The sequence below is a fragment of the Acinetobacter guerrae genome, from assembly GCF_009372255.1.
GTDB classification, from domain to species: domain Bacteria; phylum Pseudomonadota; class Gammaproteobacteria; order Pseudomonadales; family Moraxellaceae; genus Acinetobacter; species Acinetobacter guerrae.
In genome coordinates, this window is record NZ_LXGN01000034.1 from 1 (window position 1) to 57,671 (window position 57,671).

At 38.2% G+C, this 57,671-nt stretch carries 57 protein-coding genes and 1 CRISPR repeat array (1 of these 58 running past the window's edge); of the genes, 28 read left to right on the plus strand and 29 right to left on the minus strand.

Annotated features, from left to right (window positions below; genetic code table 11):
- Window positions 1–210: 210 nt before the first annotated feature.
- The 3 genes from A7A69_RS09535 to A7A69_RS09545 form a co-directional block, all read right to left on the minus strand.
- Window positions 211–1,458 carry a CaiB/BaiF CoA transferase family protein gene (locus A7A69_RS09535; RefSeq protein WP_152877217.1) on the minus strand — a complete coding sequence of 416 codons (1,248 nt, stop codon included), beginning with the start codon at window positions 1,456–1,458 and terminating at the stop codon, window positions 211–213.
- Between the two features lie 51 nt (window positions 1,459–1,509).
- On the minus strand, window positions 1,510–2,826 hold the full coding sequence (locus tag A7A69_RS09540; RefSeq protein ID WP_120371288.1) for an MFS transporter: 1,317 nt from the start codon (window positions 2,824–2,826) through the stop codon (window positions 1,510–1,512).
- A 241-nt stretch (window positions 2,827–3,067) separates the two neighbouring features.
- The gene (locus tag A7A69_RS09545; protein ID WP_152877689.1) at window positions 3,068–4,294 is read right to left on the minus strand and encodes an acyl-CoA dehydrogenase; all 1,227 of its coding nucleotides are present in this window, start codon (window positions 4,292–4,294) and stop codon (window positions 3,068–3,070) included.
- A gap of 241 nt (window positions 4,295–4,535) precedes the next feature.
- On the opposite strand from A7A69_RS09545, the gene A7A69_RS09550 reads away from it, so the two are divergent.
- Entirely contained in the window at window positions 4,536–5,501 is a 966-nt protein-coding gene (locus tag A7A69_RS09550) for a LysR substrate-binding domain-containing protein (RefSeq protein WP_152877219.1), read from the plus strand.
- Here the strand turns inward: A7A69_RS09550 and A7A69_RS09555 are convergent.
- Window positions 5,498–5,821: a hypothetical protein gene (locus A7A69_RS09555; RefSeq protein ID WP_152877221.1), complete on the minus strand. Its 324-nt coding sequence runs from the start codon at window positions 5,819–5,821 to the stop codon at window positions 5,498–5,500. The two genes, A7A69_RS09550 and A7A69_RS09555, sit on opposite strands and share 4 nt — an antisense overlap.
- A 182-nt stretch (window positions 5,822–6,003) precedes the next feature.
- Between A7A69_RS09555 and A7A69_RS09560 the strand changes: the two genes are divergently transcribed.
- Together A7A69_RS09560 and A7A69_RS09565 are read left to right on the plus strand one after the other, a co-directional pair.
- Window positions 6,004–6,441: an HD domain-containing protein gene (locus A7A69_RS09560; protein ID WP_120371284.1), complete on the plus strand. Its 438-nt coding sequence runs from the start codon at window positions 6,004–6,006 to the stop codon at window positions 6,439–6,441.
- A gap of 102 nt (window positions 6,442–6,543) precedes the next feature.
- Window positions 6,544–7,443, plus strand: coding sequence for a LysR family transcriptional regulator (locus A7A69_RS09565; protein ID WP_120371283.1), 900 nt, complete (start codon window positions 6,544–6,546; stop codon window positions 7,441–7,443).
- Window positions 7,444–7,489: 46 nt separating this feature from the next.
- Here A7A69_RS09565 and map read toward each other — a convergent pair whose 3' ends face one another.
- Window positions 7,490–8,311: a type I methionyl aminopeptidase gene (gene map, locus A7A69_RS09570; RefSeq protein WP_152877223.1), complete on the minus strand. Its 822-nt coding sequence runs from the start codon at window positions 8,309–8,311 to the stop codon at window positions 7,490–7,492.
- Between the two features lie 340 nt (window positions 8,312–8,651).
- On the opposite strand from map, the gene brnQ reads away from it, so the two are divergent.
- Window positions 8,652–9,953, plus strand: coding sequence for a branched-chain amino acid transport system II carrier protein (gene brnQ / locus A7A69_RS09575; protein ID WP_120371282.1), 1,302 nt, complete (start codon window positions 8,652–8,654; stop codon window positions 9,951–9,953).
- 537 nt (window positions 9,954–10,490) lie between these two features.
- Window positions 10,491–10,751, plus strand: coding sequence for a hypothetical protein (locus tag A7A69_RS09580; RefSeq protein ID WP_004988991.1), 261 nt, complete (start codon window positions 10,491–10,493; stop codon window positions 10,749–10,751).
- A gap of 26 nt (window positions 10,752–10,777) precedes the next feature.
- Here A7A69_RS09580 and A7A69_RS09585 read toward each other — a convergent pair whose 3' ends face one another.
- Entirely contained in the window at window positions 10,778–11,239 is a 462-nt protein-coding gene (locus tag A7A69_RS09585) for a hypothetical protein (protein ID WP_152877225.1), read from the minus strand.
- 134 nt (window positions 11,240–11,373) lie between these two features.
- Here A7A69_RS09585 and A7A69_RS09590 point away from each other — a divergent pair, with 134 nt between their 5' ends.
- From A7A69_RS09590 to accC, 6 genes are all read left to right on the plus strand, one after another.
- The gene (locus A7A69_RS09590; protein ID WP_152877227.1) at window positions 11,374–12,240 is read left to right on the plus strand and encodes an alpha/beta hydrolase family protein; all 867 of its coding nucleotides are present in this window, start codon (window positions 11,374–11,376) and stop codon (window positions 12,238–12,240) included.
- A 259-nt stretch (window positions 12,241–12,499) separates the two neighbouring features.
- On the plus strand, window positions 12,500–13,099 hold the full coding sequence (locus A7A69_RS09595) for a LexA family protein (RefSeq protein ID WP_120371279.1): 600 nt from the start codon (window positions 12,500–12,502) through the stop codon (window positions 13,097–13,099).
- Window positions 13,100–13,102: 3 nt separating this feature from the next.
- The gene (locus A7A69_RS09600; RefSeq protein ID WP_152877228.1) at window positions 13,103–14,428 is read left to right on the plus strand and encodes a Y-family DNA polymerase; all 1,326 of its coding nucleotides are present in this window, start codon (window positions 13,103–13,105) and stop codon (window positions 14,426–14,428) included.
- 237 nt (window positions 14,429–14,665) lie between these two features.
- Window positions 14,666–15,115 carry a type II 3-dehydroquinate dehydratase gene (gene aroQ, locus A7A69_RS09605; protein WP_151980340.1) on the plus strand — a complete coding sequence of 150 codons (450 nt, stop codon included), beginning with the start codon at window positions 14,666–14,668 and terminating at the stop codon, window positions 15,113–15,115.
- Between the two features lie 27 nt (window positions 15,116–15,142).
- Window positions 15,143–15,562, plus strand: a complete 420-nt coding sequence (gene accB, locus A7A69_RS09610; protein WP_120371276.1) for an acetyl-CoA carboxylase biotin carboxyl carrier protein — start codon at window positions 15,143–15,145, stop codon at window positions 15,560–15,562.
- A 15-nt stretch (window positions 15,563–15,577) separates the two neighbouring features.
- Window positions 15,578–16,945, plus strand: coding sequence for an acetyl-CoA carboxylase biotin carboxylase subunit (accC, locus tag A7A69_RS09615; protein ID WP_152877230.1), 1,368 nt, complete (start codon window positions 15,578–15,580; stop codon window positions 16,943–16,945).
- Between the two features lie 188 nt (window positions 16,946–17,133).
- Here accC and A7A69_RS09620 read toward each other — a convergent pair whose 3' ends face one another.
- From A7A69_RS09620 to A7A69_RS09665, 10 genes are all read right to left on the minus strand, one after another.
- Window positions 17,134–17,688: a DUF2799 domain-containing protein gene (locus A7A69_RS09620; protein WP_152877231.1), complete on the minus strand. Its 555-nt coding sequence runs from the start codon at window positions 17,686–17,688 to the stop codon at window positions 17,134–17,136.
- Between the two features lie 116 nt (window positions 17,689–17,804).
- On the minus strand, window positions 17,805–18,509 hold the full coding sequence (locus A7A69_RS09625; RefSeq protein ID WP_120371273.1) for a response regulator: 705 nt from the start codon (window positions 18,507–18,509) through the stop codon (window positions 17,805–17,807).
- A gap of 8 nt (window positions 18,510–18,517) precedes the next feature.
- Entirely contained in the window at window positions 18,518–21,184 is a 2,667-nt protein-coding gene (locus tag A7A69_RS09630; RefSeq protein ID WP_152877233.1) for a sensor histidine kinase, read from the minus strand.
- 60 nt (window positions 21,185–21,244) lie between these two features.
- Window positions 21,245–21,841 carry a potassium-transporting ATPase subunit KdpC gene (gene kdpC, locus A7A69_RS09635; RefSeq protein WP_152877235.1) on the minus strand — a complete coding sequence of 199 codons (597 nt, stop codon included), beginning with the start codon at window positions 21,839–21,841 and terminating at the stop codon, window positions 21,245–21,247.
- 10 nt (window positions 21,842–21,851) lie between these two features.
- Window positions 21,852–23,870, minus strand: coding sequence for a potassium-transporting ATPase subunit KdpB (gene kdpB, locus A7A69_RS09640; RefSeq protein ID WP_152877237.1), 2,019 nt, complete (start codon window positions 23,868–23,870; stop codon window positions 21,852–21,854).
- Window positions 23,871–23,882: 12 nt separating this feature from the next.
- The gene (kdpA, locus tag A7A69_RS09645) at window positions 23,883–25,580 is read right to left on the minus strand and encodes a potassium-transporting ATPase subunit KdpA (protein ID WP_152877239.1); all 1,698 of its coding nucleotides are present in this window, start codon (window positions 25,578–25,580) and stop codon (window positions 23,883–23,885) included.
- A gap of 280 nt (window positions 25,581–25,860) precedes the next feature.
- The gene (locus A7A69_RS09650; RefSeq protein WP_152877241.1) at window positions 25,861–26,316 is read right to left on the minus strand and encodes a 2-amino-4-hydroxy-6-hydroxymethyldihydropteridine diphosphokinase; all 456 of its coding nucleotides are present in this window, start codon (window positions 26,314–26,316) and stop codon (window positions 25,861–25,863) included.
- Window positions 26,273–26,653, minus strand: a complete 381-nt coding sequence (gene folB, locus A7A69_RS09655) for a dihydroneopterin aldolase (RefSeq protein ID WP_152877243.1) — start codon at window positions 26,651–26,653, stop codon at window positions 26,273–26,275. The genes A7A69_RS09650 and folB overlap by 44 nt, the downstream gene beginning before the upstream one ends.
- A 17-nt stretch (window positions 26,654–26,670) precedes the next feature.
- Window positions 26,671–27,969, minus strand: coding sequence for an ABC1 kinase family protein (locus tag A7A69_RS09660; protein ID WP_151980331.1), 1,299 nt, complete (start codon window positions 27,967–27,969; stop codon window positions 26,671–26,673).
- Window positions 27,970–28,016: 47 nt separating this feature from the next.
- A complete protein-coding gene (locus A7A69_RS09665; protein WP_152877691.1) occupies window positions 28,017–28,757 on the minus strand; it encodes a HesA/MoeB/ThiF family protein in 741 nt (246 codons plus the stop codon).
- Window positions 28,758–29,073: 316 nt separating this feature from the next.
- Between A7A69_RS09665 and A7A69_RS09670 the strand changes: the two genes are divergently transcribed.
- The 5 genes from A7A69_RS09670 (at window position 29,074) to A7A69_RS09690 (ending at window position 34,333) form a co-directional block, all read left to right on the plus strand.
- Window positions 29,074–29,379 carry a hypothetical protein gene (locus tag A7A69_RS09670; protein ID WP_120371265.1) on the plus strand — a complete coding sequence of 102 codons (306 nt, stop codon included), beginning with the start codon at window positions 29,074–29,076 and terminating at the stop codon, window positions 29,377–29,379.
- Between the two features lie 252 nt (window positions 29,380–29,631).
- Window positions 29,632–31,005, plus strand: a complete 1,374-nt coding sequence (locus A7A69_RS09675; protein WP_120371264.1) for an ABC1 kinase family protein — start codon at window positions 29,632–29,634, stop codon at window positions 31,003–31,005.
- A 243-nt stretch (window positions 31,006–31,248) separates the two neighbouring features.
- A complete protein-coding gene (locus A7A69_RS09680; protein ID WP_171500812.1) occupies window positions 31,249–32,532 on the plus strand; it encodes an acyl-CoA dehydrogenase family protein in 1,284 nt (427 codons plus the stop codon).
- Window positions 32,533–32,547: 15 nt separating this feature from the next.
- The gene (locus A7A69_RS09685) at window positions 32,548–33,753 is read left to right on the plus strand and encodes an acyl-CoA dehydrogenase family protein (RefSeq protein WP_120371262.1); all 1,206 of its coding nucleotides are present in this window, start codon (window positions 32,548–32,550) and stop codon (window positions 33,751–33,753) included.
- Between the two features lie 94 nt (window positions 33,754–33,847).
- Window positions 33,848–34,333: a GNAT family N-acetyltransferase gene (locus A7A69_RS09690; protein ID WP_152877247.1), complete on the plus strand. Its 486-nt coding sequence runs from the start codon at window positions 33,848–33,850 to the stop codon at window positions 34,331–34,333.
- A 90-nt stretch (window positions 34,334–34,423) separates the two neighbouring features.
- Here A7A69_RS09690 and A7A69_RS09695 read toward each other — a convergent pair whose 3' ends face one another.
- Window positions 34,424–35,647, minus strand: a complete 1,224-nt coding sequence (locus A7A69_RS09695; RefSeq protein ID WP_152877248.1) for an alkane 1-monooxygenase — start codon at window positions 35,645–35,647, stop codon at window positions 34,424–34,426.
- Window positions 35,648–35,835: 188 nt separating this feature from the next.
- On the opposite strand from A7A69_RS09695, the gene A7A69_RS09700 reads away from it, so the two are divergent.
- Entirely contained in the window at window positions 35,836–36,771 is a 936-nt protein-coding gene (locus A7A69_RS09700) for an AraC family transcriptional regulator (RefSeq protein WP_120369059.1), read from the plus strand.
- 109 nt (window positions 36,772–36,880) lie between these two features.
- Here A7A69_RS09700 and A7A69_RS09705 read toward each other — a convergent pair whose 3' ends face one another.
- Window positions 36,881–37,189: a hypothetical protein gene (locus tag A7A69_RS09705; protein WP_120369058.1), complete on the minus strand. Its 309-nt coding sequence runs from the start codon at window positions 37,187–37,189 to the stop codon at window positions 36,881–36,883.
- Between the two features lie 274 nt (window positions 37,190–37,463).
- On the opposite strand from A7A69_RS09705, the gene A7A69_RS09710 reads away from it, so the two are divergent.
- Entirely contained in the window at window positions 37,464–37,937 is a 474-nt protein-coding gene (locus A7A69_RS09710; protein WP_152877250.1) for a BLUF domain-containing protein, read from the plus strand.
- On the opposite strand, the gene A7A69_RS16820 is transcribed toward A7A69_RS09710, so the two are convergent.
- Window positions 37,921–38,256 carry a hypothetical protein gene (locus A7A69_RS16820; protein WP_120369056.1) on the minus strand — a complete coding sequence of 112 codons (336 nt, stop codon included), beginning with the start codon at window positions 38,254–38,256 and terminating at the stop codon, window positions 37,921–37,923. The two genes, A7A69_RS09710 and A7A69_RS16820, sit on opposite strands and share 17 nt — an antisense overlap.
- A 585-nt stretch (window positions 38,257–38,841) precedes the next feature.
- Between A7A69_RS16820 and A7A69_RS09720 the strand changes: the two genes are divergently transcribed.
- Both A7A69_RS09720 and A7A69_RS09725 read left to right on the plus strand, forming a co-directional pair.
- Window positions 38,842–39,060, plus strand: a complete 219-nt coding sequence (locus A7A69_RS09720) for a hypothetical protein (protein ID WP_152877252.1) — start codon at window positions 38,842–38,844, stop codon at window positions 39,058–39,060.
- Window positions 39,061–39,633: 573 nt separating this feature from the next.
- On the plus strand, window positions 39,634–40,434 hold the full coding sequence (locus A7A69_RS09725; RefSeq protein WP_120369053.1) for an undecaprenyl-diphosphate phosphatase: 801 nt from the start codon (window positions 39,634–39,636) through the stop codon (window positions 40,432–40,434).
- 43 nt (window positions 40,435–40,477) lie between these two features.
- Here A7A69_RS09725 and A7A69_RS09730 read toward each other — a convergent pair whose 3' ends face one another.
- From A7A69_RS09730 to A7A69_RS09740, 3 genes are all read right to left on the minus strand, one after another.
- Window positions 40,478–40,726: a putative hemolysin gene (locus A7A69_RS09730; protein ID WP_120369052.1), complete on the minus strand. Its 249-nt coding sequence runs from the start codon at window positions 40,724–40,726 to the stop codon at window positions 40,478–40,480.
- Between the two features lie 70 nt (window positions 40,727–40,796).
- The gene (locus A7A69_RS09735; RefSeq protein ID WP_120369051.1) at window positions 40,797–41,039 is read right to left on the minus strand and encodes a hypothetical protein; all 243 of its coding nucleotides are present in this window, start codon (window positions 41,037–41,039) and stop codon (window positions 40,797–40,799) included.
- Window positions 41,040–41,249: 210 nt separating this feature from the next.
- Window positions 41,250–41,792 carry an Mpo1 family 2-hydroxy fatty acid dioxygenase gene (locus A7A69_RS09740; RefSeq protein WP_152877254.1) on the minus strand — a complete coding sequence of 181 codons (543 nt, stop codon included), beginning with the start codon at window positions 41,790–41,792 and terminating at the stop codon, window positions 41,250–41,252.
- Window positions 41,793–41,879: 87 nt separating this feature from the next.
- Between A7A69_RS09740 and A7A69_RS09745 the strand changes: the two genes are divergently transcribed.
- Entirely contained in the window at window positions 41,880–42,587 is a 708-nt protein-coding gene (locus tag A7A69_RS09745) for a Crp/Fnr family transcriptional regulator (RefSeq protein ID WP_152877256.1), read from the plus strand.
- A 7-nt stretch (window positions 42,588–42,594) separates the two neighbouring features.
- On the opposite strand, the gene A7A69_RS09750 is transcribed toward A7A69_RS09745, so the two are convergent.
- A complete protein-coding gene (locus A7A69_RS09750) occupies window positions 42,595–42,831 on the minus strand; it encodes a hypothetical protein (protein WP_120369048.1) in 237 nt (78 codons plus the stop codon).
- A gap of 501 nt (window positions 42,832–43,332) precedes the next feature.
- Here A7A69_RS09750 and A7A69_RS09755 point away from each other — a divergent pair.
- Window positions 43,333–44,388 (plus strand): linear amide C-N hydrolase, encoded by a 1,056-nt coding sequence (locus A7A69_RS09755; RefSeq protein ID WP_152877258.1) that lies wholly within the window; start codon window positions 43,333–43,335, stop codon window positions 44,386–44,388.
- Window positions 44,389–44,429: 41 nt separating this feature from the next.
- Window positions 44,430–44,918 carry a hypothetical protein gene (locus tag A7A69_RS09760; protein ID WP_120369046.1) on the plus strand — a complete coding sequence of 163 codons (489 nt, stop codon included), beginning with the start codon at window positions 44,430–44,432 and terminating at the stop codon, window positions 44,916–44,918.
- A gap of 69 nt (window positions 44,919–44,987) precedes the next feature.
- Here the strand turns inward: A7A69_RS09760 and aroC are convergent, their stop codons facing one another.
- Both aroC and prmB read right to left on the minus strand, forming a co-directional pair.
- A complete protein-coding gene (aroC, locus tag A7A69_RS09765; RefSeq protein WP_152877260.1) occupies window positions 44,988–46,079 on the minus strand; it encodes a chorismate synthase in 1,092 nt (363 codons plus the stop codon).
- 12 nt (window positions 46,080–46,091) lie between these two features.
- The gene (gene prmB, locus A7A69_RS09770; protein WP_187349214.1) at window positions 46,092–47,102 is read right to left on the minus strand and encodes a 50S ribosomal protein L3 N(5)-glutamine methyltransferase; all 1,011 of its coding nucleotides are present in this window, start codon (window positions 47,100–47,102) and stop codon (window positions 46,092–46,094) included.
- Between the two features lie 268 nt (window positions 47,103–47,370).
- Window positions 47,371–47,817: a CRISPR direct-repeat array (repeat unit 27 nt; unit sequence GTTTGCTATCGCATAGATAGTTTAGAA).
- Between the two features lie 103 nt (window positions 47,818–47,920).
- Between prmB and A7A69_RS09775 the strand changes: the two genes are divergently transcribed.
- Complete coding sequence (locus A7A69_RS09775; protein WP_152877262.1) at window positions 47,921–48,496, plus strand: flavin reductase family protein; 576 nt, start codon at window positions 47,921–47,923, stop codon at window positions 48,494–48,496.
- Between the two features lie 390 nt (window positions 48,497–48,886).
- On the opposite strand, the gene A7A69_RS09780 is transcribed toward A7A69_RS09775, so the two are convergent.
- The 3 genes from A7A69_RS09780 to prfA all read right to left on the minus strand — a co-directional run bounded on the left by A7A69_RS09780 (window position 48,887) and on the right by prfA (window position 51,976).
- Window positions 48,887–49,657 carry a 3-hydroxyacyl-CoA dehydrogenase gene (locus tag A7A69_RS09780; protein ID WP_152877264.1) on the minus strand — a complete coding sequence of 257 codons (771 nt, stop codon included), beginning with the start codon at window positions 49,655–49,657 and terminating at the stop codon, window positions 48,887–48,889.
- A 412-nt stretch (window positions 49,658–50,069) separates the two neighbouring features.
- Window positions 50,070–50,888 carry a peptide chain release factor N(5)-glutamine methyltransferase gene (gene prmC / locus A7A69_RS09785; RefSeq protein WP_152877265.1) on the minus strand — a complete coding sequence of 273 codons (819 nt, stop codon included), beginning with the start codon at window positions 50,886–50,888 and terminating at the stop codon, window positions 50,070–50,072.
- Window positions 50,888–51,976 (minus strand): peptide chain release factor 1, encoded by a 1,089-nt coding sequence (gene prfA, locus A7A69_RS09790; protein WP_152877267.1) that lies wholly within the window; start codon window positions 51,974–51,976, stop codon window positions 50,888–50,890. Before prfA ends, prmC begins: the two co-directional genes overlap by 1 nt.
- Window positions 51,977–52,340: 364 nt before the next feature.
- Here prfA and A7A69_RS09795 point away from each other — a divergent pair, with 364 nt between their 5' ends.
- Both A7A69_RS09795 and A7A69_RS09800 read left to right on the plus strand, forming a co-directional pair.
- Window positions 52,341–52,781 carry a glycine zipper domain-containing protein gene (locus A7A69_RS09795; protein WP_120369039.1) on the plus strand — a complete coding sequence of 147 codons (441 nt, stop codon included), beginning with the start codon at window positions 52,341–52,343 and terminating at the stop codon, window positions 52,779–52,781.
- A 151-nt stretch (window positions 52,782–52,932) separates the two neighbouring features.
- Window positions 52,933–53,934, plus strand: coding sequence for an LLM class flavin-dependent oxidoreductase (locus A7A69_RS09800; protein WP_152877269.1), 1,002 nt, complete (start codon window positions 52,933–52,935; stop codon window positions 53,932–53,934).
- A 115-nt stretch (window positions 53,935–54,049) separates the two neighbouring features.
- Here the strand turns inward: A7A69_RS09800 and ppsR are convergent, their stop codons facing one another.
- The gene (ppsR, locus tag A7A69_RS09805; RefSeq protein WP_120369037.1) at window positions 54,050–54,886 is read right to left on the minus strand and encodes a posphoenolpyruvate synthetase regulatory kinase/phosphorylase PpsR; all 837 of its coding nucleotides are present in this window, start codon (window positions 54,884–54,886) and stop codon (window positions 54,050–54,052) included.
- A 149-nt stretch (window positions 54,887–55,035) separates the two neighbouring features.
- On the opposite strand from ppsR, the gene ppsA reads away from it, so the two are divergent.
- Together ppsA and A7A69_RS09815 are read left to right on the plus strand one after the other, a co-directional pair.
- Window positions 55,036–57,423 (plus strand): phosphoenolpyruvate synthase, encoded by a 2,388-nt coding sequence (gene ppsA / locus A7A69_RS09810; protein ID WP_171499495.1) that lies wholly within the window; start codon window positions 55,036–55,038, stop codon window positions 57,421–57,423.
- A 68-nt stretch (window positions 57,424–57,491) separates the two neighbouring features.
- Window positions 57,492–57,671, plus strand: the beginning of a protein-coding gene (locus A7A69_RS09815; RefSeq protein ID WP_152877271.1) for an RDD family protein. The gene runs 588 nt beyond the window's last position; only the first 180 of its 768 coding nucleotides appear in the window; its start codon is at window positions 57,492–57,494; its stop codon lies beyond the right edge, outside the window.

Genomic DNA, 57,671 nt, shown 5'->3' on the forward strand with positions numbered 1-57,671 from the left:
CAGTAAAAATCCACACAAGTTGTTCTTCTATATTCTTAATGATCTATTCCTTGCCTCGTCAGCAAAAAATTCAACTCAATACAAATCCTTCAACCTTAACCCTAAAAGCCAAGATCTTCATCGTGTATCGCGTCGGGATGCTGCGTATTCTATACAGTTTTTAAACCAGCGCAACCCCTATTTTTCAAAAAAATATCATTAGGGTGTTTTTTAATCAACATAAGCTTTTCTTTGGTTAATATCGTTCATTTTACCATCAATTATACCTTTTTCACTGAACTGATTAAGTTGATCATTCGATTTATAACGCTTCAGTATCTTAAAGGTATGCTCACCCAGTTGTGGTGGTGCATGATGATATTCAATTGGAGTACCCGATAATTTGATTGGTGAAGCAATTACTTTAAATCTCTGATTTTGTGGGTGTGGAATATTTACTACCATTTGACGAGCCAGAATTTGTGGTTCGTTTAATGCTTCTTCAATTGAGTTGATCATGCCCACTGGAACTTTTTTCGCATGAATTTGTGCGACCCAATGATTTGCATCTTGCGTTTGAAAATGCTCACTCAATACACCAATTAATTCATACCTATGTGCAACTCGATCTTTGTTGGTCAAATAGTTTGGCTGACCCAGTAAATCCGCCCGATCTATTGCAATACACAAGTCTTTAAATTGTTTATCATTACCACAGGCAATAATAAAGTCTTTATCCCTTGCCTTAAATACTTGATAGGGCACGATATTTGGATGCGAATTTCCCATTCGTACAGGAGATTTTCCTGTCGTTAAAAAGTTCATGCCCTGATTGGCCAATGTTGCAACCTGTACATCCAAAAGAGACAAATCAATATGCTGTCCTTTACCTGTACTCAATCGTGACCATAATGCTGCCTGAATCGCAACTGTGGCATACAATCCAGTTTGAATATCTGCAACCGCAACTCCAACTTTTTGTGGTTCTTGATTTTGCTCACCTGTAATACTCATCAATCCTGACATGCCTTGAATGACAAAATCATAGCCAGGCTCTTCTGCACGAGGGCCTGTTTGTCCAAAACCTGTAATTGAACAATAGACGAGTTGCGGGTTAATTTGACTTAGTGTCGCGTAATCAAGTCCATATTTTGCCAAAGAACCAGCTTTGTAGTTTTCAATTAATACATCCGCATCTTTAACCATGTCCTGAATTAATTTTTGACCTTCTTCAGATGCAATATCAATTGCCACAGAATATTTATTTCGGTTGGCTGCCTGATAATAACCCGCTTCTTTAGTCGGTTGGCCCTGATCATTTAACATCCACGGCGGTCCCCACATGCGAGTATCATCACCCACTTTTGGACGTTCCACTTTAATCACTTCTGCACCTAAATCTGCCAGAATTTGACCACACCATGGTCCCGCTAAAACCCGACTTAAATCCAATACTGTTAAGCCTGTCAATGCACCCATATTTGTTCCTCCAAAAGCTGACACCCAATTGGAATGTCAGCCTTTTCTATTTCAAGATTTTTGCGGATCATACTGACGATCTTTAATAAAAAAGCCAGGTAATACACCTGCGATAAAGTAGGCTGCACCCATTACAATAAATGCCATTGCAAAAGTCCCACCAGATGCCAAAAAGCCAATAGTCGCAGGCGCAATCGCAGCACCGACACGACCAATGTTATAAGCACCGCCAATTGCAGTCCCACGTACATCAGTTGAGAACGACTCTGCCATATATGTGGCATTTACCCCATATGGAATACCGTAAAGAAAACCAAAGGTGATTAATAAATAAAGAATATTGTCAGGCGTATTAAAAAAGATAATGATTGGCAAGAAAATTGCGCTAGCAAGTGTGCCGAATACAAACACAGCACGGCGATTAAATTTATCAGCTAAATATCCTGCTAAAATTTTCCCAAGAATCATGGCTGTATATGAACCCACCATATAACTGGTTAACGATTTGAAGTTCATATGGACTTCAGTTTCAAGATAACTTGGCATCCAGTTATTAATCCCGTAATAACCAAACTGTAAAAAGAATGCTGTGGTCATCCAGAGTAGAAACATTTTGCGATGTTTGAAGTTATTGAAGATTTGTTTGTAAATACTGCCGCTTTTAGGTTTCACATCTGGTTGTTCTGTTTTTTGTTTTTCTGGATTTAAAGCTGCAATTTTTGTTAATTGCCATGATTTTGGTTCAGGGACAAAGCGCTGTAAAATGACATTAATAATTGCTGGAACCACGGTAATAAAAAACAGAATGCGCCAGCCATGTTCAGGAATAATTGCACCAGCTAATAGTGTAGCTACGATATAACCGACCGTTTGCCCAGTCTGCAATGTACCCAATACCGTTGTACGATACGACGTTGGAACATATTCTGCCATTAAGGTATTACAAGCCATATAAAGTGCGCCAATTCCCAACGCACCTATAAAGCGAAGTGCCATGAACTGTTCAAAACTTTGTGTAAAACCTAAAATACAAGTTGCAATTGAAAAGAATGTCACTGAATGCGCAATGGTTCTAACACGACCAAACTTATCACAGGCCCAACCACCTAAAATCCCCCCAATTCCCATCCCTGCTAAGGATGCGCTGCCTAATGCGCCCGCCTGAAAAGTAGATAAACCAAAATCTGCTTTTAAACTGGTCAAACTATAAGACAACAACATGATATCAACGCCATCCACCACCATCGCAAAATAAGCAAATAGCAATGCCCATTTCCATGTGTTTGGTGTGATTCGATCATATGTTCCAATATTTGAAGCTAATGTGTTTGGAAGATTTCCAGAAACTGCTTGAACATCATTGTTCATTTTATTTCACCTCATTTTTCCTAAATGAGTCTTGGGTTTTCATCGATTGATCATGTCATGATCGCTTTGCCATTGATATTTATCTAGCCCAAGCAAAGTGTCACGTTCTCATGAAAAATTTCATGATGAATCCCTGACTGTGTGTTTGCATTATCATTTTTTAGACAAAAAAATCCTTAAAGACACGCACGAAGCGCATCTTTAAATCAGTGTGATTTGGATTTAAAATTTTTGAATTGAATTAGTTACCGAATGCGGCAATACCTGTTTGGGCACGTCCTAAAATCAGAGCGTGTACATCATGTGTACCTTCGTAAGTATTGACCACTTCAAGATTTACCAAATGACGTGCAACACCAAATTCATCACTAATACCATTACCACCCATCATGTCACGGGCCAATCGTGCAATATCTAATGCCTTACCACAGTTATTACGTTTAATTAGTGAAGTGCCTTCAACCGCAGCAATACCTTCATCTTTCATACGACCAAAACGTAAAGCAACTTGTAATCCTAATGCAATTTCAGTTTGCATATCGGCGAGTTTCTTCTGAATCAACTGATTGGCAGCCAATGGGCGACCAAATTGTTTACGATCCAATGTATATTGGCGTGCAGTGTGCCAGCAGAACTCGGCCGCTCCCATAGCACCCCAAGCGATCCCATAACGCGCACTATTCAAGCAAGTAAATGGACCTTTTAAGCCACGAACTTCTGGGAATGCATTTTCTTCTGGAACAAATACATTATCCATGACAATTTCGCCAGTAATAGACGCGCGTAAACCAACCTTACCGTGAATTGCAGGTGCAGATAATCCTTCCCAACCTTTTTCTAAAATAAAGCCGCGGATTTCGCCCACATTGCCTTCACGCGATACCTCTTTTGCCCATACCACAAACACATCAGCAATTGGGCTGTTGGTAATCCACATTTTTGCGCCACTTAAACGATAACCACCGTCTACTTTTTTGGCACGTGTAATCATACTACCTGGATCGGAACCATGATCAGGTTCAGTCAAACCGAAACAACCGACGTATTCACCTGTTGCAAGTTTAGGTAAATATTTTTGCTTTTGTTCCTCTGTACCGAACTCATTAATTGGCACCATCACCAAAGAGCTTTGTACACTTGCCATTGAACGGTAACCCGAGTCAACACGTTCAACTTCACGTGCAATCAAACCATAGCTGACATAATTTAAACCTGCGCCACCGTATTGTTCTGGAATCGTTGGGCCAAGTAGACCCAATTCACCCATTTCACGAAAAATAGTAGGATCTGTAGTTTCGTGACGGAATTGTTCCAATACACGTGTCATGAGTTTATCTTGACAATATGCATGTGCACTGTCGCGAATCATGCGCTCTTCTTCAGTTAACTGTTGTTCAAGTAAGAATGGGTCTTCCCAATTGAAGTGAACACGTGCAGATTTTTTAGCTGTATCGACCATTTGATTCATCGCTTCCCTAGCCTGTTTGTTTGTCATTGACCTGATGCTACGATGTCAGCGTCAAAGCAGCAAACGATAAATTTGCATACAGTCATTCCATTTACGCATATCTTATCCTTGTTTTAGACTGAGGTTTGATCTAGATTTGAGAAAACAGGCTATTTTCATCATACATATGAGATCTGGCGTGTACAAATATATGTCATTTATAAATATCTTGATTTCACTATAACCACAAGGATCGTGTGATATGCGGCGTATGATTCCCTCTTTACAGGCATTGATTTGTTTTGAATCAGCAGCCAAGCACAAAAGTTATACCTACGCGGCGCAAGAGCTTTCGATTACCCAAAGCGCAGTGTCACGACAAATCCAACAATTGGAAGAATTCTTAAATATTGAGCTGTTTAATCGCACCCGACACGGCGTTGAACTAACGCAAGCAGGTGAACAATATTTTAAGAGTATTAAACCGTATTTACTCGGCATTGAACAAAGTACGCTAGATTTGATGTCGCACAAAGGTTTAGGTGGAACGTTAAAGCTAGGAGTTGTACCGACGTTTGCCACGCGTTGGCTATTACCTCGTTTATATCGTTTTAATGAAATTTATCCTGAAATTACCATTCACCTTGAAACCAGTACCAAACCTTTTTTATTTAGTGATCATATTTTTGATGCCGCCATTTATGCGGGAACACCTTCTCAGATTGAAAACTGGCCTGGGGCAAAAATTCAATTTCTGATGCAAGAGGAAGTTGTACCTGTTTGCTCTTTAGCCCTAATTCAAAAGCACTTCCCACACTTAGCACTTGATCAAACTCAGTCTATTGATTTATCTCCCGAACAGATTAGTCAACTGCCTTTATTACAACAAACCACGCGGCCTTATATCTGGAAAGAATGGTTTACAGCCGCAGAGTATGACTATCCCTATGCAATGGAAGGTCAACGCCATGAACTCTTTTCGATGCTGGCAGTCGCAGCAACGCATCATTTAGGCGTAGCACTAATTCCACAAATGTTGCTTGAAAAAGAATTGGGAAATGCTGATTTGGTGATTGCATCTTCTTTAAAACTTGTGGGCGCACGTTCTTATTATTTTGTTTATTCTGAACAGCATAATAACGCTCTGATTTTAAAATTTACCGAATGGCTGGAAAAAGAAGTCAACACCTACCAGTCCAGAATTTTTGCAAAACAAACCAAGCGTTAGTCACGACTAAATCCCACATAGCGAGATAAATTCTGAACACCTAAATCGGCTTGAATAATTGTTAGCTCTGGATATTCAGTCTGACTAATTGCAGTAAAAATATTCATATCAGGATCTTCATGTAACTCATCTACAGGTTGTTTCATCTGAGTTTCAAAACGATCTGCAACAAATTCAAATCCTAAGTCCATTGCAATAAATAAAGTATGCTCACAAGGCTGAACATATTGCTCTTGAGTCCAGTCAACTACTGCATGTTGACAAATGGGGCAATAAATATTGGCAGAAGCATCAGCCTGCTGAACAAGTTGGTACGACATATGCTTTACTCTAAAATTGAGCACAGTAGTGTAAAAGAAATATTTGCTTGCATCTATTTTTTTTAAAATCCACCTTTAGAGAATTGCTATTCATTTCAACTCATGCTTATTATCATACAAAGAAAAAAACGTGCTCAATTGTGTGAATTCTGAATGAATGACGTTCTGGAAATGGAGATTTCATGTCAACACTAGAAAAAGCCATTGCACTGGCAACAAAAAAACATGCAGGACAACTTGATAAAGCAGGACAACCTTATATTTTACACCCTTTGCGACTGATGCTAAATGTTGAAAGCATGGATCAAAAACTGGTCGCAGTCATGCATGATTTACTTGAAGATACAGATACCACCATTGTAGATTTAATTACTTTGGGGTTTAGCCAAAATGTGATCGATGCTGTCGTGGCACTAACAAAAAAAGAAAGTGAAAGCCGTTTAGATGCAGCCAAAAGAATTGTTAAAAATTCACTGGCAAGAACCGTCAAACTGGCTGATCTTGCAGATAATATGGACTTAAGTCGAATCAAATCTCCTACCCAACGTGATTTTATGCGGCTAGAAGAGTATAAAAAAGTAAAAGAGTTCTTACTTAATCCTCCCGCAGCCCTAGCATAATTTGAGTTATTTACTCAGGTTTAACATAACGCTTTAAAATTATTGGGTATACTGTGCGGCAGTCCTTATAAAATTAAATTTGCTGCTCAACGGAAATTCATTATGCTCACTGATTTAGACGATTTTTATTGTTTTGCTTTAGTCGTTGAACATGGTGGGTTTAGTGCGGCAGAACGTGCCACCGATATCCCAAAATCCAAACTTAGCCGACGTGTCTATAATCTTGAAGAACGTCTTGGGGTACGCCTAATTCAGCGTAGTTCTAGACATTTTGCAGTGACAGAAATCGGCATGAATGTTTATCGTCATGCTCAAGTGATGATGAATGCTGCGCAAGCTGCACACGATCTGGTCGACCATTTAAGCGTTAAACCTCGTGGTGTGATTAAAGTCACCGTCCCCGTCGATATTGCACAAAATCAGATGTCAAAAATTTTGCCTGATTTTTTAAAGTTATATCCTGAAATTCGAGTACAACTGATTATTAGTAATCGACGTTTTGATGTGATTAATGAAGGAATCGATATTGCTCTTCGTGTACGCTCAAATCTGGATGATGATCCGAGTCTAGTGATACGCCAATTCAGCACGATTGAACAACATATTTTTGCAAGTCAGGCGTATCTGAATGAATATGGCTCAATTAAAAAGCCTGAAGATCTCATTCAACACCGCATTTTAAGTTTGTCCGATGATCATTTAGACCAACAAATCATCCTACATAATATGCAGAATGAACAAAATAAAGTTAAAGTCAATCCAGTTGTTATGGCCTCAAACTTACTCATGCTCGCAAATCTGGCAAGCCAAAATTGTGGTGTCGCCTTACTACCAGATACCATTGCCAATGATTATTTAAGAACAGGCGAATTAGTTCGAATTTTGCCAGACTGGAAAGCTCCGCATGGTATTTTCCATGCAGTTTATCCATCTCGTCGCGGTCAATTACCTGCTGTTCGGGTGTTTATTGATTATTTGGTTGAACAATTAAGCACGAGATAAAAAATACAGCTTGTTTCTATAGAAACAAGCTGTATTTAGCGCAGATTTACTCAGTTTCTATTATAGGTAGAACTTCAATATCAGGATATAACCCTGTACCATTTGGCCACGGTGTCAATAATTCATAACCTGTTTCTGTGACTGCAACCATATGCTCCCACTGCGCCGATAATGATTTATCTTTGGTCACCACTGTCCAACCATCACTAAGTTCTTTAACCTGCGCATGCCCTGCATTTACCATAGGTTCAATCGTAAAGACCATACCTTTTTGTAAGACCATGCCTTGTCCCGGCTGACCATAATGCAGAATATTTGGCTGTTCGTGATAAACCTTTCCAATGCCATGACCGCAATATTCACGCACGATACTATAACCTTGAGCTTGAGCGACAGACTGAATCGCATACCCAATATCGCCTAATGTCGCGCCCGGTTTTACTGCTTGAATACCTGCATACATCGCTTTATAAGTGGTCTCAACCAATTTTTTTGCATTAGGATGCACATCACCCACCAGATACATACGGCTGGTATCACCAAAATAACCATCCTTAATAATAGCAACATCAATATTAATAATATCGCCATCTTGAAGAATTTTAGCTGGAGAAGGAATTCCGTGACAGACCACTTCATTAACTGACGTACAGGTGGTTTTGGTAAAACCGTGATAACCCACATTGGCAGGAATCACTTGCAAAGTATTAACGATATAATCATTACAAATATCATCCAGATACTCGGTACTCACACCTGGTTTAATATAATCAGCAATCATCTCCAGAACCTGTGCAGCAAGCCGACCTGAAATACGCAAATTTTCAATATCTTGTTCAGTTTTGATGGTCACTGTAGATGCTCGCATTGCAATCCCCCTCTTTGATTGAGTGAATTATACTCCCTTTACCATCAGACTTACATTGCATTAATGCTTATCATTTCTGATTAGAACCTAACACTCTAGCAATTTAGGCTGTTTTTTAATCAATTAATTTTAATAACTTTATTTATTCATAACATAATTTTATAGATAAAGCCTTGAAGTCGTTGAAATTTCAGTTTTGTTTTCAAAAGTTTAATTTAACCATTTTTACTATTTACGCCAATTTCGCTGCTATGTTGAAATGATCATCAACTCAGATAATTGCACAAACATCCCATTTTTATACTAAAATTTGCATGTTTTTATCATCAACACTCATTTTATGACCAGTCTTCGCACTTCCGATATTATTGCACTTGGTTTTATGACCTTTGCGCTATTTATTGGGGCCGGTAATATTATTTTCCCACCGATTGTTGCTCAACAAGCAGGTGAACATGTATGGTTAGCCGCAGCAGGCTTTTTGATTACGGCTGTAGGCTTACCTGTTATCACCATTATGGCGCTTTCCCGCATGGAAGGCTCTATTGCGATGATCAGTTCACCACTTGGACGTGTAGCTAGCCTGCTACTTACGATTGTGTGCTATCTATCGGTTGGACCATTATTTGCCACCCCACGTACTGCAACCGTTTCTTATGAAATTGGTTTCTCCTCTTATTTTGGTACATCTAGTCACAGCCTGCTGATCTATAGTATTGTTTATTTTGCATTTGTGACTTTGGTTTCGCTTTATCCAAATAAACTTCTGGATACTGTTGGACGTTTTCTCGCACCTTTAAAAATTGCTGCACTTGCAGTTTTAGGTGTCGCCGCTTTTCTTATTCCATCAGGCTATATCCCACCTGCGATTAATAATTATGTTGCCCATCCAGTTTCCGAAGGCTTTGTAAGTGGTTATTTAACCATGGATACTTTGGGTGCTTTGGTATTTGGTATCGTGATTATTCAGGCGATTTATTCACGTGGAGTTCGTGAACCCAGACTAGTGACACGTTATGCCATTATTGCCAGTATTATTTCAGGCATTGGTTTAACACTGGTATATATCAGCTTGTTTAAACTTGGGCTAGGAAGTCATGAAGTTGCACCAAATGCGAGCAATGGCGCTGTAATTTTACATGCCTATGTACAACACGCTTTTGGTGATCTAGGTTCATTATTTTTATCTGTATTAATTTTTATTGCATGTATGGTGACTGCAATTGGCTTAACTTGTGCGTGTGCTGAGTATTTTGCACAGTTGACTAACTTACCATATAAATTGTTTGTGTTTATTTTAGTTGGGTTTTCATTATTGATTTCCAATTTAGGACTTACCAAACTTATTGCAATTTCAGTTCCTGTTTTAACTGCAATTTATCCGCCCGCCATTGTGGTAATTATGCTGAGTTTCTTTTGGAAATACTGGAACGTACCTGCTCGCGTCGTCGCCCCAGTTACAGCAGTTGCATTTTTATTTGGTATTATTGAAGGATTAAAAGTCGCTGGTTTTGAAGCATCTCTCCCTGATTTCGTTCAAAATTTACCGCTAAATGCACAAAATTTAGCATGGCTTATTCCTTCTATTGCAGTACTTGTCATTTCTATTGTGATCGACAAAATCAAAAAACCGACCGTTTGATTATTTTGTTGTTAAATTAAAGTCTTGTTTTATCCAAACCTGATTTTAAACCCAATAAAAATGCCACTGTTTTTACCCAAAACAGGCATTTTTGTTTCAGCGATGTTTTATAAGCAACCTATTTACTAAATACCCGCTATTTATGATCCATTCTTAAAAATAGAGTCATTACTCCATATTTAATTAAATTTTAAGAAAAACATTCTAGGCTAAAAAACAACCTGACATATTACTTTTATCAAGTTAGCTGGCATGATTCATGCTTTATTCAGCTTAAGTCGTATGTTTTTTCGAAAAAAATGTACATACGATGTAAAGAGATTCCAAACAATTTCGTTATATATAAATATTTTTGATAGAAATGCTTATATTTCTTACAAAAATATAAACAACTATCATATTTTTTATATATAAGCCAAGTATTTTGGAAAATAATGTTATCACCTATTGAAATACCATCAAATTCAAAGTACAACTGTAATATTAAATCCGACTAAAACAATTATGTTTAGTCAAACTAAAGAAGGAGGGGTGGAGATGTTATCATTACATTTCAATAAGCAAGTCTTCATTAACGCTCTGAAGACCTCAGACACAGTGATTTATGGAATAACGACTGTTGCTCTGATGTTGACACTTGCATTTCAAGGAATGATTAAAGGCAATTTAAAGCCTGAATACTTTATGTATGCTCTTGTGGTTTCTGTTGCCTTTTCAGTATGGGCATTTGTTGACCACAAATTCCGCCAGCTTAGCCTAGAACGCGCCAAAGCTAAAATGGAGAAAATGGATGAGTAATCATCCATTTTTTATGCCCTTTACTTTTAAGTCCCTTGACTCAACCGAATTATAGAACCTAATAATAAAACGAAAGTCGCCCCGACTTCGATTACAATTAAAGCCAGCATTGCCAATGTCATCATCCATGTAGGTAAACTACGCCGCCCCAACTTATGTGGTGTTTGAAACTGGTTGCTAGTATCTTTTAAAAAACCATGCAAGATGTACGACCCAATCGAAAAACTAAAGAAAATCAGATTTAGGATTACGCAGATTAAATTAATAAATGCTGACCAGACTGAAAAATAAGCCAAGACCGCCAAAATGAGACTTGCGGGAGCATACAAAAGACTACTGCGATGGGCAATATCGACATAATAATGTGCGCGTGATTGTTGAGATTGACGAATTTGATAATATTTCCAAACGCCCGTCAGCATCCCCACCCAAAGAAAAATCCCACTAAATATAATCCCTAGTTTTACAGCAAAACTTAAAAAAATCATGAGATTCCATCTCTATATTTATTTTTGGAAGCCCGTTATATAGCATATTTTTGACTTTTAAGTCATAAAAATTATCAAGTTTCATTTTGGAACTAACTTAAAGTACAAGCAAGATTATTAGCCGATGACACCTTATGGAAAATTTTGAAAAAATATGGATAAGTTGTGCAGATGGTTATCAACTTGCTGCTCAATTCTATCGATCATCTAAAAATATCGAAAGTGCCAAGACTTATCCTATTTTGATTTGTCCTGCCACTGGTATTACCAAATCGTTTTATCATGCTTTCGCAAGTTGGTTGAGTGAACAAGGCTATGATGTCATGGTTTTTGACTTTCGTGGAATTGGACAATCTTTGCATGGACGTCTTAGTCGCTCTAACGCGAGTATTGTTGACTGGGGAACGCTGGATATTCCTGCCGCAATGACAACACTATTAAATAAATCAGGTGCAGAGAAAGTCATTTTACTCGGCCATAGTGCAGGCGGTCAGCTTTTAGGTATTAATCCACTGTATGCAAAAGTACACCAAGTTATTGCTGTTGCAGGCTCAACAGGTTATGTAAAAGAATTAAAAGGTAAGACTAAGATTTTAGCACCTGTGATGTTTAATTTTGTATTCCCTATTTCAAGTCTGATCAAAGGGTACGGAGCGACACAATTTATTGGCATGGGAGAAAACTTACCCAAATTAGTAGCAAAACAATGGCGAGAATTTTGTAGTCAAGCAGGCTATATAAAAAATGCGATAGGAAAAACAGTACAGCACGATTTTCATCACCAAATTGTATGCCCTGTAACGTCAATCTGGGCTACAGATGATGAGATTGCAACAGAAATAAATGTGAAAGATTTATTAAGTTTATATCCAAATGCAAAGACTGAGATGATTAAGCTAGAACCTAAACAACTTGGTTTTCAAACCATTGGGCATATGTTGATGTTTAAAAAATCTCATCAAAGTTTATGGCCTCTTATTCAACAACATATCGAGGAGTAATTATTATTCACTTAAAGTTATCGAGAGCATATATTTTCTCTGAGTTATGACTCTCGATCATTTGATTCAACCCACTTCTATTTCCAATATATGCTTCACAGTAATTAAAAAGAAGAACTAAAAAATTTTCTTTTATTTTTCAGAAAATTGTATTTAAAACTTTGTTAATCACAAGCTGATTGATGTTTTATGGATCTAGTATTTTTATATTTTATTTGCTATCTTGATTGAGTTACAAATTCATCATGTGTAATTCAAAATGAACAAAACCTTATCTGAACCACCCAAAACACATGGGGGAAAACGAGATAATGCTGGACGAAAAGCACAATATCTAGAAAAAACCGTCGTTATGCGTGTTCCTGCATCAAAAGTCAACGCGATTAAAGCATGGCTACAACCGCGTCCCAAAGAAGATATTGAATCTATTCAGAATCTACAAAAACTTGTGGCAACAAGCTGTGTTGAAATCCCCTTTCCACTTGAGTCTATTGCGGCTGGATTTCCCTCACCTGCGCAGGATGATATCGAGCAAACACTTGATCTTAATCAATATCTTGTAAAAAATCCGCTCTCAACCTTTATGCTCAAAGTCAGTTCTTTATCAATGAGGGATGCAGGTATCGAAATAGGCGATAAAATTATTATTGATAAGGGCTTGGAAGCGATACATGGCGATATTGTAGTTGCATTGCTCAATAATGAATTTACAGTTAAACGTTATATGTGTAATAACAAAAATCCTTACGATTTTTGGTTAAAAGCAGAAAATCCAGAATTTCCAGATATTTATCCTCATGAAAATGACAATTTAAAAGTCTGGGGAGTTGTCACCTGCATCCTTAAGAAATTGAGATAAATTATGTTTCAGTTTCAGCAGGAACATTATGCACTGATTGACATTAATAATTGTTATGTCAGTTGTGAACGCTTATTCCAACCCAAACTTAACAATCAGCCTGTCGTAGTATTGTCCAATAATGACGGTTGTGTGGTCTCACGAAGTAATGAGGCAAAAGCACTGGGGATTAAAATGGCTGTGCCGTGGCATCAAATTAAAGATCTTCCCCAGTATCAAGGTGTACAGGTATTTTCTAGCAACTATACGTTATATGCAGAAATGTCTCGGCGCTTTTTTTTAACAATTCAGGAATTTTTTAATACAGAAGATACCGAAGCCTACTCAATCGATGAATGCTTTATTCATCTTACCCCTTATGTCAGATTATTTGATATAGAAGAATACTGTCATCAACTTGTCAAAGTTCTTGAGCAATGGCTAGGACTACCCTGTTCAATTGGTATAGGTCACAGTAAAACACAAGCAAAACTCGCCAATCATTTTGCAAAAAAAATTTACAGCTTCAAAGGCGTTTGCCATTTGGGAAAACTTGATCCGCTTATTTTGGAAGATTTAATGATCAATACACCTGCTAAAGAAGTCTGGGGCATTGGTCATCAAATCAGCAAAAGATTACAAGCCTATAATATTTATAACGCCTATGACTTAACTTTTGCCAATGAACACTATCTTGCTAAAGAGTTTTCAGTGATTATTGCACGCACGATTCGTGAGCTAAAAGGCCAATCCTGTATCTCTCTAGATGACCCACTGATTCCAAGTAAACGTATTTTGGCATCACGAAGTTTTTCACAAAGTCTAAATGACTTATCTCAAATAAAACAGGCTCTCATTTTTCATTTAAATCGTGCACATCGTCGTTTGTTAAAGCAACAGCAATTATGCAATTGCATTCAAGTTTTTCTATATGAAAAAATAGAAACCAAACCGTATAAAAAAGCGTGTACACATGCTGTTGGTCTTGAATATGCGACAGATGATCTACTAATTTTAACAAAGTTTTCTTTACAGCAACTTGATGTTTTATTTGATAAAAATAAAAAATATATCAAAATTGGTGTAATGTTTTGTGGGTTATATCCTCGTCAACAACATATCGATGATCTTTGGCAACCACTAGAACAGATCAATGAACGTCAAAATCTAATGCTAACGCTTAGCTCAATAAAAAACCGCTTTGGCAATGAAAGTTTGCAAGTTGGATATCATTCCTGCCAGTTCCAATGGAAAATGAAACAACTTTATCGATCTCCTCATTATCTTACTCGATGGAACGAACTGCTATGTATCAATGATTCACATATGACGGTTACACAAAATAAATGAACTGTTTTCGTCAATTCGGTTTAAAATAGTATGCAATAAAAAAATCGTAAAATTTGTCATTTTTTAACATTGCCAATTTTCAGCAAAGTTTGCAATATAGGTGCTGAGTTTTGGCAAACGCTTTCTGCTTCAATTAAAACAAATTATAAAAAACATGTAGAAAATTATGCCATAATAAGCAAACTTTGCAGACATCTTGCAAAGCTTATTTGCATTTTATGAATTGGAGCAAACAGAATGAGTTCAACCATTTTGGTGATTCATGGACCGAATTTGAATCTGTTAGGAAAACGTGAACCAGAAGTTTATGGTTATCTCACTTTGAATGATATCAACCAACAGTTGATTGCCCAAGCTCAAAATTCCAGTATTCAATTAGAAACATTTCAGAGTAACTGGGAAGGTGCGATTGTAGATCGTATTCATCAAGCCCAGACTGAAGGCGTTAAATTTATTGTTATTAACCCTGCTGCGCTTACTCATACTTCAGTTGCTCTACGCGATGCCTTACTTGGCGTTGCCATACCTTTTATCGAAGTACATTTATCGAATGTACATGCGCGCGAAACCTTTCGCCATCATTCTTATTTATCTGATAAAGCCGTTGGCGTGATTTGTGGTTTGGGAGCAAAAGGATATTCTTATGCCCTCGACACGGCCATCGAAAAACTACAGTCCTCTCATTAATTCACCATGATTTAGGAATACTCACCTATGGATATTCGCAAAATTAAGAAACTCATCGACTTGATGATTGAATCTGACTTACAAGCGATTGAGGTTAAAGAAGGTGATCAATCTATCTCTCTCACTCGCCCAACACCTGTGTATACCACTGCGCCTGTAGCTGCACCCGTTGCTGCGCCTACAGCTGCACCTGCAGCAAAAACACCGCGTGGTGCAGTAGAAACTTCACCAATGGTAGGTGTGTTCTATGCTGCCCCAAGTCCAGGTGAAGCAACTTTTGTTAAAGTGGGTCAGACCGTTTCTGCGGGTGAAACATTGGGTATTATTGAAGCGATGAAAATCATGAACCCAATTGAGGCGACTCAAAGTGGTGTAGTCGAAGAAATTTTAGTGAAAAACGGTGAAGTGATTCAGTTTGGTCAACCATTATTCCGTTATCGCGCATAATCCACGGGGGCATTTATGTTGCAAAAAGTATTAATTGCAAACCGTGGTGAAATCGCATTACGAATTACCCGCGCTTGCAAAACATTGGGCATTAAAACTGTTGGTATTTATTCTGATGCCGATAAGGATTTAATGCATTTACGTTTCGTAGATGAAGCTGTATGTATAGGCCCGGGTGCAAGTAGTGATAGCTATTTAAATATCCCTGCAATTATTACAGCAGCAGAAATTACAGGCGCAGATGCCATCCATCCGGGTTATGGCTTTCTCTCAGAAAATGCTGAATTTGCCGAGATTGTAGAAACGTCGGGTTTTATCTTTATTGGCCCACGTCCTGAGCATATTCGCTTAATGGGGAATAAAGTTTCTGCAATCGTTGCCATGAAAAAATCAGGTGTTCCAACTGTTCCAGGTTGTGATCATGCTGTGACTATTCATAATGCACTGGCAGAAGCCAAAGAAATTGGTTTTCCTTTGATCGTGAAAGCTGCCGCAGGCGGTGGCGGTCGTGGTATGCGTATCGTTGAACGTGTCGATACCCTACTTGAATCTGTTCAGGCTGCTCAACGTGACGCTGAAATGTGGTTTGGTGATGATACCGTCTATATGGAACGTTTCCTGCAAAAACCACGTCATGTGGAAGTGCAAATACTGGGCGATGGTAATGGTCACGCGATTCACTTATATGACCGCGACTGCTCATTACAGCGTCGTCACCAAAAAGTTCTAGAAGAAGCACCTGCACCAAACTTACCTGAGCAGGCACGTGCTGAAATTTTAGAAGCTTGTGTCAATGCATGTAAGCTCATGCAGTATCGCGGTGCGGGCACATTTGAATTTCTGTTTGAAGATGGCGAGTTTTTCTTTATTGAAATGAATACTCGTGTTCAGGTTGAACATCCTGTTACTGAAATGGTGACAGGGATCGATATCATTGAACAACAACTACGCATTGCAGCAGGCTTAGGTCTTAATATTGAGCAATCGGATGTTGAAGTTCGTGGTCATGCGATTGAATGTCGTATTAATGCAGAAGATCCTACGACCTTTTTACCCTCTCCTGGCAAAATTGAACATTTTTATGCCCCAGGTGGTGCGGGTATTCGTCTAGATTCACACATCTATCCTGAATATAGCATTCCGCCTTATTATGACTCAATGATCGCAAAACTGATTGCTCATGGTAAAGATCGTGAAACTTCACTGGCTCGTATGCGTCAGGCTTTAGATGAAATTATCCTAACTGGCGTAAAAACCAATATTCCTTTGCATAAAGATCTTATTTTACAAGATAAGAAATTCTGTGCTCAAGCAATGGATATTCACTATCTTGAAAAACATTTGCTGAAGCAATTGGAAGCAACACCAGCTGAAAAAGCTTAATGTTAAAAAACCTCTTATTTCGATAAGAGGTTTTTTTATAAGAGATAAGAAATATTAAAGTCGTTGAGGTTTTATTCAGTTTTTTAGCGTTAAGATATTTGCCATAATCATAAGATCAGCTAGCGTTCAGTTTTAACACACAATTTTATTAGCAGGTTGGCATTACTCTCAGACTAACAGTAAATTTATTATTTCAATCCATGTTCATATTTGAACTTTTCCAGATCACGAATAGCATAACGATAGTCACGGTTCATACGATCTGAATCACTTTGTAAATCTTTGAGCAATTTACTATAACGCTCACGCTCCTCTGGCTTGAGTTTATCATCATAAGATTTACGGGAATATTCTTTGAAATTATCCTGATAACGCTGATAGTCATTTTCAGCATTATAATAATTGTGTGCAACTTGGTAATAATCCCTTAATTTCGCACGAGTTTCCACTGGGCAGACTTGATAGTTACCACTACCTTTTAAAGCTTCATAGAAAATATTATCAGCTTGACAATAATACGTTTGCCCCTTGCGATAACCTTGTTCATATTGACTCTGATTAGGGACAACATTTCCTTTTGAGCAGGCTTTATAAAATTGATCTAGCCTGCGTTCGTGACCATTTGAACCATCTTTTTCGCCGACTGCAACCCAATTTGCAGTTTTACATTCATCCAGACTCATCGCCACGCAACCTGAAAGCAATACTGGAATTATAGCCAGACAGATATTTGTTATTTTCATCTTTAACTCAAACTAAAACTTATATTAGATATATTTAAACGATCAAAACAATTATGGCACAACAACTACTAAAATTTTAGAACATCGGCTTTGGTTGTTCTAAAAATAAACGGCAATTAAATAAATCGTAAACCAACTCCAGCAACAGTCTCAATATATTTGGGTTGTATTGCATCATCACCAAGTTTGTGACGTAGCTTTGCCACCAAAATTCTTAAATAGTGCGTATCTTCTTGATGAGTTGGTCCCCACAGTTCTTTTAGTAATTGTGGTTGAGTGATGAGTTGACCTTGATGCTTTAATAATAGCGCCAATAGTTGAAATTCTTTACGGCTGAGATTAATCAAATTTCCATCAATAAAGACTTGATGTTGTGCTAGATCGACTTTTAAATACCCATCATCAAAATCTATTTGATCCTTCATCCCAGTTAATGATTGTGAACGCAGTACCACACGAATACGCGCCATAAGTTCAGGGACACTAAATGGTTTGGTCATATAATCATTTGCGCCTGAATCGAGTAAAGCTACCTTTTCCTGCTCATCTGAACGTACAGACAAAACAATGACAGGAACTTGCGACCATGTTCTTAACTCCTGCAACACTTCACGACCATCTAAATCTGGCAACCCAAGATCTAAAATCACCAGTTCAGCACCCTGACTTGCCAGTGTTTCCAGACCTTTCATTGCTGTTTCACATAAAACTGTTTTATAGCCTTGTGCGCGTAAGGCGATATCCAGAAACTTGCGAATCTGAGGTTCATCATCAATCACCACGATGCGTGTTTCAACGGAATTTTGTAAAGTATGATTCATTTTTATATTCAGGACTGTTCAGGATGTATCGGTAAACGTATTCTAATCAGAGTACCTCGATTGTGGCTACCTGTAACAGCCTCGATTTCCCCCATGTGCGCGCCTATAATTGCTTTAACAATGGTAAGCCCCAAGCCTGTTCCAAAACGACCACGATCTCCACGTTCCATAGTATAGAACATGTCAAAGATGCGATTACGTTCATCTTCTGGGATTCCTGCACCTTGATCTTCAATTTCAATTTGAACAGTTTGCTCATCCCATTTTTGACTACGAACTTGAATGGCATGGCCCGCTGGAGAAAATTTAGCGGCATTTTCCAGTACATTAAAAAGAGCTTGTTCAATCAAAGCAGGATGTACGTATAAATTGACAGGTTGCTCTGGAAGTTGAATGTCAAACTGTATGTCTGGCATGTAACGTTTGAGGCGCTGTGTCGCAGACCCAATCAATTCATCAATACCAATCCAGTCACGATTCAGTTTAAGCCCATCATGTCCTAGCCGTGTCATATCCAGAAGGTTCTGAATATAACGATCCAGTCGCTCTCCTTCCATACGAATGGTATCGAGTAGGCTCTCGCGGTCTTGTTCTGACAACACCTCATTATAATTTTTAAGTGTATCGGCAGAACCCATCATTGAAGCCAGAGGTGAACGTAAGTCGTGAGATACAGAAGAAAGTAAGGCAGATCGAAGCCGTTCCGTTTCACTACTGATTTTGGCCTGTTCCAATTCAGTAACCAGTTTTGTACGCAGTATGGATTGAGCAATCTGTTCTACCATTGATTCTATTAGACGTTTTTGTTCAACGTTCAATGCAGCATGAAGATTGAGTTTTAAGCCCAATACTCCCAGATTTTGCTTCTGTGCCAAAAGTGGCATGAACCACCAGTCAATCTGACTTAACGTATCGGTATACTTGCCACAAGCCTGCTGATGTTTAACACACCAATCTGCTGCAATTCTTTCTTTTTCTGTTAGCACTTGTGATGCAGGAATCACTGCATCCTGAGTAATTTGCATCCAAACTGGAAAATTAAACTGCTGCTGAAAAGTCTCTTGGGTCATGTGAACCACATCATCAAGATGGACAGCACTCGATAATCTGGCTGTTAGATCCTGCATCTTGCTGCTATATGCATTTGCAGCACGCAGTGATAAAACCTGTTGACGTAATCTGGATGCAAGCCGACTCGCAATTAAGGCTGCAGCTAAAAAAGCAATAACAGTAACCACACCCTGATGTGCAGAAATCTGAAAAGTAAAACGAGGTTCAATAAAGAAAAAGTTATACGCAAAAAAGAAAACTATCGCGGTAATGACGGCGGTGAGCATTCTCGTTTTAGTGGCTACAATTAAAACCGCCACAATAAAAATGATCGAGAGGTCATCGACACCAATATAAATTTCTGCAATTCGTGCCAATACAATACTTGCAATAGTGACAACCAAAATCAATAAAATTTCTTTGAAACTTAACAATGAATGCTGGATGTCATCCCAAGATGCTATTTTTGGGGCCGCATTTGTCAAAGGCAATAAAATTACTTCAAGTTGCCGATTTTTTTCTAATAAATGAGCACTTATTGCTTTTTGAAAAATACGTTTCCACCATTTTAACGGTACATAACCTAAAATGATAAACGAAATTCCTTTTTCCTGAATTGCATCATTCAAAGTTTGCGCAACATGAATACCATATAGGATTTCAGTTCGGGCACCTAACTTTCGCGCCAGTTGAAAAGCCTCTTCAACTTCAAGTTGAACAGAAGAATATTTGCGCTGTTCAACATGATTTTCTGCATTAAAATGTTTTTGTGAAACATGCACGACTGTCCACGAAATACCTCTTTTTTCCGCAAATCGACTTGCGGATCTCACCAGATATTCTGAGTCACCTTTGCCATCAATAGCCACTAACATCTCATTTTTTAGAGGGATGTAACTCACTCCCTGAGCAAGGTAACTTTCTCTCAGATCAGAGTCGACGTGTTCTGCAACAAACTGCATGGCTAGCTCGCGTAGAGCCGTAAGATTTTGAACACTAAAAAAACGTTGTAAAGCAGATTGTGCCTGATCTGGCAAATAAACTTTGCCCTGTTGTAACCGTTCAATCAGTTCATTGACTGGCAAATCAATCAGGCGAATATCACGAATACGATCAAATACCCGATCTGGTACGGTTTCTGAAACACGAATCCCCGTGAGTTGATAAACCACGTCATTTAAGCTTTCCAGATGTTGAATGTTCATGGTAGTAAATACATCAATACCCGCATCCAGAATTTCATTGACATCCTGCCAACGTCGCTCATGTCGACTATTGGGCATATTTCGGTGTGCTAGCTCATCAACTAAAACAATGGCGGGACGCTGAGTTAAAATAGCGTCCAGATCCATTTCATCAAACCACTTATCCTTATAATGGATATTTTTTCGGGGCAATATAGATAGACCTTCTGTTAAGGCAATCGTTTCTGCGCGACCATGCGTTTCAACGATTCCCACAGTAATGTCTAATCCTTGCTTTACCAGTTCCTGCGCCCGACTTAGCATCGCATAAGTCTTTCCCACCCCAGGAGCCGCGCCCAGAAATACGGTCAATCGACCTGCCTGATAACGATGAACATGGTTAAGCAATGCCGAAGCCTGATCTTCACGTGCTGTAGTCATACTTATATTTCGCTCAAAAATACATCCCTGTATTTAAATGGGGCTATTGTTTCTTGTAGTTTAAGGTTGGAGCTGATCTAAAGCCAGATTCAATTCAAGCACATTGACACGAGCTTGTCCCATAACCCCAAACTGCTTCAGCTGAATATGTTGCTGAACCAAATCATGAATGCGTTGCTTAGACAAATACCTTAATTGTGCAATTCGCTCCACCTGCAATTGCGCTGCTTCTGGACTAATATGCGGATCTATTCCACTACCAGAGGTAGTGACCAAATCACTTGGAATCTGATTTTTGGCAATATGGTTCTGTTGTGCAACCTCAACCAATCGCTGTTCAATCTTGTTCTTTAAATCAGGATTCGTCACCGCCAGATTACTCCCAGACATTGCCATCGGATCATAGTTTGCAGCCGAAGGTCGGGACATAAAATATCGTGGATTTTGAAAATTTTGAGCAACCAGTGAAGAACCCACAATCACCTGATTTTGCTGAATTAAACTTCCATTGGCCTGCTGAGAAAATAGTACCTGCCCCAATCCAGTTGCAATACTACTATAAAGCAAACCAAATCCTAAAAGACTGACCAAACTTAAACCAATGGCTGGACGTAATATTTCGGAACCATGTTCAATATGCTGTACTGATGATTTCATCATCTACTCCTTACAAAGCTAAAATATGCACCAGAATCAAGTCAATCGCCTTTATTGCAATAAAAGGCAAAATTACGCCGCCAACACCATAAATCAGCATATTACGACGCAATAACTGTGTTGCAGTGGAAGGTTTGAACTTCACACCGCGCAACGCGATTGGAATAAGTAGCGGAATAATAATGGCATTGAAAATCAACGCAGCCAAAATCGCATTATGTGGACTAGAAAGCTGCATGATATTTAATTTTTGCATCTGTGGAATGGCAGCAGCAAATAGTGCAGGTAAAATTGCAAAGTATTTGGATACATCATTAGCCAATGAAAAAGTGGTTAATGCACCCCGAGTAATAAGCTGTTGCTTACCAATTTCAACCACAGCTAATAATTTGGTTGGATCGGAATCCAGATCAACCATATTACCCGCTTCTTTGGCTGCTTGAGTGCCTGAGTTCATGGCCAAACCAATATCTGCCTGTGCCAATGCAGGTGCATCATTGGTTCCATCACCCACCATTGCAACCAAATGACCTGCGTGTTGTTCTTTACGAATACATGCCAATTTATCTTCAGGTCGCGCTTCAGCAATATAATCATCAACACCCGCTTCTGCGGCTATGGCAGCGGCAGTCAGTGGATTATCACCTGTGACCATCACGGTTTTAATACCCATTTCGCGTAAACGGGCAAATTTTTCTTTAATCCCGTGCTTGATCACATCGGACAGTTCAATCACACCCAAAATATGATGTTCATTTGCAACAACTAAAGGCGTAGCACCTTTTGACGCAACTTGTTCAACTCTGGCTCGTAATTCAGCATCCATCTGATTGTGCTGAACAAATTTTAAAATCGCATCTAGAGCACCTTTACGAATCTGCTGACCATTTTCCAGATTGACACCTGAAATACGAGATGAAGCATTGAATGCAATAAATTCAGCATTTTCAGGCTCAAGCGCCTGCAAGCCTTGCTCTCTTGCCAGTTTAACAATCGACTTACCTTCTGGTGTTGGGTCGGCCAAAGAACAAACCCATGCAGCAGCTCTTAATTCTGCATCAGCCACTGAAGTAAGCGGATAAAATGCAGTCGCTTGACGGTCACCATAGGTAATCGTTCCTGTTTTATCCAAAAGCAAGACATCTATATCACCCGCAACTTCAACAGCCTTACCAGATTTTGCTAGAACATTGGCTTTGAGTGCTCGATTCATCCCTGCTATCCCAATCGCAGGCAGCAGTCCACCAATTGTAGTAGGAATCAAACACACCAATAACGCGACTAAAACCACTGGACTGATACTGATCTGCAAATAGCTGGCGATAAAAGGTAAACTCACAACCACCATCACAAAGGTCAGTGTCATCACCATGAGTAAAATGCCCAGTGCGATCTCATTCGGTGTTTTTTGACGGTTTGAACCTTCAACCAAAGCAATCATGCGATCCAGAAAGCTATTTCCCGAATCGGCAGTTACCTGCACAATAATAGAATCGGTCAATACTTTAGTACCACCAATGACTCCTGATCGATCTGTTCCTGCTTCACGCAATACAGGCGCAGACTCACCTGTCACCGCTGCTTCATTAATTGTCGCAAAACCTTCAACAATTTCACCATCAGCAGGAATTAATTCACCTGCATGAACTTCAATAAAATCATGAATTTTAAGCTGAGTTGCTGCAATTTCATGTGTGGTACGATTCTGCAATGACTCTAGTTTTCGTGCCACTAGATTTTGTCGCGCCTGACGTAAAGATGAAGCTTGTCCACGCCCTCTGGCTTCAGCTATCGCTTCTGCATAGTTGGCAAATAATACAGTTATAAAAAGTATGATCGTAACCAGACTACCGAACAGCCACTCGGTATAACCTGCGACTGTACTAAATGCCGTAATTAGTGTGCCTAACCAGACAATACCCATTACTGGATTTTTCAACATGTGCTGAGGAAGCAATTTTACAAAAGCACTTTTGATTGCTTCGATGCGCTGTTGACTAATTTGTTGTGACTGAATTTGAGTTGACATGGTTATTCCTCCTTAACCTAACTGCATACTGAGAAAGTCCGCAATTGGCCCAAGGACTAAAATCGGCATAAATTGCAACAAGGTTAAAGTGATCACGACTGCAATTAAGGTCAATGAAAAGGTGGGGGTTTCTACTTTTAAGCTACCTGAACTTTCAGGAGCCTGACGTTTCTGAGCAAGACGAACAGCAATCATTAAAGGAATAATCAATGCTGGAAAACGTCCCAGTAATAGAACTGCACTACAGCTTAAATTCCACCAGATTGTGTTATCACCCAAGCCTTCAAAACCCGAACCATTATTGGCAAATGCTGAAACATATTCGTAAAAAACCTGACTAATCCCATGCGCACCCGCATTACTAATGCCCGATATAGCAGGATTAATCAGCGTGATTGCGGTAAATGTTAAGATCACTATAGGTTGCAATAAGATCAGTATTGCCAACAGTTTGATTTCAGCTGCTTCAATTTTTCGACCAAATAATTCAGGGGTACGCCCAGTCATTAACCCAGCGATAAACACCGTAAGTAATAAATAGACGATAAATTGCTGTAAACCACATCCAATGCCACCCCAAATCGCATTGATCAACATATTACTTAAGGCAACCAATCCAGTTAATGGTGCAGATGAATCGTGCATCATATCGACCGAACCATTGTTTACCTGCGTGGTTACTGCCGCCCATAATGCAGAAGATGCTGCACCAAAACGTTGTTCTTTCCCTTCCATGACTGTGATTTGATGTGCAGTTGCAGATAAGCTTTCTGACCAGATTGATGCAGTTGCAGAAAGGACGGACATCAACAACATGGTTCCAAACACAAACACGGCAAAGCGTTTACGCTGAGTGAAATATCCCACCATAAAAATAAGTGACACAGGAATAAGTAAAATCGCCATCATTTCTAGAAAATTTGAAAAAGGCGTCGGATTTTCCAATGGCACTGCACTGTTTGGCCCATACCAGCCACCGCCATTACTGCCAAGTTGCTTAATGGCAACCATCGGAGCAACAGGGCCTAGTGGAATTTTTTGTAATTGTTTTTCTACGGTATGATCTAGCACTTGTACTTCTGGACCACCTTGAAAAGTCGCAGGAACCCCCTGCCAATTCAATAATAATGACCAGATCAAACATAAAGGTATTAAGAAACGAACTGTAGGTCGGACTAAATCCGCCCAGTAATTGCCTAATTGGATTGATTCAGAAGTCAAATTATCATTATTTTTTTCCTGTAGAAAAAAAGCTCTGAGCGTTGCCACTGCAAGAGCTAACCCCATCATTGGAGTAATCACCTGAAGACCCACAATAGCTGTCATTTGTGAAAAATATGACAGTTGAGCCTGACCTGAATAATGTTGTTGGTTAGTATTGGTTAAAAATGAGATTGTGGTATGTAATGCCAAATCCCAACTCATATTTGGCGCCTGATTTGGATTCAATGGCAGCCAAGCTTGCGTCATAAAAATGCAAGTCGATAAAACCAGTAACACTACACAACTTACTAAAAACGCAGCGACATATTGGCGAAGTCCCATCTGCTGCTGTGGCTTTACCCCCAAAATCCCGTAAATCGGTCTTTCAATCCAACCAAACATGACATCAGATTGCATTGGTTGATTGGCCATAACTTTAGCCAGATATTTACCCAATGGCCAAGCTAAGACAATGACCACTGCAAGCAATAAATAGAGTTCTAGCATGACAAAATCTCCTGTTTGATAAAGAGATTAATCATTTGAGCATTAGATGATGGTCTGAGACCAATTTGAACTTGCCCGCTGGATATGGTGCTGAAAATGCTACCGAAATAAACGCTAGACATTATTGTATTCCTGAAAATGAAACGGATTTCCCGAATCTCAGTATGCGTATAATGTCCGTAAACTCTCTATTGCACAGAATTTAACTGGCGTAAATTTTGCGTAAAATCTTTAGAAATGTAAGAGGTTAAAAGGTATTCAAAATGATAAATAAATCAAGTTAAGAATGAGCCTGAATATTTGTTTGGAAGTCAACTTGAGGGAAATGGCACGCAGATACGTATAACGCAGCATTATTCCATAACTCATAAAGTGGAATTTTGACATCAACAGCAAGCGGCATTTTTTTAGAATTAAACCGCATTTCATTCAAATTATTTCCCCACGCAATCAAATCCACATCCAACGAAATCTGATGCGATGGTCGAACACGGCCAGAGTCAGCTTCAAGTTGTTTAAGTTCAAGCTCAAGCTGTGCTCTAGATTTTGAAGTTTTGAGTAAACAAGCGGAATTCCAATAGTCAGCACCAACGCCGTCACGACAAGGAATTTGATAGACATGCGAAAACTGCGCCTCTCCCCATGATTGAATGGTTTGATAAGCAGTTTGAAAATGCTGTTCAGGATCTAAATTACTCGCCAGTGCGAGGGCGAAAATCGTTTCGTTGGCGTTCAAGGCGAATTCCTACAGAACTGGCTTCTGCAATAATGGCGGGCTTACGAATGGTAATGATAATAGAAGCAATCGTCGAAAAAGTCTCGAAAAGCACCTGCAAAACCAGATGAGCAGCGTGTTCTATCAGTTTCGGCTGTGCTTTTTGAATGCTTTGAGCAGCAAGTTCACAGATCTGGGCGTAGTTTAAAGTATCCTCAAGCTCATCTGATCTTGCTACTTTGTTCAAATCGACATGAATAGTTAAATCAAGCATTAAAGGTTGAATAATTTGACGTTCCCAATTGAAACATCCAATAATGGTATCAACTTTTAAACCTTCAATAACAATGGCATCCATGATGATCTAACTCAAAATTAATGTTTAAACAACGATTGTGGCTCTATAGTTTGAACCATTTTCAAACGCTGGTCTGCATAAATATCGGTATAAGGTGCAAGGACGCGCATAAAACGATCGAAATACAACATTTGTTTAAATAACAAAGCAAAATCACGCGGGAATTTAATTCCATGACGCTCACCAACAGCGACCATATCCAGCATAATGTCATTTAAATCAGAGGGTTTCGAGGTGAGGATTTCTTGCGGATCAGCCAACAATACTCCACTAAATAATCGCTCAAGATCACGAGCCAAGACATAAGTATCAATCTTGGTATGCGTCATGCCCATTTTCAGCATGTTCTCAGCCATCGCGGTATAATCTGTTTTTTGTAAGGCATCCATAAATGCCAAACATGCTGTCCAGACCTCAGGATTGAGTTGCCCAACGATTCCAAAATCAATAAAACCAATTCGCCCATCTTCAAGCAACATTAAATTACCTGCATGCAAATCTGCATGAAAGCTCTTACATAGCATTAAACTACCAAACCATGTATTCATGGCAGTAATTAAAACCTGTGATGGATCTTTGGCATATTTTTTGACCACTTCAAAATCAGTTAAAGACACACCATATAAACGCTCCATCGTAAGCACACGGCGCGTCGAAAATTGATGATAAACTTTAGGCGCAGTTGCTGCCTGATTATTGGTCATTTGTAAATATTCAACAAAATCATCCAGATTTTGTGCTTCTTCAATAAAATCTACTTCACGTACCATCCGTGTTTTAATTTCATCTACAATTTCAGAAAGTGATGCGAACTTAACCTTTGGAATGGCCTTTTCCAACATTTTTGTGGCCCAATGCACGACATTCAAATCGGTATATAAAATCGTTTCGACACCTGGTTTTTGAACTTTAATCACTACATTTTCACCTGTAGTGAGTTTTGCAGCATGCACTTGAGCAATCGAAGCCGAAGCTAATGGTGTTTCATCAATTGAAGCAAAAATTTCATTCAGGTTACGACCCGCAAACTCAGTTGCCAAAACTTCTTGAATATAACTAAACGGTAAAGTTGGCGTTTGGTCCAGACACCCTTGAAACTCTTCTACGTATTCACGTGGAAAAAGTGAAGGTGTGCTGGCAATAAACTGACCCAACTTAATATAAGTTGAGCCTAATGATTCAAAAGTTTCACGCATAAGTTTGGCATTACTTGGTTTTTCAGTCGCGTATTTAATGCCTGCTTTGGCAGCAACAACGGCTGTCTCACCAATACGTGCAACGGAACGTAGCCCGTCAAACAGAATATTTTTTTTCATATCATTCAATGTGATCTAATTCATCGAGGCAGTGTATCAAACTTCAATTAGTTTACCGATAAACTTGCCTGACAACTTGGGCAATTTGTATCTTTTTCAAAATGTAGAATTCGCTGTTTTAGCGTTAATCCATCCCAAAGTAATAGTTTACTTTTTAAAGGACTTAAATTTAGCCCCAAAAACAGTAATGTGTGATGTGCTTGTAATGACGCTATCACGACAGGAGTAGTTGCAAGCACACCAGATTCAGTACATCTCAGGCCTTCGTCGCTGTGTTGTTCTTTGGGAAATAAGCATTCATAGCAAGCCGATTCGCCTTCTACCATAAATAATTGACCCTGAAAGCCAATTGCAGAGGCGCTCAGCAAGGGAACTGCGTACTTTTTACACACGGCATTGACTAAATAACGCGTGGTAAAATTATCGCAACCATCCAGCACTAAGTCCTGTTGTTGAACCAATGTATCTGCATTTGATGAATCTAATCGTTGCGTCAAATATTCTATTTGGATATAAGGATTAATCTGTCTAAGATGTTTAGCCAAAACTTCTGCTTTATACTGCCCTAAGTCATTTGGCGTAAATGCAATCTGCCGTTGTAGATTACTCACTTCAATCGTGTCTGCATCAATAATCGTGATCTTACCAACGCCAGCTCGCGCCAGTAACTCTGCACTGGTACAACCAATTCCACCTGCCCCAACAATCAGAACATTGGCAAGTTTTAATCTTTCCTGAGCATCTATATCCCAATCATCAAGCAAAATTTGCCGACTATACAAATGCATTTCGCTATCACTTAGTTCAAGCTCAGAATTTAGCAGGTCACTCACTTATTTATGCTCTTGAAGCGTTCTATCATGGTCATTATAAAGAATAGAGATACAGCGTGTAATTTATTTTGAGAAAAATACAACTCAAATATGGAGAGCTTTTCACGTATCCATAACAATTTGTATTGCTTTAAAATTGTACTTGATCAAAATTCATTTAAAATAAACTCCATCTGGTCACAAACGAATGCCCAGCAGCGAATTTGATCGATAACATCAGCAAGTTCAATTGTGTAACAAACACCTCTAATTTGAGTATATTTAGATACCTATGAGTTATAAACACAACAATCTTTTTGCGATGCGTGAAACCTATTGGAATGATGCGGATTCACATCATGTGCAAGCTGAGAAACAATATTTTTGTGACATGCTAAACCAGTATGGTGTGTTTGAAAATGCATCATTTGAGGATGCCAAATATTTCTTTTTTACCTTGCCGAGCATCATTATTGTTAAAGGCTATGCGCTTGGTTTTATGCATAAAAGCGTTCAAGCAATGATCGATCAACATATTCAAGGTCATGTCAATCAGCTAAAAATGCGGGAAAGTCTAAAAATCCAGTTTCGTATGTAATATGTAAATTGAAAAGAAATTACCTATTACTCAGCTTTTATATCTTAAATATGCATTGCTAAAAATATTGCATCAAATGCCTTAGATATAGCGCCGATGCCCTATTCTACCTTTTTGCTTGAATGTTTTTTATACTTTCCCAAAGTTTCAGATAAACATTCTTGCACTCTAACTGTTTTAATACGGTCATAGCATGTAATATTCGCTACAATTATAATCATTGACTGTGCATGACTTTAGCAAGGATTTTATATGTCTGATCAGAACGATAAGCTCAAGAACCTAAAAACCTCTTCTATGGATCGACGCTTATCTATCGCTAAAGCCTCATTGCTTGCGGGTACTCGTTGGGCAACGGCAAATGCGTCTTCTCTTTTCTCAAGTGAAGAAGAAAAAGAGAAAAAACGTAAAAAAGTGATGGCTGAACAGGCAAATTATCTCGTTTCAGAGATCGGGAAACTCAAAGGCTCAATTGTTAAAATCGGTCAAATGATGGCGCTTTATGGCGAACATTTTTTGCCAGAAGAAATTACCCAAGCGCTTAACACCCTCAATAATCAAACGGTTGCTTTAGCCTGGCCTGCGATTAAAGAACATTTGCAGGAACAATTGGGCGATAAAATTCATGAACTTACTATTGATCATGAACCAATTGGAACCGCATCATTGGCTCAGGTACACCGTGCCACCCGTAAATCTGACGGACTTGAACTGGTCTTAAAAATTCAATATCCGGGCGTAGCTGAAGCGATTGACTCAGACATGAGTCTGTTTAAAAACATGCTTAAGCTTACACGGATGGTGCCTCAAACCCGTGAGTTTGATCAATGGTTTGAAGAAGTTCGTGAAATGATGCATCGCGAAGTGAGTTATGACATAGAGGCTGCAACCACTCGCCGCTTTGCTGATCGACTCAAAAACGATCCTCGCTATGTGGTTCCTCATATTATCGACCATTATTGTACAGACAAAATTTTGTGTATGACCTTTGAACGTGGCGTTCCAATCAACAGCCCTGTTATGCTGTCACTACCACAAGAACGTCGAAATGCCTTGGGTGAAGCTTCTCTGGAAATTGCGGTACGCGAAATTTTTGAATGGGGCGAAATGCAGACTGATCCAAACTTTGGCAATTATTTGGTACGTTTAGGCAATGGTGACGATATCAAGGATAAAATAGTCCTGCTTGACTTTGGGGCAATCCGCCAATTTGATGATCATCTACTCAACGTTGCGCGCAATTTGATCAAGGCGGGCTATAACCATGATTCAAACGCGATGGTCAAAGCCATGACAGGATATGATTTTTTCGATTCAATTCCACAAGGCATAAAACCAGATATGGCTAAAGTTTTTTTATTGGCCACTGAAGCCTTTAGCTCTCCTGAAAATAATCCTGAAATGCCAGTTGGTTTAATGGATGAACATGAACGCTATAACTGGAAAAAAAGCCAACTACATAGCCGCGTAATGCAACAAGCCAGTAAGTCGATGGCTTCGCGCTATTTCTCAGTTCCTCCCAAAGAATTTATGTTTATCAGTCGTAAATTCATCGGCGCTTATACTTTCATGACTGTCATTGATGCTAGAACCAATGTTCGACAAATGATCCGTAAATATGCTTAAAAACAAATAATCTTTACGTGACTAGGCTACAAATTTGTCAGCCTAGTCAATTGTTCAGTTTTTCATGTTTATTTTATTTTTTATTTTCATATAAAATTCACTGTATTAGACCTATATTTTCACATCTTCATTCCACTTATCTGCCTGAAACTTCACTGTCAACACTGACATAGTTTTTTGATTTGAGGCATGTCAGCATAAAAACAATAACTAAACTGCGAAGGATGCAGCGCAATGACCAATATGGTAAATAAAGCCCAAGGTTTTGGACTTTCATTACTTACAAAAATGGCTTCCAGTGATTTACTGGATCAGTTAAAACTACGCAAGTTTATTGAAAAATCACTTTATCAAGGTTCAAAAACAGGATTTAAAGCCCTTAGCCGCACTCAAAAGGCATTTAAACCTCAAAAGATTGATCGCCAGCGATTACCTAGCCAACAAAAAAACTTATTTGATTTAAGCCTAACCGAAGAACAACAAATGACGGTTGAGGCTATGTCTCAATTTGCACAAGAAGTTTTAGCGCCGTTAGCACATCAGGCAGATCATGATGCCAAATTTCCAGATGAACTTTGGCAATATATTGAAGATTTAGGTCTCAACTATTATGCCTTGCCAGAAAGTTTAGGTGGTGTTGCGTCTGAACAGAATATTGTCAGTAACATCCTGATTGCTGAACATCTAGCAACTGGTGATTTTAGTATGACCGCAGGATTATTGAGTACTTTTAGCGTAATTAATGCTATGACGCGTTGGGGTTCAACTGATGTACAGTCTAAGTACCTTACTGCTTTTACTGAGGACAGTAAAATTAAAGCGACATTTGCCGTTCAGGAAAATACGCCAGCATTTAACCCATTTAAATTAAAAACCAAAGCCACGCTAGATCATGATCAATTTTATATCACTGGTGAAAAAACACTGGTTATTTTAGGGGAAAATACAGATTTACTCCTTGTCAGTGCTGATTTCAACGGTCAGGCAGACGTTTTTATTGTGGAGCGTGATGAAACTATTACGCTAAAAAACTCATCTGCAATGGGGCTTAAAGCCGCCGAAACAGTCACTTTAAGTTTTAATAAAACTCCTGCGACACGCTTAGGTGATCAAGAATTTGATTACAGCGCATTTATCGATTTGGGTAATCTAATGTGGTGTGCGATGGCTGTCGGCACCTGTGAAGCTGTAAAAGCCTATTGTATTACCTATGCCAATGAACGTACTGCATTTGGTGAGCCGATTTCTCATCGTCAAAGTGTTGCATTTATGATCGCAGATATGGAAATTGAAATTGATGCCATGCGTATGCTCATTTTAAATGCTGCAAGCCTAGCTGAAGCTGGTCAGCCATTTCACCGTGAAGCCTATTTAGCAAGACTACTCTGTGCAGAAAAATCCATGAAAATTGGCACAGATGGCGTACAAATTTTGGGAGGTCACGGTTTTACCAAAGAGCATCCTGTAGAGCGTTGGTATCGTGACCTACGCGCTACCGCCATTTTACATTCTGGCCTGCATGCATAATCGGAGAATAATAAAATGAATTTACAAAATCCTAAAAAATTTAAAATGCTGATCGATCAGGCACATGAAGTTGCGCTCAATGTTTTACGTCCTGTTTCACGTAAATATGATAAAGCTGAACATGCTTATCCCAAAGAACTAGATATGCTTGCTTCGCTGGTCGATGGCATGAATGAAGGTGGTGAAGGCATGAATGCTGGAGCTGCGGGTGCAGGAAATCGCAGTGATCTTCAAGATCAAGGCAACCGTAACGGCACCAATATGTCTACTGCTCTCAGCATTATTGAAATGTGCTATGGCGATACGGGATTATTACTCAGTATGCCACGTCAGGGTTTAGGAAATTCGGCAATTGCAGCCGTTGCCAACGACGAACAACTGGAACGTTTCAAAGGTACATGGGCAGCCATGGCGATTACCGAACCAGGTTGTGGCTCCGACTCAGCTGCGATTCGCACCACCGCAACAAAAGATGGTGACGACTATATTCTCAATGGTGAAAAAATATTCGTGACTTCAGGTGAACGTGCCGATTCTGTCGTAGTCTGGGCAACGCTTGACCGTAAATTAGGTCGTGCTGCAATCAAATCCTTTGTGGTTCCTAAAGGCACTGCGGGCATGAAAGTTGAGCGTTTGGAACATAAATTGGGGATAAAAGCCTCTGATACAGCAGCAATCAGTTTTATTGACTGCCGTGTTCCTGCTGCCAACCTTTTGGGCAATGCCGAAGTCGATGTTGCCAAAGGTTTTGCAGGCGTGATGGAAACTTTTGACAACACGCGTCCTTTGGTCGCAGCAATGGCAATCGGTTGTGCCAAAGCCTCTTTAGAGCGTATTAAAGAAATTTTTAAAGATGAGCTTGATGCTAACTATGCAACACCATATTTGCAAACGTCCAATATCGCCGCGCAAATTTATCGAATGGAAGCAGAATGGGAAGCCGCCCGCTTACTCACATTAAAAGCAACATGGATGGCAGATAATAAAAAACCAAACTCTAAAGAAGCTTCTATCGCTAAAGCCAAAGCAGGACGCATTGGCAATGAAATCACCTTAAAATGTGTCGAACTTGCAGCAAGTGTTGGCTATAACGAAGATGAGTTATTGGAAAAATGGGCACGTGATTCAAAAATTCTAGATATTTTTGAAGGTACACAACAAATCCAGCAACTCATTATCGCACGTCGCGAGCTTGGCAAATCATCCAGTGAATTGAAATAAGATTCAACAATCTCTAGTGAAATATTAATCGACTTGAGTGGGGTCAGAATTTCAGATAAATTCGACCTCACTTTTCATTTTGCACATATCAAAAATGTATTCTATTCGCCCAATTCAAGTACAAGATAACGCTGCCATCGCTCAAATTATACGTGAAGTGTCCAAAGAATACGGTTTAGGCACAGATGCAGGATTTGCAGTTTCTGACCCAATACTCGATCAACTCTTTGGTGTTTATCAACAACCGAATAGCCAATACTGGGTGATTGTAGACCAGCACGAAAATGTATTTGGTGGTGGTGGAATTGCACCATTAGCAGGTGAAACAAATTTACTAGAAATTCAAAAAATGTATTTTTTGCCAATATTGCGTGGACAAGGTTTTGCCCACAAGTTATTACAACAATGTTTTAGTTTTGCAAAACAACAAGGTTTCAAATCTTGCTATCTGGAAACAACAGCCGTATTAAAAGAAGCCATCGGTCTATACGAAAAGGTGGGTTTTCAACATCTCAGTCAGCCGCTTGGTCACACAGGTCATAGTCAGGCTTGCGAAGTCTGGATGCTTAAGACATTTTAAGAGATATAAAAAAGCACCCTTCAAATTAGACTAAAAGTGTCCAACTTTCGGGGTGCAGTTCAGCAATGTTAGTGCTTTTACTCAAACGATTTAGTTTGCTTCTGTTTGTAATGATTTATCGACTAAACCAAACTTCGCAAAAATTTTAGCACGACGTTTAGGGTAAATATTGGCTTTGTTCAAGTCACCCTTATAATGATCAAAAACACGTTTATCCATCATTTTAAACCACATTGACGGAATCAATGCAGGTAATAGCATACTCGCATAGCCACTTGGTAGTTCAGGCGATTCATCAAAATGACGCAATGCCTGAAATGGACGAGTTGGATAAGCATGATGATCGGAATGACGTTGTAGTTGATACAAAAACAAGTTGGTCACAATATTATTGTTGTTCCAGCTATGCTCTGGCATGGTACGTTCATAGTTACCATCCGCTTTTTTCTGACGCAATAAACCATAATGTTCAATATAGTTAATAATTTCAAACAAACTAATGCCATAAAAAGCCTGAGTCGCCAAATATGGAATTGTGCCCTTTCCAAATATTTTAACCATTGAAGCATGGAAAGTCGCGCTCATTGCCCAACCTTGTAACAGCTCATTGTCTTTAGACCAAAACTCTTTACCTTTACGTTTTAAGCGATTGGTTTCAATTTCAATTGCAGATTTTAAAGAACCTATGACAGTACGAGGCCAAAACTCATAAAAAGTTTCACCCATTTTTGAAGATGCTGGATCTTCAGGAGTCGCAGCACGTTTATGATGACCATATGGATGCTCGACACGGAAGTGGTTATAGCCTGTTGGAACAAGTGCCAAATGCGATAAAATATGATCCATCCGATCTGATTTATGGCTTAATTCATGTGCAGTATTAATCGCAATACCGTTAATAGCACCCATTGAAACACCAAGTAAAATCTTGTCTAAAAAAGAGGTCTCTTTACGACTTGCAAGATAACACGCATATACATTTGCAAGATATTGTAGTGGGATAAAACTTTTAACCAGTTTTGAATAATATGGATCATTTTCCAGTTGCTTAATATCTTCTGCCGTTGGATTATTGGCATCTTTTCCAATAATGGTATCAATCGTCGGAATAATGATATGTAAGACAATTGGACCACCAAGAGCAAATATCTTTTTAAATGGGCGTGGAGAAAATTGGTAGCATCCTAAAATACCAATTCCGATCACTGGCAATGCTGGGCTAATCATCCAGAGGTAGCGCTTACGATCCAATTCTAGATTTGACTTGGAAACCATGGCGACTAATTCTTCTTGAACTTTTACTGGAGCATTCATGTCTCGCATCCTTTCTTTCTTGATATCTGTATCTTGTTGAATTTATACTTTGAAAGACAGTTGCATGCGTCCAAAAAACCTATGTAAAAGTCTTTGGCATTTTCGACCAGTTTTTTGTCCTAAAATCACATTTTTTGAATCATTGCCATTTTTCTATCAATACTGGATATAAGAAACTTAAGATTAATATGGATGCATTAAGCAAAATTTTTGACGATATTCATTTAAATAAATCTGAATATATTTACATTAAGGCGCAAGGAGCATGGTCATTTTCCATGCAGGAACAAAATGCTGTCATTGCGCATATTATTTTAATGGGATCTGCCCACTTCAAAATTGATTCAGACACCCATTTATTTGCACAGGCTGGCGATATTGTCCTCATTCCATCTGGTAATGCTCATCATGGTTCCAATAGCCTTGAAAACAAGCTGATTGATAGTTTAGACATTACACCGCTTTTTAAAGGGCACCGCCACGATACAATTGAAATAGGAACAAAATCGCCTGAGTCTGCTTTAATTTTTACAGTGCGTTGTCATATTGATACTTTAATGGCGCGCCCATTACTTCATGCGCTTCCCTCTTATATTCACATTCATCACGCTATGAGTTCAACTGGGCCTGAGTGGCTTCGCGTCGGTTTGTATTTTGTTGCACTAGAAACGCAAAGGATTCAACCTGGTCGCGACAAAATTTTTGACCATCTGATGAGTATTTTATTGATCGAATGTGTCAGAGATTATATTGCACAACTGGATGATCAAAGTTCATGGTTGAATGCGTTGAGCCATCCAGAACTGTCCAATGCTTTAGCTGCAATACATGGCAGTCCAGAACAACCGTGGACCGTTGAAACGCTAGCGGAACAATGCTGTATGTCCCGCTCAAAATTTGCCAATCTATTTCAAAGTATCATTCATGAAACTCCATTGGCTTATTTACAACAACATCGTTTACGCCTTGCCAGTCAGTTATTAAGAGAAAGTAACCTTACCATTCAGAAAATTGCGAATAATGTAGGTTACTCTTCGGAAACCGCTTTTAGTCAAGCTTTTAAACGCCAGTTTGATCTTTCGCCCAAACAATATCGACAAAATTATCTTGAGTCTTCAGACTAAAAGATTAAATATTAGCCTGAAACTTTTTTTCAAATACATTTAACCAAGACTGATTTTCTTATACATCACTTGTTTATAAGAATTCAAAATAATCGCTTGTAGACAAAAATCATTCTGGAGCCATACATCGATCATAATATGATTTACCAAAGGCCTGAATAGCTTGGTCTTTGGCAGTATCGGTATTTAACTGTTTTTCCGAATATGCATCTTCTACAATATCTATATAAAAAGCTTTGGTGTCTTCAGATGTAAATTTTTCTGAAATTTTCTGCTGTGCAGAATAAGTAACCCCTTCCTGACGTTGTTGCATAACGGCAGCAGCAACCTCAGCGATCTGCTGACACTCCTGATCAGGAGTCAAAGCAAAGCAAAGCGCTGGTAAGCTCATACACACGGTTAACAAAGCTCTTAACATCCTAATCCTTCATTTAAAGTCTTCACTCTTACTTAAACCTTGCGAGTAAAAGCAAACTTTTTCTCATTAAAAATATCTGCGAAATAATATATTTTAATTGTGATTAAAAACATCTTTTTTTCTATCATTTATATTTTATTCATCGTAATCGCTTGATCAGATTCCAATTTCTATAAAACGACAATGCGTTTCGATATATAAAATAAATTATATTTAATAATGAATCACTTATATATGTATACTGATCACCTTCCCCAACTTTAGAAATAAAATTATGACTGTCCGACTTTGTTACGCTAGCCAGCGTAATCGACTCCATCCAGATCTGCTTGAAGACTTACAAGATATCTTGAGCATTGCACGTGACTTTAATCAACTGAATCAAATTTATGGTGTGCTTTACTATGCGGATAATGCATTTTTTCAATGCCTAGAAGGTGAGCAAGAAATTGTTGAAAATCTTTTTGAACGTATCAAAAAAGATGCTCGGCATGAAGATATTATTCATTTAGGGACGCAAGTGATTGATAAAATATATTTCAAAAAATGGTCTATGAAATATGTTCAACAAAATTCAACCGTTAATCATTTTTTTAAAGCGATAGGACATGATGTTTTTAGACCAAATGATCTAACTCATGAAAACTTAAATCATTTTTTGCATGAACTGGTGACTGCTGAACAAGTCAAAATTCGCACACGTAAAAAAGTAGGTTTGACAAATCGAGGTATTAGTCCATTTTTATAGGTTGAATGGTTTTGATCTGTATATTTTTTAACTTCGGCATGATTGTTGTGGTTAAAAAATATACCAATAGCGTAACTAGGAACATTAAAACAACATCCATAGATTGACTAATACATAGCATTGCACCAAAAAATAAGCTTAATAAAGTTAAACACAATTTTATTTCTTTAAAATATAATGTGATAAAAGCGCCAAAAATAACTGAAGACACAATAAGATTTATTATTTTGATAAATCCAAGATAGTTAAAGAAAATAATCAATAGGCATAAAAAAACCATGGATAATAAAAATACAAATATATTTTTTATAATGAACATGTCGATAACCTACTATAAGTGAATGATTGAATAATTATCTCTCCTCCTTCCCCAAAGAGGAGAGATATTGGCATATCAATTACTTGTTTGAGATTCTTCTCTATTATTTAGATGATTTATATTAATAAAGATATCTTTATTATTTTTCCCAGATCTCTCATTTAATATTCAGCTTTCTATTTAATAGTTAAGATGCCTTTTTGATATGCTGGAGTGAGTATAATTTTTTAAGATTTCAATTAAATAAGCTTTTGGCTTACAAGAATGTAAGAAATAGCTTACATTTGTTTATTTTATAATCAATTTTTACAAAGTGTTTTACAAATATTTTTAATATATATCAATAACTTGAATCAATATAAAATTCATTTAAACTTTTTACTCTTAACAAAACACAACATTCCATTTACAGTAATTTTCACCTATTGATTAAAAATCATGTCTAATTTTTAGTCTCTATCTATCTAAAAATAAAGATTTTATCTCTATGCTCTAAAATTTGACCATTTACCAACGATCCATATTGACTTAAGCAAGAGCCTCAAGTAGAACTGGTTTTCATCATTTTTGGCCTCTAGGTTCACAATGGCAAAACGTAAATACAGCAAAGAACTTTTCAATGTAAGGCGTATCAATTATCAGTGGTGGGTGATTCGTATATCTCCTGAATCTAGCCTAGTGGAAAAAATAGAAGCCACTAAAACCCGTAGTCAAGCAAATCAATATGCAGATGACTATACCGAAAAATATTATGTGGATTTATATCTAAAACAACAACTTGACCAACAAAAACAATCTCGTTAATTTTAAGTTTTGGTATTGGATGAGTTCCCATACCAAAATCATCTATAATGAACATATTGCTAATATCATTAATAAATTTATTTAGCGCTACATACTATTTCTAGGCGCTGAAATAATTAGTGATCATATTAAGTTAGTAAAATTGATCAATAAAAAGAACCCATTATTTTTACGTAATGGGTTTATCAAGGATCACGCTATACAGACTACTCATGTAGTCTTTTTATTTCTGGTAAGCCCATGAAACTTTCCAGTGGCATAACTATACAAGAACACATGTTTAATTGCAAATGATTATCATTATTTAAATCAAATACGTGCTTAAAAACTTAAATGAATGAGAAATTTTCTATCCAAATGTAATTTTCACAAATATTAACAATGGAAACTGAGTTCGCCTATTCGATCCCAACACTATTGCGTATACAATTTTCCGCTTTAAGAAAAATACTTTTCTTGAATAAAAAGTAAAAGCTACGCTGTCTTAATTTGAAAAAATATTGAGTTTTTGAGTTACACATGCGCCTGTCTTTTTAATTAATATCATTACATCTGATTCATGAGTAATCATCCATGGAACACATTGAAGCCTTCAAGGCTCTTTTTTTAGGTCTCATTGAAGGTCTAACTGAATTTTTACCTATCTCTAGTACGGGACACCTTATTCTTTTTGGTCATCTGATTGATTTTCATTCTGATAGTGGTCGAGTATTTGAAGTTGTCATTCAGTTGGGTGCAATTTTGGCAGTTTGCTGGTTATATCGACAAAAAATTATAGACCTCATTAAAGGCTTTTTTAGTGGTGATGCCGAAGCACGTCATTTTTGTGTGAGTGTTCTTATTGCTTTTTTCCCCGCAGTCATCATTGGTGTTATGGCTGTAGATTTCATTAAATCTGTATTGTTTAGCCCATTAGTTGTAGCTATTGCATTAATTGTGGGCGGTCTCATTATTTTTTGGGCTGAATCTATCAAGTTTGATCATAAGACAACTGAAGCGACTCAAATTACTTATAAACAAGCTTTACTGGTTGGTTTAGCTCAATGTGTGGCTATGATTCCAGGCACTTCGCGTTCTGGTGCGACCATTGTGGGGGGAATGTTTGCGGGGCTTTCTCGTAAGGCTGCGACAGAATTTTCTTTTTTTCTTGCAATGCCAACTATGCTTGGCGCAGCAACCTTTGATTTGATTCGTAATGCAAGCGTACTCACCGCAGACAATATGACCAATATTGCTCTTGGTTTTGTAACTGCATTTATAGCGGCTTTGTTTGTGGTAAAAGCTTTAGTACGTTTTGTGGAGAAACACACCTTACGTGTATTTGCGTGGTATCGCATCGTTTTAGGTGTAATTATTATGTTTGTCATGTTATAAAACCAAAAACCCAGAAATATGCTATTATTTCTGGGTTTTTTTATTATTTTACAGGATGATCCTGTCTAAATAATTGCCATTCTTCAACCACCCGACCATCTGGTAAAATGCAATTGGCATATTCATCACCATTTGCATTTTTTTTCATTTCCAATTTACCGCCCTGTTCAATACAGTATTGGCTCGCTGGGTTCGCCATCCCAATTTTTTGCGATGTATGTGGTTGACTCGTCGTACAAGCAGGCAAAACAAGTGTGCTACCACACAAGATCAATAATATTTTTTTAGTCATTGTTTATTCCACACTTCATATTAAACGATTTGATTATCCTCGTTTTTCAGTTTTGAACTGTTAAATTTAGTTAGTTCATTGCAATCATTTTCACTAATATATGTTGTGATTCATCATTTTCATCATAAGTCTGTTTACGAATTAACTCTTTATACTTGACCCTAAAGTCTCGACCATTAAATGTTACAACAGAGGGTATATTGTCAAAATACGTACTACCCGCTTCAAGATTTTCTTCATGCAAAGAAATCCCCAACTGATAATCATCCCCTTTGAGTACGACATATTTGACTGTTGTTCTCATTCTATCCATGCTACTTAAACCTTTTAAACCTATTCTTTACTGCTTTGCACAACTTGACCAGACCTATAAACAATTAATAGACAAAACAATTCTATAAAAATGATCATCTTGGAACCTAAACTCTTATTAAATACTATTCACTCATTACACAGTTAAGTCAAACATAAAAAAAAAAGCCCCTCAGGGCTTTGGCTCAGACACAAGCAAAAGGAAAATGTTCTAACTATGTTTTATAGATAACGATGGGTGCTCATCCATTTCTTTTCTTAAAATATGGGCTTGCTTAAGAACTTTTTCTTTGAGCGTGTTGCGAAACCCAAATAAAAATACAAATTCAGCTAAAACAAAAAGAGGTCCTATCGCTAAACCGACAATATCATCGACAAAAGCAGGTTTTTTCTTTTCAAAAAAGTGTCCAATAAATTGGAAAATCCAGCCAATTACAAAACTACCAATTGAAATACTAAGCCAAAGCCATGTTCCTAATTGAGCAATTTCAAGTGCGAAATAAGTACATATGCCTAAAATAAACAGCATACATAAACCAAAGATGTGATCTAAACGTAGATAATACACAACCATGATCCACAACAATACAATCACTAAATGTAAATGGAATATGCCAAAATTAAATTCCACTCGTGCTGCAAGGCAAAATAGAGCAAATACAATCAATGGAATGCCAATAAAATGTGTCATTACATTTTTATGGTCAAGATGATATGCCGCATATTGGCTTAATAACTGTTCTAATTTACTCATTTTATGCATCCTTGCCTAAACTTACTGCTACTATAGCCACGTTTAAAAAAAGAAGTTGTCAATTAGCCGACATTTAAAGGGAATGAAATGCTAGATATTAAGTTTCATGCAGATTTGCAACGTAATCTCTGGTTTTCCCAGTTACCTATTTTTTTTCAAAATTTCATTTTTGAAAATGCCAAGTTATTACATTTGGAAAAAAATCAGGCTGCTTTTTATGTAGGTGATACTTTTGATGGTATTTATGCTTTATTGGAAGGTTCCGTAGAGATTAGCTCAACCGATGAGCATGGTAATACTATCTTGATCGCGATTTTTGAACCTATTAATTGGTTCGGCGAAATTTCACTGGTTGATCAGTCGCCACGTTCACATCATGCTATCGCAATAAAATCAAGTAAAATTCTATACTTATCGCAAAAAAACTTAGATATTTTGCTAAATCAATATCCTAAAGCTTGGTACTTTTTAGCCCAATTGATCAGTCAAAAACTCAGATTTGCTTTTTTAGAACTCAATGCCATACATAGTCGAAGTTTATTGCAACACTTGGCACAGCGTTTAAATTTTATATTACAAGGCTATGGCAATATCGAAAATGTAGAAAATTTTGTCATTCAAGTTTCGCAGGAAAAACTGGCGCAAATGCTGGCATGTTCCCGCCAAACAATTAATCAATTATTACAAGATCTTGAAAAGAAAAAAATTGTGGAAGTCAGTTTTGGTAAAATTATAATTAAAGACTATGAACAATTAAAAGAAATGGCATATTCAACAGGATTATTTGGAAAATGATTAAATCCTATTCAATTTTAAGTTGATACTCATCTTGAGTAATTTTTATTTTTAATTTTCGATATTTACGTTTATTAGGATCTAAAGCTGATTCAAGTATTTCACTTTTAAACTGAGTGTCATTCATAAGTTCAGCATAAATTTTATAACCGATCAAAATTTTACTTGGTTTTTCCTTAGTATATTTAAAATCATCTATAATATTATTTAAATAATCTAAATTCGTTTCGCTTGTCTTTTTCATTGCGTGTTATCCATTCGATTTAAAGCCAAATTAACATTCAATTTTTACAAAAAGATGAATCAAATTTAAAAAAAAAAAATTCAAAAAAAACCTGCAACTTGGGGAAGAAGCAGGCCGTAAAACGCACAACTAGAAAAACTTAAACTTTTGATTTAAAATATATTTATATATTTCACTTAAACTTATTGTCTTGAGAACACATATCTTCACAAGAGAAATTCGTTCTTAACAAAGAACCGTTAATTGCAATATATTATATTAATAATATACAGACCAGTCTACATAAAATTAGAATAATGTTGAATTTATGAAATAAATATGTCAATTTTGTCTAACAATAAACTTAAATTTCTACTGATGTAGTCGTTAAACGTCAATTTATTGCAAAGCACATATACAAAATTTGTTAGAAGAACAAATGATTCAAATGATATCACGTTGAATTAATCAACTTGATATCTCAATAAAAACAGCAAGAGTATTTTACATTAGGATACGACAATGATTAAAAAAACGCTGATGAGTGGTTTAATAGCTTGTAGTTTATGTTGTATTTCTCTTACAGCCCAAGCCTGTACAAGAGTTGTATTTCAAGGTAATAACCAAACGATTATTACTGCCCGTTCTATGGACTGGAAACAGGATGTCGGTACAAATTTATGGATTCTACCCAGTGGTGTAAAACGAAGCGGAAATGCAGGTAAAAACTCTATTCAATGGATCTCTAAATATGGGAGTGTGGTTGCAACAGGCTATGATATTTCAACAACAGATGGAGTAAATGAAGCTGGTTTAAATGCCAATTTGCTTTGGTTGGTTGAGTCAGAATATCCTGATGCAACAAAATCGAGCAAACCTAAGCTCACGATTGCGGCATGGGCACAGTATGTTCTGGATAACTTTGCAACTGTCGATGAAGCTGTAAAAGCCTTGCAAAAAGAACCATTTATTGTGGTTTCAGACGCTGTTCCCGGTGAAAAACGATTAACGACTTTACATTTATCAATTTCTGATAAAACTGGTGATAGCGCTATTGTTGAATACATTAATGGCAAACAAGTTATTCATCATAGTCCAAATTATCAGGTCATGACAAATTCCCCCACTTTTGATGAACAGCTTGCGCTTAATCAATACTGGAAACAAATTGGTGGAACTATTTTCCTTCCTGGAACCAATCGGGCATCTGATCGTTTTGCCAGAGCGTCTTTTTATATCAATGCTATTCCCAAAAATGATGCCCCTAAAGAAGCGCTTGCTTCTGTTTTTAGCGTCATTCGTAATGTATCTGTGCCTTATGGGCTCAACACAGAAGAAGAACCAAATATTTCCTCAACACGCTGGCGTACTGTCGTTGACCATAAGCGTAAACTTTACTTTTTTGAGTCCGCACTTTCACCCAATAGTTTTTGGGTTGATCTTAACAAAATTAATTTCAAAGATGGGGTGACACGCAAGTTAGATTTAGGTAAAAATCAGGAGAACATCTACGCAGGTGATGCAACAGCACAATTCAAGGCTTCACAACCCTTTCATTTTCTTGGCATAGGTGAATAATAAGAAAATGGAGAATATATTTAATTTAGGGGAAATCTAAAATGAAAAAAACACTTGGGTTTATGGCGGCTTTCATTTTATTGCATGGTTGTACCAGTGTTCCAGAAAATAAAACCAATACTGATCGTTTAGCTGCAGCTGGACTGTTATTGTGTAAACCAAATGAACAGTGTCCAATTATGGCTGCTTCGTGGAATTCTGAGAATAAAAATCAGCTTCGTATTGATGTACGCTTAAATAGTAGCAATCTTTATTACGATATTAAAAAAATAACCTTTATTATTGATGGTAAACATTTAAGCTACACACCCGCACAACCTACTGAATTACAATATATTAGTCGTTTAGAACCTAAACGCTCGTCCAATCATATTGTAGTTCCAAACAGCTTTTTAAATGATTTTAAAAATGCCAAACGTATTGATGTGCAAATTAATACAGATCATGGTGCAATCAAACGACCAATGTATATCGATGGTCAAGCCTCTTCAGCCTATCAAAACTTTGTTGATGTGTATTATTCATCGTGATCTCCAAACTTAAGTTATAGCAATAAAAAAACTCACCGCAAATGGGTGAGTTTTTTATGAAAAGATAATTTATGGTTCAATCGGATCAAATGGAGCAACTACATCTGCATTTTGTGCCCGATTACGTAAAAAGTGATCCATAAGTACAATCGCGAGCATCGCTTCAGCAATTGGAGTTGCCCGAACACCAACGCACGGATCATGACGACCTTTAGTCAGCACATCTGTATTTTCACGATCCAGATTAATGGTTTTGCCAGAAGTAGTAATGCTAGCAGTAGGCTTTAATGCAATGGCTACACGAATGGTTTGCCCACTGGAAATTCCACCTAAAATCCCACCAGCATGATTTGCTAAAAAACCTTCCGTTGTTAGTTCATCGCGGCTTTCATGACCAAACTGACCTGCTACAGCAAAACCATCACCAATTTCAACACCTTTTACAGCATTGATGCTCATCATGGCATGTGCAATATCGGCATCCAGACGATCAAATACAGGTTCTCCCCAACCCACTGGAACTTTCTCTGCCAAAATTTCAAGTTTTGCCCCACAGCTGGTTCCCTGTTCACGCAAAGAAGTGACTAAGGCTTCAAAACGAGGAACCGCATCCGCATCTCCACAGAAAAATGGATTATTCGATACTTCTGCCCAATCCAGTTTTTCCGCAATTTCATTACCAATTTGAGTGACATGACCACGAATCGCGACACCAAATTTTTCAGCGAGATATTTTTTTGCAATTGCACCCGCCGCAACACGCATTGCTGTTTCGCGCGCACTCGAACGTCCACCACCGCGATAATCACGGAAACCATACTTTTGCGTATAAGTATAATCTGCATGACCAGGACGGAAAGTCTGCGCAATATTGCCATAATCTTTCGATTTTTGATCAGTATTGCGAATGAGCAAACCAATTGACGTTCCTGTCGTTTTACCTTCAAAAACCCCTGAAATAATTTCAACTTCATCAGGTTCTTTACGCTGCGTTGCAAACTTTGAGGTTCCCGGCTTACGACGATCTAAATCTTTTTGCAAATCTTCTGCACAAAGCGCAAGTCCTGGCGGCACACCATCCACAATCGCCATCAAGCCAACGCCATGCGACTCGCCACAAGTTGTAACACGGAAGAGTTGTCCAATACTATTCCCAGCCATATTTACAACTCCTTATGCTTCTACAGATTCTTGAAATAGACCTTGATAACGACGGCATTGCTCAGCAGTTAAAGCAAAAATACCTGAACCGCCTTTTTTGAAACTCAGCCAGTGAAAATCAACGGTATTAAAATTTTGGCGCATTGCCCACTCAGAGTTACCCACTTCGATGACAATTAAACCATCTTCTGTCAAATAATCTGCTGCTTGAGCCAACATTTTACGCACAAGATCCAGACCATCCTGACCTGCTGCCAAAGCCAGTTCTGGTTCATGTAAAAATTCTTCAGGCAAATCTGCCATATCTTCTGCATCGACATAAGGCGGATTGGTCACGATCAAATCATATTGATTTTCGGCAGGAATTTTTGAAAATAAATCCGATTCCAATAATGCAACCTGATATTGTTTATCGTGATGCTCTGTATTAATCGCAGCGACTTCAAGTGCATCTTTGGAAATATCAGTTGCATCAACTTCCGATTCAGGAAATGCATAAGCCAAAGCAATTGCGATACAACCTGAACCTGTACACATATCTAAAATACGTTGCGGCGTTTTAGGATTTGAGTTTTCTGGTAAGTTATTTATTGCCTCACGCATATTGCCTTGTTCATCCAGACAATAAGGTGCAAAACGTTGTTCAATTAATTCGGCAATGGGTGAGCGAGGAATGAGTACACGCTCATCGACATAAAATGGTTTATTGGCAAAATAAGCTAAATTAAGTAAATAGGATGTTGGAATACGTTCATTGACACGGCGTTCTAGCAAACTTAAGAATTCAGCTTTTTCGCTTGGTAATAGTTTTGCATCTAAAATTTCAGCATCTGCAGCCCATTCAAGGGAAAGGGTTTGTAAAACCAATGCTGAACTTTCTGCAAAATAATCTTCGGTTCCCTGACCTAAATGAGCATCATATTGACGTAATGCAGACACACCAAAACGAATAAAATCACGAATCGTCGTTAAGTTTTCTGCTGCTTCCTGTAATTGTTCAGGGCTAATAGTCGGTCGCTCCACTTAGGGGTCTCCAAAAGATGATGATGCAAAACGGCTTATGATACCGTGTTTTTCCTTGCTTTATAATGCCTAAACGCATTATTGGTTTAATTTTCAAATGTGGCTGAATGCAGATTTGACATTTGAGTGGTTTTAACCCAATATTTTTATTATTCATTAAAAACAAAGTAAAATCATTAACTTGTACTTACTCTTTATTTGTTTAGTTAAACAAGCCACGATTCGATTAAGTTTTTGTTATAAATTGATTTATTTCTGAAATTTTATAGTTTGCTATCGCATAGATAGTTTAGAAGAATGATCAGTCCAATGAATCCTGCTTACTCATGTTTGCTATCGCATAGATAGTTTAGAAGCAATGATAATCGAGACCTTTTAGAATTGTTTCGTTTGCTATCGCATAGATAGTTTAGAAGCTAAAAGAACTGCGTCAATCATCTGAGGTTACGTTTGCTATCGCATAGATAGTTTAGAAGACATCTACATTTGCCAACATATATTCTGATGAGTTTGCTATCGCATAGATAGTTTAGAATAATAAATTTTTAGCAACACCAGGACGCTGTTTGTTTGCTATCGCATAGATAGTTTAGAAGACTTGATCATCCGTCAAATTAAGAAGTAGGGAGTTTGCTATCGCATAGATAGTTTAGAAGCCAATTATGCTGGGCCTATAATCTTTTCAAAGGTTTGCTATCACATAGATAGTTTAGAAGCACAGCTGTAGTAAATTAGTTAGAATGAGTCGGTTTCTATCGCATATTTATTTCTAAGATTCTGTCAAAATACTAATTACAACCATCAGAGCTTTTAAAGTTATGAAATCACATATTCAACGTGTAGAACTCGCAAAAGCCTATCGTTTGCTTAATCATGGCCCAACTGTTCTGGTTTCTGCTCAAAATAATCATGATATAGATGTCATGGCAGCCGCATGGGCCTGTGCTCTAGAATTTAGTCCCGCAAAAGTGACCGTCGTTCTAGATAAATCAACAAAAACACGACAAATCATTGAACAGAATGGCTATTTCGCATTACAAGTTCCTTGTTTTGCACAACTAAATATGACCTACCAATTAGGCAGTATCAGTCAGTTTGAAGAAACTAATAAATTAGAAATATGTGGAACACAACTCTTTTATCTAGATGATTTAAAAGTACCGTTAGTTGATGGGTGTATTGCTTGGCTAATATGCAAAGTGATTCCAGAACCACATAATCAGCAAGCACACGATTTATTTATTGGTTCTGTGGTTGGCGCATGGGCCGATTCTCGTGTATTCCGTGATGGACACTGGTATTTTGCAGATGCTGATAAAAGCTTAAAAAGTTTACATTACATTGCAGGCGGCACGTTTTATACAATTGGCGATGAAGTAAAAGCTGATTTATAGCCATTATAAATTCATTGAGGTACTTTACTAAAAATACCTCATTGATCCTTTCCAAATGAACTATTCAGCCACTTAATCAAAGGCTTTTAGCAAAATAAAAACGACTACATACAGCTCAGGTTGTAGTTGATGTTCAAATCATCGTGGAGTCCAACATATTTTTCACTTTCAACCAAATATTATTAAAAGTCAGAGTAACCATACAACACAATTCCATTGTAATTACATTAAAATCACAAAAAACACTATTTGCTTTTAATAACCTTTGTTTCAGTAGAACATCAAATGCTGACCTATATGAGCAAGTTTAGAACCAACTCAACCAATTTTTATTGTTCAAATGTCTCAATTAACTTGAGGGATTTAACATCTGCTTAAAGCAGCTTTATATTATTTGGGTGCCATGCGAATTGCGCCATCCAAACGAATAACTTCACCATTTAAATAAGAATTTTCAATAATATGTGCAGCCAAACGCGCAAACTCATCTGGCTTACCCAAGCGTGACGGATAAGGTACCATTTGTCCAAGTGCATCTTGAACATTTTGTGGTAAAGATTTGAGCATTGGCGTTTCCATAATGCCCGGCGCGATCGTCAAAACCCGAATTGCATGACGCCCCAATTCACGCGCAATCGGTAAAGTCATTGCGACGATAGCTCCTTTGGATGCAGAGTAAGCAGCCTGTCCAATTTGCCCATCAAAAGCAGCGACAGATGCTGTGTTGATAATCACACCACGATCCTCATCATCATCTGTTACAACATTGTGTATCATGGCTTCCGCTGCAAAACGCAGCATATTAAAAGTCCCTGTAACATTGATATTCAAAACTTTATTAAACATGGTCAGATCATGAATACCATCTTTACCCACCACCTTTGCTGATGGTCCAACACCTGCACAATTAATTAAGCCATGTATTGCGCCATGCTTTTGCAAAGTCTGCTTAAAAAACTGCTCGACTTCTGTCTCATTGGTCACATCTAATGCAGCAAAATCTGCTGTTTCACCTAATTTCACAACCTGAGCCTGCCCTGCATCAACATTCATATCAACTATGGTAACGCTAGCACCATGTGCAACCAAACATTCAGCAGTTGCAGCACCCAAACCAGACGCACCACCTGTAATAATGAAATGTTTTCCTTGAATTTTCATTGTAAATTTCCACGTTATTTAATTTAATCCTAGCTGAATCTTAGAGTAAAAGTTCAAGTTTTATAGTGCAATTTCAAAAAGCTTCAAATGTTCTTTTATTTTGAGCATTTCGATCATTTAAAAGATTTTTTAATTATTGATATTCGCTCATGCATGTAAAAGGTTGCACAGTCAAATATTCATTATCAACGAAGTAAAAAGCTAAGCAATTGATCAATCAATGATTTGAATATAATTGCACACTTTCAATATTAAGAAGAATACGCAATCAGCTTACTATTCTTACTAAATGGACAGTTTAAATGTTAATAGTCTGAATATTTTTGCCCTGCTTTTTAAAAATGCACAAGGCTAAATTCGAGTGCTTATCGAGCAAAATGATAAAGTAAAACTGTATCTATATAGAATTTATTTAAATTTTCCACTGTCCCAAACTAATACGGTCATTGCCACCATAGTCTTTTCGAGTCTGTACACGACTAAAACCACGATTTTGCAATAACTCGCGAACCGACTCACCTTGATCAAAACCATGTTCAAGCACTAGCCATGCGTCAGCATTTAGCCAGTTCGGTGCTTGATCAATAATATGTTCCAAGTCAGCAAGACCAAGATGCTCTGCAACCAACGCCCGACGTGGTTCTGTTCCCAGATTTACCATGTGTTCATCATTTGCATCGATATATGGTGGATTAGAAGCGATTAAATCGAATTTTTGCGTAGGAATGGCTTCAAACCATGCACTACAAATAAATGTAACCTGATTCAAACCATGTTTATGTGCATTATTTTGAGCAACTTCAAGCGTTGGAAAATATATATCCGTCGCTAAAACTTTCCAGTCAGGTCGCTCTTTTGCTAAAGATAAAGCAATTGCACCTGTACCCGTACCTAAATCTACCATTGAAGTTTGAAATGGCAAATCCAGAGAAAGTACCGTCTCAATCAAAATTTCAGTATCTGGACGCGGTACTAACGTATCTGGAGTTACATGAAGATCCAAACTCCAGAAAGGTTGCGTACCAATAATATAAGCCAATGGCTCGCCTTTAGATAAACGCATCAGACCATCTAAAAAGGCGTGTTCTTGCTCATGCGTCAATACTTGCATTTGACGCATTTTCAATTCAAGTACATTAAGTTTTAGAACATGTTCAAGCAACCACATAGCTTCCTGACGTTCATAACTATCAGCTTCGCCACGCAGATTTAAGGCTTGTCCGATTTTCATCAGCCGCCATTCTCTTGCGCCAACATGGCCAACTGATCTGCTTGATATTCACGATGTAAACTATCTAAAAGCTCAGTCAAATCACCTTCCATAATCGCGTCTAACTTATATAAGGTTAAATTAATACGATGATCGGTCATTCGACCTTGTGGGTAATTATAAGTACGAATGCGTTCTGAGCGATCTCCAGATCCGACTAAATCACGACGCATTTCCGAGGTTGCTGTTTCCTGTGCAGCGCGTTTTGCATTTTCAAGACGTGAAACCAATAAAGCCATCGCTTTGGCTTTGTTTTTATGCTGAGAACGTTCTTCCTGACATTCGACCACAACACCTGTTGGAATATGGGTAATACGCACGGCAGAGTCAGTTTTGTTAATATGCTGACCACCCGCACCCGATGCACGATAAGTATCTATACGCAAATCAGCAGGATTGATTTCAACGGTTGTATCTACATCTACTTCGGGCAAGATTGCGACTGTACAGGCAGAAGTATGCACGCGTCCCTGCGACTCAGTTGCAGGCACACGTTGTACACGATGCGCACCACTTTCAAACTTTAAGCGACCATAGACACCATCACCATCAACACGGCAAATGACCTCTTTATAGCCTCCATGTTCGCCTTCATTTTCAGATAACACTTCAATACGCCAGCCTTTAGACTCTGCATATTTACTATACATGCGAAATAAATCACCTGAGAAAATTGCAGCTTCATCGCCGCCCGTACCTGCTCGAACTTCAAGATAAGCAGAGTTTGCGTCATTGGGATCTTTAGGAATCATCAAAATATTCAAATCAGCTTCAAGCTGTTCAATCAAGCTACGATTTTCCTTGATTTCCTCTTGCGCCATATCCTTAAAGTCAGGATCGGCCAACATATCTTCTGCCGTAATAATATCTTGTTCAGCCTGACGGTATTTGCCCCAAACCTCCACCATTTCTGACAAATCACTGTGTTCACGTGATAATTTACGAAACCGTTTATTATCAGAAATGACTTCTGCATCTGCCAATAATGCAGTCAACTCTTCATAACGATCACAGAGTTGATCCAATCGTAAACGTAATGATTCTTTCATAAGTGGATGTATCTCAAAATAAAATGTTCAGTCATCTCATCACGTGTAACTTGTCGAGATAAAAAAACGTCAAATGCTAAAATTGCGCATAGTTTACCGATTATGACAGTTAAAGAACATAGATAAGCTTATATTTGGCTAGTCATAAGCAAACTCATATTTCCTGCTTTTCACTTTTTCTTCACATTACAGTTTAAATTGATCGTTTTTGCCGTTTTATTAGACACTTTTAATAGAAAGCATACAAAACACGAGTACTCTGTAAAAATAACAACGCTAATCTCCACAATTCCAGTGAATCCTTTTGTTACATTTGCTACAACGAAATAGATAAAGTCCTTCTGCTAGGACACGGAGATTTAAAATGAAAGCAAACAACTTATTATTGAGTAGTGTATTGGCAATTTCTTCTATGTTTGCAATCAATGCTCACGCTGATAATACTACCCGCGTTGCAGCAACTTCAGCACTAGGCAGTGTGGTTGGTACAGCACTAGGTAACCAAATGGGTGGCAATACAGGCGCTATGATTGGCTCTGCGATTGGTGGTGCTGGTGGTGCAGCAGTTGCAAGTAATAAGCGTAACCGTACAGAATCTGCGATTGGTGGTGGCTTAGGCGGTGTGGGTGGCTATACTGTTGGTAAAAATGTAGGTGGAACTTCTGGTGGTTATATTGGTTCAGCCCTAGGTGCAGCAGGCGGTTCAGCGTTGGGTAATAAAATTGCCAAAGACAAGGCAGAAGAAAAACGCTATAACAATTCTCGTAGCTGGAACAGACATCATCGTCATTACCGTCATCGTTAATTTCACGAATGACGAAACGAATCAAGCACCCTTCTCTGGGTGCTTTTTTTATGCATTATATTTACAAATAGCTGCATAAATCGAAAAAAAACGATATACAAAATTCCTTATAAATCGTAAAATATCGATATATAGTTCCCGAGAATTTTTTATGCCTTCCTTAAAAGAAACACAATTTTCTATTCTTGAACTTGCCCCAATCCGGAATGATCAAAGTGTTCATTTTTCCTTACAGCATGCCTTAGAGCTTGCACAGCATGCAGAAAAACTTGGATATGAACGTTTATGGTTGGCTGAACATCATAATATGGATGGCATTGCCAGTTCTGCCACCGCTGTATTGATTGGTTATATTGCAGCAAATACACAGTCTATCCGTTTAGGCTCCGGCGGTGTCATGCTCCCCAACCATGCACCTTTAGTCGTTGCAGAACAGTTTGGTACCTTAGCAACGTTGTATCCTAATCGTATTGAATTAGGTTTGGGCCGTGCACCCGGAACAGATCAACTTACCATGCGTGCCTTGCGCCGTGGTCGTCAGGAAACAGAAGATCAATTTCCACAAGACGTCCTCGAAATTTTGCAATATTTCAAAGATCCTACTCCAAATCAAAAAATTGTGGCAACTCCGGGACATGGCACGCACGTTCCTGTCTGGCTACTTGGCTCAAGCTTATTTAGTGCACAGCTTGCTGCTCGTTTAGGTCTGCCTTATTCTTTTGCATCACATTTTGCACCACGTATGCTGTCGCAGGCCGTACAGTTGTATCGAGAAAATTTTCAACCATCTGAATATTTAGATCATCCTTATGTTTCAATTGGTGTTCCTACTGTTATAGCGAAAACTGATGCTGAAGCACAACATTTAGCAACCAGTGCTTATCAACGTGTATTGGGTCTAATGCGAGGACAAAGTTTAAAACTAAAACCACCTGTAGATTCTATGGAAAATATCTGGACACCTGCCGAGCGCATCTCAGTTAATAACTTTTATGCATTGGCTCAAGTTGGTTCACCATCAACTGTAAAAGCAGGTTTGCAAGATTTGTTAGAACATGTCGAAGTTGATGAATTCATCTTTACTTGTGACATTTATGACACTCAAAAGCGTTTAGAAAACTTTAGTCTGTTGATGGATATCAAAAATAGCTAAATCCTTTATAAATAAGCAAAAGAGGAAATAAATGAAAATTCACTTATTTCCTCGATCATTTTTAAAGCTTAATCAAATTCTTTTAATGATTAAAATCGAATTACCTGTAAATTTATTAACCAATACGACGTTTCAAACCTGTGGTTTGTAAAATACGCGTTGAAATTTCTTCAATCGACATTTCAGTTACATTTAAGTACGGAATCCCTTCTGAAATAAAAATCCCCTCAATCGCACGTAACTCCATCTGACATTGACTGAAGCTTGCATAACGGCTATTCGCCTTACGCTCATTACGAATCGCAACCAAACGTTCAGCATCAATCATTAAACCAAACAGCTTGTTCTTATGCTCTTTCAATACTTTTGGCAAACGGTTGTCATCTAAATCTTCTTCCGTAAGTGGATAGTTTGCGACACGAATTCCAAACTGCAACGAAAGATAGATTGACGTTGGTGTTTTACCCGAGCGTGACACACCTATCAGGATAATATCAGCTTTATCATAATGGCGTGTACGCGCCCCATCATCATTGTCCAAAGCAAAATGAACCGCATCAATACGGGCTTTATAATATTCAGAATCGGTCACGGCATGAGTTTGCCCCACTAAAGTCGTAGGTGGCGTACCAAGCTCTTGTTCGAGTTTACTAATTAGCCCTTCAAACACATCTAAATTTACCGCTTTGGCTGTATTAATGATTTCTCGAACATTAGGATCGACCAAAGTATCAAACACCAAAGGCAAAGTTTGGTCTTTAGACTGGCAACTATTGATTTCAGCAACTACATTCATTGCCGCTTCTTCTGATGTAATATACGGAATAATATGAATATCAAAATCTACGTTGGGAAACTGTGCCAATAAAGAATGTCCGAGGGTTTCAGCCGTAATCGCGGTTCCATCTGAAATAAAAAACACACTCCGCTTAATTTGTTTACTATCCGACATGAAAAATCTCCTCAAACATTTGTCTTAGTGCTATATAATCTTTATAGTAAGCTGATCTTACATGACTGTCGCTTAGAGTAAATCAAAATCCTAAGCACATTAATATCTTTTCTTCATGCCAAGATAGTAATTAATACTGGAAAAGTGGAGTGAAAACTTTGGAAGCGCGCGTAATCGGTCTGGAAAAATTAGGGAAACACGATGTAGAACTCGTGGGTGGGAAAAACTCATCTCTAGGTGAAATGATCAGCCATTTATCCAATGCTGGTGTGTCTGTACCGGGTGGCTTTGCCACAACTGCTGCTGCTTATCGTGAGTTCCTTGAGCAAAGCGGTCTAAACGCAAAAATTCAGGCAGAACTCGATCAATTGAATGTTGATGATGTCAATGCCCTTGCCGAAACTGGCGCAAAAATCCGTCAATGGATTGTAGATACTCCTCTCATTCCAGCATTAGAAAAAGAAGTACGTGACGCTTTTACCGCACTTTCAAACGGCAACCCTGACATCGCGGTTGCCGTTCGTTCATCTGCGACTGCTGAAGATTTACCTGATGCTTCTTTTGCGGGTCAACAAGAAACGTTTTTGAATATTCGCGGTATTGATAATATTTTGATTGCAATTAAAGAAGTATTTGCATCTTTATATAATGACCGTGCGATTGCATACCGTGTACATCAGGGTTTTGCCCATGACATCGTTGCTTTATCTGCGGGTATACAACGCATGGTACGTTCAGAAACTGGTGCTGCGGGTGTTATGTTCACGCTAGATACCGAATCTGGTTTCCGTGATGTCGTATTCATCACCGCATCTTATGGTTTGGGTGAAATGGTCGTTCAAGGTGCAGTAAACCCTGACGAATTTTACTTATCAAAACCACTTCTAAAAAATGGCAAACATTCTGTATTACGTCGTAACCTGGGTTCAAAACACCAAAAAATGATTTATGGTGAAGAAGGTTCTGCGGGTAAATCAGTCGTTGTTGTTGATGTTGAAAAACAAGATCGCCAACAATTTGCGCTAAATGATCACGAACTCCAAGAACTTGCCAAACAAGCTATGATTATTGAAGACCATTATGGTGCTCCAATGGACATTGAATGGGCGAAAGATGGCGATGATGGTCAAATTTATATTGTTCAGGCGCGTCCTGAAACAGTAAAAAGTCGTCAAAGTGTCGGCACAATGGAACGCTATTTACTTAAGCAACGCGGCACAGTGTTGTGTGAAGGTCGTTCAATTGGTCAACGTATTGGCTCTGGTAAAGTACGTGTTGTCACCTCGATTAAAGAAATGGATAAAGTCCAGCCAGGTGACGTTCTTGTTTCAGATATGACTGACCCAGACTGGGAGCCAGTGATGAAACGTGCTGCGGCAATTGTCACCAACCGTGGGGGTCGTACTTGCCACGCTGCAATTATTGCACGTGAATTAGGTGTTCCTGCGATTGTTGGTACAGGCAATGCCACAGAAGTTTTAACTGATGGTCAAGAAGTCACTGTTTCTTGTGCCGAAGGTGATACGGGCTTTATTTATGAAAGTGCGCTGGATTTTGAAATTCAACGTAATTCAATTGAATCTATGCCAAAACTTCCATTCAAAATTATGATGAATGTCGGTAACCCTGATCGTGCATTTGACTTTGCTCAAATTCCAAACGGTGGTATTGGTCTAGCTCGTCTTGAGTTCATCATTAACCGTATGATCGGCGTACATCCAAAAGCATTACTTAATATTGAAAGCTTGCCACGCGAAACACGTGCAGCGGTAATGGCACGTACGGCAGGTTATTCTTCTCCAGTTGAATTCTATGTAGAAAAACTGGTTGAAGGTATTGCAACACTTGCAGCTGCCTTTGCTGAAAAGCCAGTTATTGTTCGTATGTCAGACTTCAAATCCAATGAATATGCAAACCTCATTGGCGGTAAACTTTACGAACCAGAAGAAGAAAACCCAATGTTGGGTTTCCGTGGTGCAAGCCGTTATGTATCTGACAACTTCCGTGATTGCTTTGAGCTTGAATGTCGTGCCTTGAAAAAAGCACGTGACGAAATGGGCTTGACCAACATTCAAATTATGATTCCATTTGTGCGTACAGTTTCTGAAGCAAAACGTGTAATTGAACTTTTAGCTCAAAATGGCTTGAAGCGTGGTGAGAATGGTCTGAAAGTCATCATGATGTGTGAATTGCCTACCAATGCACTATTGGCTGAACAATTCCTTGAGCATTTTGATGGTTTCTCAATTGGTTCTAATGACTTAACTCAATTAACACTAGGTCTGGATCGTGACTCTGGTATCGTTTCACATCTATTTGATGAACGCGATCCAGCAGTAAAAGCTCTTCTTTCAATGGCAATTCATGCATGTCGTAAAGCAGGTAAATACATTGGTATTTGTGGTCAAGGTCCATCGGATCACCCAGATCTTGCTAAATGGCTCATGGAACAAGGCATCGAAACTGTTTCACTAAACCCAGACTCTGTTTTGGAAACATGGTTCTTCCTTGCAGAAGATAAAGACAAGCAAGCGTAACTTAACTTTATAAAAAAGACCCTCGCGTGGGGTCTTTTTCATCTTTAAGCTGTTGAGATTTAAAACTTATGCAAATTTACTTGGCAAGAAATAACCAACAGGCTGGTCCTTATACATTAGAACAATTGAACCAGATGCTCGCCAGCCAGCAAGTGTTGTTAACTGACTTGGCATGGCACGAAGGTATGACTGAATGGAGAGCCTTAGGTGAATTAACTCAAGGTAAACTTGTCTATCAGCCTGAAAAT

What these genes read in the sequence shown, in the direction of transcription:
- A7A69_RS09535 (WP_152877217.1), bottom strand. Translation starts at nt 1,458, where the DNA reads ATGGGTGCATTGACAGGCTTAACAGTATTGGATTTAAGTCGGGTTTTA.
- A7A69_RS09540 (WP_120371288.1), bottom strand. Translation starts at nt 2,826, where the DNA reads ATGAACAATGATGTTCAAGCAGTTTCTGGAAATCTTCCAAACACATTA.
- A7A69_RS09545 (WP_152877689.1), bottom strand. Translation starts at nt 4,294, where the DNA reads ATGAATCAAATGGTCGATACAGCTAAAAAATCTGCACGTGTTCACTTC.
- A7A69_RS09550 (WP_152877219.1), top strand. Translation starts at nt 4,536, where the DNA reads ATGCGGCGTATGATTCCCTCTTTACAGGCATTGATTTGTTTTGAATCA.
- A7A69_RS09555 (WP_152877221.1), bottom strand. Translation starts at nt 5,821, where the DNA reads ATGTCGTACCAACTTGTTCAGCAGGCTGATGCTTCTGCCAATATTTAT.
- A7A69_RS09560 (WP_120371284.1), top strand. Translation starts at nt 6,004, where the DNA reads ATGTCAACACTAGAAAAAGCCATTGCACTGGCAACAAAAAAACATGCA.
- A7A69_RS09565 (WP_120371283.1), top strand. Translation starts at nt 6,544, where the DNA reads ATGCTCACTGATTTAGACGATTTTTATTGTTTTGCTTTAGTCGTTGAA.
- map (WP_152877223.1), bottom strand. Translation starts at nt 8,311, where the DNA reads ATGCGAGCATCTACAGTGACCATCAAAACTGAACAAGATATTGAAAAT.
- brnQ (WP_120371282.1), top strand. Translation starts at nt 8,652, where the DNA reads ATGACCAGTCTTCGCACTTCCGATATTATTGCACTTGGTTTTATGACC.
- A7A69_RS09580 (WP_004988991.1), top strand. Translation starts at nt 10,491, where the DNA reads ATGTTATCATTACATTTCAATAAGCAAGTCTTCATTAACGCTCTGAAG.
- A7A69_RS09585 (WP_152877225.1), bottom strand. Translation starts at nt 11,239, where the DNA reads ATGATTTTTTTAAGTTTTGCTGTAAAACTAGGGATTATATTTAGTGGG.
- A7A69_RS09590 (WP_152877227.1), top strand. Translation starts at nt 11,374, where the DNA reads ATGGAAAATTTTGAAAAAATATGGATAAGTTGTGCAGATGGTTATCAA.
- A7A69_RS09595 (WP_120371279.1), top strand. Translation starts at nt 12,500, where the DNA reads ATGAACAAAACCTTATCTGAACCACCCAAAACACATGGGGGAAAACGA.
- A7A69_RS09600 (WP_152877228.1), top strand. Translation starts at nt 13,103, where the DNA reads ATGTTTCAGTTTCAGCAGGAACATTATGCACTGATTGACATTAATAAT.
- aroQ (WP_151980340.1), top strand. Translation starts at nt 14,666, where the DNA reads ATGAGTTCAACCATTTTGGTGATTCATGGACCGAATTTGAATCTGTTA.
- accB (WP_120371276.1), top strand. Translation starts at nt 15,143, where the DNA reads ATGGATATTCGCAAAATTAAGAAACTCATCGACTTGATGATTGAATCT.
- accC (WP_152877230.1), top strand. Translation starts at nt 15,578, where the DNA reads ATGTTGCAAAAAGTATTAATTGCAAACCGTGGTGAAATCGCATTACGA.
- A7A69_RS09620 (WP_152877231.1), bottom strand. Translation starts at nt 17,688, where the DNA reads ATGAAAATAACAAATATCTGTCTGGCTATAATTCCAGTATTGCTTTCA.
- A7A69_RS09625 (WP_120371273.1), bottom strand. Translation starts at nt 18,509, where the DNA reads ATGAATCATACTTTACAAAATTCCGTTGAAACACGCATCGTGGTGATT.
- A7A69_RS09630 (WP_152877233.1), bottom strand. Translation starts at nt 21,184, where the DNA reads ATGACTACAGCACGTGAAGATCAGGCTTCGGCATTGCTTAACCATGTT.
- kdpC (WP_152877235.1), bottom strand. Translation starts at nt 21,841, where the DNA reads ATGAAATCATCAGTACAGCATATTGAACATGGTTCCGAAATATTACGT.
- kdpB (WP_152877237.1), bottom strand. Translation starts at nt 23,870, where the DNA reads ATGTCAACTCAAATTCAGTCACAACAAATTAGTCAACAGCGCATCGAA.
- kdpA (WP_152877239.1), bottom strand. Translation starts at nt 25,580, where the DNA reads ATGCTAGAACTCTATTTATTGCTTGCAGTGGTCATTGTCTTAGCTTGG.
- folB (WP_152877243.1), bottom strand. Translation starts at nt 26,653, where the DNA reads ATGGATGCCATTGTTATTGAAGGTTTAAAAGTTGATACCATTATTGGA.
- A7A69_RS09660 (WP_151980331.1), bottom strand. Translation starts at nt 27,969, where the DNA reads ATGAAAAAAAATATTCTGTTTGACGGGCTACGTTCCGTTGCACGTATT.
- A7A69_RS09665 (WP_152877691.1), bottom strand. Translation starts at nt 28,757, where the DNA reads ATGCATTTGTATAGTCGGCAAATTTTGCTTGATGATTGGGATATAGAT.
- A7A69_RS09670 (WP_120371265.1), top strand. Translation starts at nt 29,074, where the DNA reads ATGAGTTATAAACACAACAATCTTTTTGCGATGCGTGAAACCTATTGG.
- A7A69_RS09675 (WP_120371264.1), top strand. Translation starts at nt 29,632, where the DNA reads ATGTCTGATCAGAACGATAAGCTCAAGAACCTAAAAACCTCTTCTATG.
- A7A69_RS09680 (WP_171500812.1), top strand. Translation starts at nt 31,249, where the DNA reads ATGGTAAATAAAGCCCAAGGTTTTGGACTTTCATTACTTACAAAAATG.
- A7A69_RS09685 (WP_120371262.1), top strand. Translation starts at nt 32,548, where the DNA reads ATGAATTTACAAAATCCTAAAAAATTTAAAATGCTGATCGATCAGGCA.
- A7A69_RS09690 (WP_152877247.1), top strand. Translation starts at nt 33,848, where the DNA reads ATGTATTCTATTCGCCCAATTCAAGTACAAGATAACGCTGCCATCGCT.
- A7A69_RS09695 (WP_152877248.1), bottom strand. Translation starts at nt 35,647, where the DNA reads ATGAATGCTCCAGTAAAAGTTCAAGAAGAATTAGTCGCCATGGTTTCC.
- A7A69_RS09700 (WP_120369059.1), top strand. Translation starts at nt 35,836, where the DNA reads ATGGATGCATTAAGCAAAATTTTTGACGATATTCATTTAAATAAATCT.
- A7A69_RS09705 (WP_120369058.1), bottom strand. Translation starts at nt 37,189, where the DNA reads ATGTTAAGAGCTTTGTTAACCGTGTGTATGAGCTTACCAGCGCTTTGC.
- A7A69_RS09710 (WP_152877250.1), top strand. Translation starts at nt 37,464, where the DNA reads ATGACTGTCCGACTTTGTTACGCTAGCCAGCGTAATCGACTCCATCCA.
- A7A69_RS16820 (WP_120369056.1), bottom strand. Translation starts at nt 38,256, where the DNA reads ATGTTCATTATAAAAAATATATTTGTATTTTTATTATCCATGGTTTTT.
- A7A69_RS09720 (WP_152877252.1), top strand. Translation starts at nt 38,842, where the DNA reads ATGGCAAAACGTAAATACAGCAAAGAACTTTTCAATGTAAGGCGTATC.
- A7A69_RS09725 (WP_120369053.1), top strand. Translation starts at nt 39,634, where the DNA reads ATGGAACACATTGAAGCCTTCAAGGCTCTTTTTTTAGGTCTCATTGAA.
- A7A69_RS09730 (WP_120369052.1), bottom strand. Translation starts at nt 40,726, where the DNA reads ATGACTAAAAAAATATTATTGATCTTGTGTGGTAGCACACTTGTTTTG.
- A7A69_RS09735 (WP_120369051.1), bottom strand. Translation starts at nt 41,039, where the DNA reads ATGGATAGAATGAGAACAACAGTCAAATATGTCGTACTCAAAGGGGAT.
- A7A69_RS09740 (WP_152877254.1), bottom strand. Translation starts at nt 41,792, where the DNA reads ATGAGTAAATTAGAACAGTTATTAAGCCAATATGCGGCATATCATCTT.
- A7A69_RS09745 (WP_152877256.1), top strand. Translation starts at nt 41,880, where the DNA reads ATGCTAGATATTAAGTTTCATGCAGATTTGCAACGTAATCTCTGGTTT.
- A7A69_RS09750 (WP_120369048.1), bottom strand. Translation starts at nt 42,831, where the DNA reads ATGAAAAAGACAAGCGAAACGAATTTAGATTATTTAAATAATATTATA.
- A7A69_RS09755 (WP_152877258.1), top strand. Translation starts at nt 43,333, where the DNA reads ATGATTAAAAAAACGCTGATGAGTGGTTTAATAGCTTGTAGTTTATGT.
- A7A69_RS09760 (WP_120369046.1), top strand. Translation starts at nt 44,430, where the DNA reads ATGAAAAAAACACTTGGGTTTATGGCGGCTTTCATTTTATTGCATGGT.
- aroC (WP_152877260.1), bottom strand. Translation starts at nt 46,079, where the DNA reads ATGGCTGGGAATAGTATTGGACAACTCTTCCGTGTTACAACTTGTGGC.
- A7A69_RS09775 (WP_152877262.1), top strand. Translation starts at nt 47,921, where the DNA reads ATGAAATCACATATTCAACGTGTAGAACTCGCAAAAGCCTATCGTTTG.
- A7A69_RS09780 (WP_152877264.1), bottom strand. Translation starts at nt 49,657, where the DNA reads ATGAAAATTCAAGGAAAACATTTCATTATTACAGGTGGTGCGTCTGGT.
- prmC (WP_152877265.1), bottom strand. Translation starts at nt 50,888, where the DNA reads ATGAAAATCGGACAAGCCTTAAATCTGCGTGGCGAAGCTGATAGTTAT.
- prfA (WP_152877267.1), bottom strand. Translation starts at nt 51,976, where the DNA reads ATGAAAGAATCATTACGTTTACGATTGGATCAACTCTGTGATCGTTAT.
- A7A69_RS09795 (WP_120369039.1), top strand. Translation starts at nt 52,341, where the DNA reads ATGAAAGCAAACAACTTATTATTGAGTAGTGTATTGGCAATTTCTTCT.
- A7A69_RS09800 (WP_152877269.1), top strand. Translation starts at nt 52,933, where the DNA reads ATGCCTTCCTTAAAAGAAACACAATTTTCTATTCTTGAACTTGCCCCA.
- ppsR (WP_120369037.1), bottom strand. Translation starts at nt 54,886, where the DNA reads ATGTCGGATAGTAAACAAATTAAGCGGAGTGTGTTTTTTATTTCAGAT.